Annotated in this window: 50 protein-coding genes, 1 tRNA gene, 2 rRNA genes, 3 pseudogenes and 1 riboswitch (1 of these 57 only partly in view); of the genes and pseudogenes, 30 read left to right on the forward strand and 26 right to left on the reverse strand. The window is 63.6% G+C overall.

What is annotated here, in order from left to right:
- Positions 1 to 381: 381 nt before the first annotated feature.
- The 6 genes from ABD884_RS24680 (at position 382) to ABD884_RS24705 (ending at position 9,912) form a co-directional block, all read left to right on the forward strand.
- Positions 382 to 3,519, forward strand: a 23S ribosomal RNA gene (locus ABD884_RS24680).
- 146 nt (positions 3,520 to 3,665) lie between these two features.
- Positions 3,666 to 3,782: ribosomal RNA gene (gene rrf / locus ABD884_RS24685) — 5S ribosomal RNA — on the forward strand.
- Positions 3,783 to 4,340: 558 nt separating this feature from the next.
- Positions 4,341 to 4,625 (forward strand): HU family DNA-binding protein, encoded by a 285-nt coding sequence (locus ABD884_RS24690; protein ID WP_184739845.1) that lies wholly within the window; start codon positions 4,341 to 4,343, stop codon positions 4,623 to 4,625.
- Positions 4,626 to 4,730: 105 nt separating this feature from the next.
- Positions 4,731 to 6,896 (forward strand): bifunctional copper resistance protein CopD/cytochrome c oxidase assembly protein, encoded by a 2,166-nt coding sequence (locus tag ABD884_RS24695; protein WP_345053936.1) that lies wholly within the window; start codon positions 4,731 to 4,733, stop codon positions 6,894 to 6,896.
- Positions 6,896 to 8,869, forward strand: coding sequence for an NHL domain-containing thioredoxin family protein (locus tag ABD884_RS24700; RefSeq protein ID WP_345053939.1), 1,974 nt, complete (start codon positions 6,896 to 6,898; stop codon positions 8,867 to 8,869). The genes ABD884_RS24695 and ABD884_RS24700 overlap by 1 nt, the downstream gene beginning before the upstream one ends.
- A gap of 188 nt (positions 8,870 to 9,057) precedes the next feature.
- Positions 9,058 to 9,912, forward strand: a complete 855-nt coding sequence (locus tag ABD884_RS24705; protein WP_345053942.1) for an endonuclease domain-containing protein — start codon at positions 9,058 to 9,060, stop codon at positions 9,910 to 9,912.
- Positions 9,913 to 10,011: 99 nt separating this feature from the next.
- Here the strand turns inward: ABD884_RS24705 and ABD884_RS24710 are convergent, their stop codons facing one another.
- The 3 genes and pseudogenes from ABD884_RS24710 to ABD884_RS24720 form a co-directional block, all read right to left on the reverse strand.
- Positions 10,012 to 11,004, reverse strand: a complete 993-nt coding sequence (locus ABD884_RS24710) for a zinc ribbon domain-containing protein (RefSeq protein ID WP_345055299.1) — start codon at positions 11,002 to 11,004, stop codon at positions 10,012 to 10,014.
- Positions 11,005 to 11,096: 92 nt separating this feature from the next.
- Positions 11,097 to 11,287 (reverse strand): annotated as a pseudogene (locus ABD884_RS24715) (helicase HerA-like domain-containing protein); the annotation flags it as partial.
- Positions 11,288 to 11,375: 88 nt separating this feature from the next.
- Positions 11,376 to 11,936, reverse strand: coding sequence for a dihydrofolate reductase family protein (locus ABD884_RS24720; protein ID WP_345053945.1), 561 nt, complete (start codon positions 11,934 to 11,936; stop codon positions 11,376 to 11,378).
- On the opposite strand from ABD884_RS24720, the gene ABD884_RS24725 reads away from it, so the two are divergent.
- Complete coding sequence (locus tag ABD884_RS24725) at positions 11,935 to 12,600, forward strand: DinB family protein (protein ID WP_425548304.1); 666 nt, start codon at positions 11,935 to 11,937, stop codon at positions 12,598 to 12,600. The two genes, ABD884_RS24720 and ABD884_RS24725, sit on opposite strands and share 2 nt — an antisense overlap.
- 5 nt (positions 12,601 to 12,605) lie before the next feature.
- Here ABD884_RS24725 and ABD884_RS24730 read toward each other — a convergent pair whose 3' ends face one another.
- From ABD884_RS24730 to ABD884_RS24740, 3 genes are all read right to left on the reverse strand, one after another.
- Positions 12,606 to 13,133 (reverse strand): GNAT family N-acetyltransferase, encoded by a 528-nt coding sequence (locus ABD884_RS24730; protein WP_345053948.1) that lies wholly within the window; start codon positions 13,131 to 13,133, stop codon positions 12,606 to 12,608.
- On the reverse strand, positions 13,130 to 15,088 hold the full coding sequence (locus ABD884_RS24735) for an FAD/NAD(P)-binding protein (RefSeq protein WP_345053953.1): 1,959 nt from the start codon (positions 15,086 to 15,088) through the stop codon (positions 13,130 to 13,132). Before ABD884_RS24735 ends, ABD884_RS24730 begins: the two co-directional genes overlap by 4 nt.
- Positions 15,089 to 15,180: 92 nt before the next feature.
- Positions 15,181 to 15,378, reverse strand: a complete 198-nt coding sequence (locus tag ABD884_RS24740; protein WP_345053956.1) for a hypothetical protein — start codon at positions 15,376 to 15,378, stop codon at positions 15,181 to 15,183.
- Between the two features lie 162 nt (positions 15,379 to 15,540).
- On the opposite strand from ABD884_RS24740, the gene ABD884_RS24745 reads away from it, so the two are divergent.
- The 6 genes and pseudogenes from ABD884_RS24745 to ABD884_RS24765 all read left to right on the forward strand — a co-directional run bounded on the left by ABD884_RS24745 (position 15,541) and on the right by ABD884_RS24765 (position 20,890).
- The gene (locus tag ABD884_RS24745; protein WP_345055307.1) at positions 15,541 to 16,479 is read left to right on the forward strand and encodes an amino acid ABC transporter permease; all 939 of its coding nucleotides are present in this window, start codon (positions 15,541 to 15,543) and stop codon (positions 16,477 to 16,479) included.
- Positions 16,476 to 17,267 (forward strand): amino acid ABC transporter ATP-binding protein, encoded by a 792-nt coding sequence (locus ABD884_RS24750; RefSeq protein ID WP_345053962.1) that lies wholly within the window; start codon positions 16,476 to 16,478, stop codon positions 17,265 to 17,267. The genes ABD884_RS24745 and ABD884_RS24750 overlap by 4 nt, the downstream gene beginning before the upstream one ends.
- Before the next feature lie 12 nt (positions 17,268 to 17,279).
- Positions 17,280 to 18,135 (forward strand): annotated as a pseudogene (locus ABD884_RS24755) (transporter substrate-binding domain-containing protein); the annotation flags it as partial.
- A 2-nt stretch (positions 18,136 to 18,137) separates the two neighbouring features.
- A pseudogene (locus ABD884_RS26265) lies at positions 18,138 to 18,332 on the forward strand (DUF1684 domain-containing protein); the annotation flags it as partial.
- Positions 18,329 to 19,477, forward strand: a complete 1,149-nt coding sequence (locus ABD884_RS24760) for an LLM class flavin-dependent oxidoreductase (RefSeq protein WP_345053966.1) — start codon at positions 18,329 to 18,331, stop codon at positions 19,475 to 19,477. The pseudogene ABD884_RS26265 and the gene ABD884_RS24760, both read left to right, overlap by 4 nt.
- A 9-nt stretch (positions 19,478 to 19,486) precedes the next feature.
- Positions 19,487 to 20,890 (forward strand): NtaA/DmoA family FMN-dependent monooxygenase, encoded by a 1,404-nt coding sequence (locus ABD884_RS24765; protein ID WP_345053970.1) that lies wholly within the window; start codon positions 19,487 to 19,489, stop codon positions 20,888 to 20,890.
- Here ABD884_RS24765 and ABD884_RS24770 read toward each other — a convergent pair.
- On the reverse strand, positions 20,874 to 21,512 hold the full coding sequence (locus tag ABD884_RS24770) for a hypothetical protein (RefSeq protein WP_028267644.1): 639 nt from the start codon (positions 21,510 to 21,512) through the stop codon (positions 20,874 to 20,876). The genes ABD884_RS24765 and ABD884_RS24770 overlap by 17 nt on opposite strands.
- A gap of 22 nt (positions 21,513 to 21,534) precedes the next feature.
- Entirely contained in the window at positions 21,535 to 22,815 is a 1,281-nt protein-coding gene (locus ABD884_RS24775; protein ID WP_345053978.1) for an MFS transporter, read from the reverse strand.
- An 81-nt stretch (positions 22,816 to 22,896) separates the two neighbouring features.
- Between ABD884_RS24775 and ABD884_RS24780 the strand changes: the two genes are divergently transcribed.
- From ABD884_RS24780 to ABD884_RS24790, 3 genes are all read left to right on the forward strand, one after another.
- The gene (locus ABD884_RS24780) at positions 22,897 to 23,790 is read left to right on the forward strand and encodes a LysR family transcriptional regulator (RefSeq protein ID WP_345053982.1); all 894 of its coding nucleotides are present in this window, start codon (positions 22,897 to 22,899) and stop codon (positions 23,788 to 23,790) included.
- Positions 23,791 to 23,939: 149 nt separating this feature from the next.
- Entirely contained in the window at positions 23,940 to 24,581 is a 642-nt protein-coding gene (locus ABD884_RS24785; protein ID WP_345053985.1) for an NADPH-dependent F420 reductase, read from the forward strand.
- Between the two features lie 24 nt (positions 24,582 to 24,605).
- The gene (locus tag ABD884_RS24790; RefSeq protein WP_345053990.1) at positions 24,606 to 24,764 is read left to right on the forward strand and encodes an NAD-binding protein; all 159 of its coding nucleotides are present in this window, start codon (positions 24,606 to 24,608) and stop codon (positions 24,762 to 24,764) included.
- Here ABD884_RS24790 and ABD884_RS24795 read toward each other — a convergent pair.
- Both ABD884_RS24795 and ABD884_RS24800 read right to left on the reverse strand, forming a co-directional pair.
- Positions 24,761 to 25,720, reverse strand: coding sequence for a D-2-hydroxyacid dehydrogenase family protein (locus ABD884_RS24795; protein WP_345053994.1), 960 nt, complete (start codon positions 25,718 to 25,720; stop codon positions 24,761 to 24,763). The genes ABD884_RS24790 and ABD884_RS24795 overlap by 4 nt on opposite strands.
- A gap of 72 nt (positions 25,721 to 25,792) precedes the next feature.
- Positions 25,793 to 26,773, reverse strand: coding sequence for an ABC transporter substrate-binding protein (locus tag ABD884_RS24800; RefSeq protein WP_345053998.1), 981 nt, complete (start codon positions 26,771 to 26,773; stop codon positions 25,793 to 25,795).
- 259 nt (positions 26,774 to 27,032) lie between these two features.
- Between ABD884_RS24800 and ABD884_RS24805 the strand changes: the two genes are divergently transcribed.
- Positions 27,033 to 28,022: an LLM class flavin-dependent oxidoreductase gene (locus ABD884_RS24805; protein WP_345054003.1), complete on the forward strand. Its 990-nt coding sequence runs from the start codon at positions 27,033 to 27,035 to the stop codon at positions 28,020 to 28,022.
- Between the two features lie 221 nt (positions 28,023 to 28,243).
- A complete protein-coding gene (locus ABD884_RS24810) occupies positions 28,244 to 30,883 on the forward strand; it encodes a trehalase-like domain-containing protein (protein ID WP_345054005.1) in 2,640 nt (879 codons plus the stop codon).
- Between the two features lie 96 nt (positions 30,884 to 30,979).
- Here ABD884_RS24810 and ABD884_RS24815 read toward each other — a convergent pair whose 3' ends face one another.
- The 3 genes from ABD884_RS24815 to ABD884_RS24825 all read right to left on the reverse strand — a co-directional run bounded on the left by ABD884_RS24815 (position 30,980) and on the right by ABD884_RS24825 (position 33,091).
- Entirely contained in the window at positions 30,980 to 31,906 is a 927-nt protein-coding gene (locus ABD884_RS24815) for an AEC family transporter (RefSeq protein ID WP_345054007.1), read from the reverse strand.
- Positions 31,907 to 32,057: 151 nt separating this feature from the next.
- Entirely contained in the window at positions 32,058 to 32,486 is a 429-nt protein-coding gene (gene panD / locus ABD884_RS24820; protein ID WP_345054013.1) for an aspartate 1-decarboxylase, read from the reverse strand.
- Between the two features lie 263 nt (positions 32,487 to 32,749).
- Positions 32,750 to 33,091, reverse strand: a complete 342-nt coding sequence (locus ABD884_RS24825) for a putative antibiotic biosynthesis monooxygenase (RefSeq protein WP_345054017.1) — start codon at positions 33,089 to 33,091, stop codon at positions 32,750 to 32,752.
- Positions 33,092 to 33,190: 99 nt separating this feature from the next.
- On the opposite strand from ABD884_RS24825, the gene ABD884_RS24830 reads away from it, so the two are divergent.
- On the forward strand, positions 33,191 to 33,787 hold the full coding sequence (locus ABD884_RS24830; protein ID WP_345054023.1) for a TetR/AcrR family transcriptional regulator: 597 nt from the start codon (positions 33,191 to 33,193) through the stop codon (positions 33,785 to 33,787).
- A gap of 40 nt (positions 33,788 to 33,827) precedes the next feature.
- On the opposite strand, the gene ABD884_RS24835 is transcribed toward ABD884_RS24830, so the two are convergent.
- Entirely contained in the window at positions 33,828 to 34,682 is an 855-nt protein-coding gene (locus ABD884_RS24835) for a LysR substrate-binding domain-containing protein (RefSeq protein WP_028267631.1), read from the reverse strand.
- 142 nt (positions 34,683 to 34,824) lie between these two features.
- On the opposite strand from ABD884_RS24835, the gene ABD884_RS24840 reads away from it, so the two are divergent.
- Positions 34,825 to 36,222 (forward strand): MFS transporter, encoded by a 1,398-nt coding sequence (locus ABD884_RS24840; protein ID WP_345054028.1) that lies wholly within the window; start codon positions 34,825 to 34,827, stop codon positions 36,220 to 36,222.
- A gap of 52 nt (positions 36,223 to 36,274) precedes the next feature.
- Here ABD884_RS24840 and ABD884_RS24845 read toward each other — a convergent pair whose 3' ends face one another.
- The 3 genes from ABD884_RS24845 to ABD884_RS24855 all read right to left on the reverse strand — a co-directional run bounded on the left by ABD884_RS24845 (position 36,275) and on the right by ABD884_RS24855 (position 37,754).
- Positions 36,275 to 37,441: a N(5)-(carboxyethyl)ornithine synthase gene (locus tag ABD884_RS24845; protein WP_345054031.1), complete on the reverse strand. Its 1,167-nt coding sequence runs from the start codon at positions 37,439 to 37,441 to the stop codon at positions 36,275 to 36,277.
- Positions 37,438 to 37,572 (reverse strand): hypothetical protein, encoded by a 135-nt coding sequence (locus ABD884_RS24850; protein ID WP_269317335.1) that lies wholly within the window; start codon positions 37,570 to 37,572, stop codon positions 37,438 to 37,440. Before ABD884_RS24850 ends, ABD884_RS24845 begins: the two co-directional genes overlap by 4 nt.
- 108 nt (positions 37,573 to 37,680) lie before the next feature.
- Positions 37,681 to 37,754 (reverse strand) — tRNA-Gly (locus ABD884_RS24855).
- A gap of 287 nt (positions 37,755 to 38,041) precedes the next feature.
- Here ABD884_RS24855 and ABD884_RS24860 point away from each other — a divergent pair.
- Positions 38,042 to 38,488, forward strand: coding sequence for an SRPBCC family protein (locus tag ABD884_RS24860; RefSeq protein WP_345055312.1), 447 nt, complete (start codon positions 38,042 to 38,044; stop codon positions 38,486 to 38,488).
- 4 nt (positions 38,489 to 38,492) lie between these two features.
- Here ABD884_RS24860 and ABD884_RS24865 read toward each other — a convergent pair whose 3' ends face one another.
- On the reverse strand, positions 38,493 to 39,785 hold the full coding sequence (locus tag ABD884_RS24865; RefSeq protein WP_345054039.1) for a CAP domain-containing protein: 1,293 nt from the start codon (positions 39,783 to 39,785) through the stop codon (positions 38,493 to 38,495).
- Here ABD884_RS24865 and ABD884_RS24870 point away from each other — a divergent pair.
- Together ABD884_RS24870 and dcd are read left to right on the forward strand one after the other, a co-directional pair.
- Positions 39,769 to 40,422, forward strand: coding sequence for a hypothetical protein (locus ABD884_RS24870; RefSeq protein WP_345054045.1), 654 nt, complete (start codon positions 39,769 to 39,771; stop codon positions 40,420 to 40,422). The two genes, ABD884_RS24865 and ABD884_RS24870, sit on opposite strands and share 17 nt — an antisense overlap.
- Complete coding sequence (gene dcd / locus ABD884_RS24875) at positions 40,416 to 40,991, forward strand: dCTP deaminase (protein ID WP_028267626.1); 576 nt, start codon at positions 40,416 to 40,418, stop codon at positions 40,989 to 40,991. The genes ABD884_RS24870 and dcd overlap by 7 nt, the downstream gene beginning before the upstream one ends.
- A 52-nt stretch (positions 40,992 to 41,043) precedes the next feature.
- On the opposite strand, the gene ABD884_RS24880 is transcribed toward dcd, so the two are convergent.
- The 6 genes from ABD884_RS24880 to ABD884_RS24905 all read right to left on the reverse strand — a co-directional run bounded on the left by ABD884_RS24880 (position 41,044) and on the right by ABD884_RS24905 (position 48,201).
- Positions 41,044 to 41,985 (reverse strand): hypothetical protein, encoded by a 942-nt coding sequence (locus ABD884_RS24880; RefSeq protein WP_345054062.1) that lies wholly within the window; start codon positions 41,983 to 41,985, stop codon positions 41,044 to 41,046.
- Positions 41,986 to 42,112: 127 nt separating this feature from the next.
- Complete coding sequence (locus ABD884_RS24885; protein ID WP_345054067.1) at positions 42,113 to 43,318, reverse strand: cation:proton antiporter; 1,206 nt, start codon at positions 43,316 to 43,318, stop codon at positions 42,113 to 42,115.
- A 5-nt stretch (positions 43,319 to 43,323) separates the two neighbouring features.
- A complete protein-coding gene (locus ABD884_RS24890; RefSeq protein ID WP_345054072.1) occupies positions 43,324 to 43,806 on the reverse strand; it encodes a cation:proton antiporter regulatory subunit in 483 nt (160 codons plus the stop codon).
- Between the two features lie 84 nt (positions 43,807 to 43,890).
- Positions 43,891 to 45,414: a glycoside hydrolase family 3 protein gene (locus ABD884_RS24895; RefSeq protein ID WP_345054078.1), complete on the reverse strand. Its 1,524-nt coding sequence runs from the start codon at positions 45,412 to 45,414 to the stop codon at positions 43,891 to 43,893.
- Positions 45,415 to 45,479: 65 nt separating this feature from the next.
- Positions 45,480 to 46,679, reverse strand: coding sequence for an ROK family transcriptional regulator (locus tag ABD884_RS24900; protein WP_345054083.1), 1,200 nt, complete (start codon positions 46,677 to 46,679; stop codon positions 45,480 to 45,482).
- Positions 46,680 to 46,797: 118 nt separating this feature from the next.
- Positions 46,798 to 48,201, reverse strand: coding sequence for an MFS transporter (locus tag ABD884_RS24905; RefSeq protein WP_345054088.1), 1,404 nt, complete (start codon positions 48,199 to 48,201; stop codon positions 46,798 to 46,800).
- A gap of 191 nt (positions 48,202 to 48,392) precedes the next feature.
- On the opposite strand from ABD884_RS24905, the gene ABD884_RS24910 reads away from it, so the two are divergent.
- From ABD884_RS24910 to mnhG, 6 genes are read left to right on the forward strand one after another with little or no spacing between them, the layout of a single operon-like run.
- Positions 48,393 to 51,443 carry a Na+/H+ antiporter subunit A gene (locus tag ABD884_RS24910; protein WP_345054093.1) on the forward strand — a complete coding sequence of 1,017 codons (3,051 nt, stop codon included), beginning with the start codon at positions 48,393 to 48,395 and terminating at the stop codon, positions 51,441 to 51,443.
- Positions 51,440 to 51,895: a Na(+)/H(+) antiporter subunit C gene (locus tag ABD884_RS24915; RefSeq protein ID WP_345054096.1), complete on the forward strand. Its 456-nt coding sequence runs from the start codon at positions 51,440 to 51,442 to the stop codon at positions 51,893 to 51,895. Before ABD884_RS24910 ends, ABD884_RS24915 begins: the two co-directional genes overlap by 4 nt.
- Positions 51,892 to 53,469 carry a Na+/H+ antiporter subunit D gene (locus ABD884_RS24920; RefSeq protein ID WP_345054099.1) on the forward strand — a complete coding sequence of 526 codons (1,578 nt, stop codon included), beginning with the start codon at positions 51,892 to 51,894 and terminating at the stop codon, positions 53,467 to 53,469. The genes ABD884_RS24915 and ABD884_RS24920 overlap by 4 nt, the downstream gene beginning before the upstream one ends.
- Positions 53,466 to 54,032, forward strand: coding sequence for a Na+/H+ antiporter subunit E (locus ABD884_RS24925; RefSeq protein WP_345054101.1), 567 nt, complete (start codon positions 53,466 to 53,468; stop codon positions 54,030 to 54,032). Before ABD884_RS24920 ends, ABD884_RS24925 begins: the two co-directional genes overlap by 4 nt.
- Positions 54,029 to 54,307, forward strand: a complete 279-nt coding sequence (locus ABD884_RS24930) for an MrpF/PhaF family protein (RefSeq protein WP_028267617.1) — start codon at positions 54,029 to 54,031, stop codon at positions 54,305 to 54,307. The genes ABD884_RS24925 and ABD884_RS24930 overlap by 4 nt, the downstream gene beginning before the upstream one ends.
- On the forward strand, positions 54,297 to 54,776 hold the full coding sequence (gene mnhG, locus ABD884_RS24935) for a monovalent cation/H(+) antiporter subunit G (RefSeq protein ID WP_345054111.1): 480 nt from the start codon (positions 54,297 to 54,299) through the stop codon (positions 54,774 to 54,776). The genes ABD884_RS24930 and mnhG overlap by 11 nt, the downstream gene beginning before the upstream one ends.
- Here mnhG and ABD884_RS24940 read toward each other — a convergent pair.
- Together ABD884_RS24940 and ABD884_RS24945 are read right to left on the reverse strand one after the other, a co-directional pair.
- A complete protein-coding gene (locus tag ABD884_RS24940; RefSeq protein WP_345054114.1) occupies positions 54,773 to 55,033 on the reverse strand; it encodes a DUF4235 domain-containing protein in 261 nt (86 codons plus the stop codon). The two genes, mnhG and ABD884_RS24940, sit on opposite strands and share 4 nt — an antisense overlap.
- Positions 55,034 to 55,111: 78 nt before the next feature.
- Positions 55,112 to 55,894, reverse strand: a complete 783-nt coding sequence (locus ABD884_RS24945; RefSeq protein ID WP_345054120.1) for an NUDIX hydrolase — start codon at positions 55,892 to 55,894, stop codon at positions 55,112 to 55,114.
- A gap of 136 nt (positions 55,895 to 56,030) precedes the next feature.
- A riboswitch (TPP riboswitch) is annotated at positions 56,031 to 56,167 on the forward strand.
- Between the two features lie 72 nt (positions 56,168 to 56,239).
- Between ABD884_RS24945 and ABD884_RS24950 the strand changes: the two genes are divergently transcribed.
- Positions 56,240 to 56,491, forward strand: the start of a protein-coding gene (locus ABD884_RS24950) for an ECF transporter S component (RefSeq protein ID WP_345054124.1). The gene runs 378 nt beyond the window's last position; 252 of the gene's 630 nt are visible here — the first part of the coding sequence; its start codon is at positions 56,240 to 56,242; its stop codon lies off the right edge, out of view.

Raw genomic sequence — 56,491 nt, forward strand, 5'->3', positions numbered from 1 at the left:
CGTTTTGCGGGGGGTGGTCTGGAAGGGTGCGGGGAGGGTGTTGGTGTTCGTGTTTGGCACACTGTTGGGTCCTGAGGCAACAGGGTCGGGAGGGGTTGCGTGGCCTGTGAGGGTTGCGTGGTTTGTTCCGGGTTTGTTTGTTTCTGGTTTCCTGGCTGCATGGTTCGTGCGTGTGGTTTCCTGTTCCTGGTGTTTTTTGTGGGGGTGGGGGCTGGTGCGGGGTGTGTGGTACGGGGTTGTTGTTTGAGAACTACATAGTGGACGCGAGCATCTAGGCACGGGCGGGCTTTCGGGTTTGGTCCGTGTCTTACAGCAATTTCTTTTTTATGAACCCGGCCATTTTGGTGGTTTGGTTCTTTCGAGAGTTTTTGATCTTTGTGTGGTCAAGTTTTTAAGGGCACACGGTGGATGCCTTGGCATTAGGAGCCGAAGAAGGACGTAGGAATCTGCGATAAGCCTGGGGGAGTCGATAACCGGACTGTGATCCCAGGATGTCCGAATGGGGAAACCCCGCCAGGGGCGTTTAGGCGTGATCTGGTGACCCGCATCTGAACACATAGGGTGTGTGGAGGGAACGCGGGGAAGTGAAACATCTCAGTACCCGCAGGAAGAGAAAACAAGAGTGATTCCGTTAGTAGTGGCGAGCGAACGCGGATGAGGCCAAACCGTTCCATGTGTGATAGCCGGCGGGCGTTGCATGGGCGGGGTTGTGGGACTTTCCGTACTGGTTCTGCCGGACCGGTGGGGTGTGGGTGCAGGCATAGGTGAACGGTCTTGAAAGGCCGGCCGGAGAGGGTGTTAGCCCCGTAACCGTAATGTTGTGTACCGCCTGGAGAGGATCCCAAGTAGCACGGGGCCCGAGAAATCCCGTGTGAATCTGTCAGGACCACCTGATAAGCCTAAATACTTCCTAATGACCGATAGCGGACCAGTACCGTGAGGGAAAGGTGAAAAGTACCCCGGGAGGGGAGTGAAACAGTACCTGAAACCGTGTGCTTACAATCCGTCGGAGCAGCCTTGTAGTTGTGACGGCGTGCCTTTTGAAGAATGAGCCTGCGAGTTAGTGTTACGTCGCGAGGTTAACCCGTGTGGGGTAGCCGTAGCGAAAGCGAGTCTGAATAGGGCGAGTTAGTGGCGTGATCTAGACCCGAAGCGGAGTGATCTACCCATGGCCAGGTTGAAGCGACGGTAAGACGTCGTGGAGGACCGAACCCACTTCAGTTGAAAATGGAGGGGATGAGCTGTGGGTAGGGGTGAAAGGCCAATCAAACTCCGTGATAGCTGGTTCTCCCCGAAATGCATTTAGGTGCAGCGTTGCGTGTTTCTTGCCGGAGGTAGAGCTACTGGATGGCCGATGGGCCCTACAAGGTTACTGACGTCAGCCAAACTCCGAATGCCGGTAAGTGAGAGCGCAGCAGTGAGACTGTGGGGGATAAGCTTCATAGTCGAGAGGGAAACAGCCCAGACCACCAACTAAGGCCCCTAAGCGTGTGCTAAGTGGGAAAGGATGTGGAGTTGCGAAGACAACCAGGAGGTTGGCTTAGAAGCAGCCATCCTTGAAAGAGTGCGTAATAGCTCACTGGTCAAGTGATTCCGCGCCGACAATGTAGCGGGGCTCAAGTACACCGCCGAAGTTGTGGATTTCAGATAGTAGACAAGCCTTCGTGGTTCAGTCGTCTGGAGTGGTAGGGGAGCGTCGTGTGGGCGGTGAAGTCGCGGTGTAAACCAGCGGTGGAGCCTACACGAGTGAGAATGCAGGCATGAGTAGCGAAAGACGGGTGAGAAACCCGTCCGCCGAATGATCAAGGGTTCCAGGGTCAAGCTAATCTGCCCTGGGTAAGTCGGGACCTAAGGCGAGGCCGACAGGCGTAGTCGATGGACAACGGGTTGATATTCCCGTACCGGCGAAGGACCGCCCATGCCAAGCGGGGGATACTAACCGCCCGGAGCCTGCCCTATCACCCTTGTGGTGTGCGGGTTTTGGCCGAGCGCGGGATCTGATCCCGGGAGGTAAGCGTATTAACAGGTGTGACGCAGGAAGGTAGCCGGGCCGGGCGATGGTTGCCCCGGTCTAAGGATGTAGGGTCAGCGATAGGCAAATCCGTCGCTGTGTCTTTGATGACGTTCCTGAGATCTGATGGGACCCCCGTTCGGGGGGATCCGGTGATCCTATGCTGCCTAGAAAAGCATCGACGCGAGGTTCTAGTCGCCCGTACCCCAAACCGACACAGGTGATCAGGTAGAGAATACCAAGGCGATCGAGAGAATTATGGTTAAGGAACTCGGCAAAATGCCCCCGTAACTTCGGGAGAAGGGGGGCCCCTACCTTGAACACCACTTGCTGGTGGGAGGGGATCGGGGCCGCAGAGACCAGGGGGAAGCGACTGTTTACTAAAAACACAGGTCCGTGCGAAGTCGCAAGACGATGTATACGGACTGACTCCTGCCCGGTGCTGGAAGGTTAAGAGGACCGGTTAGCCGCAAGGCGAAGCTGAGAATTTAAGCCCCAGTAAACGGCGGTGGTAACTATAACCATCCTAAGGTAGCGAAATTCCTTGTCGGGTAAGTTCCGACCTGCACGAATGGAGTAACGACTTCCCCGCTGTCTCAACCATAAACTCGGCGAAATTGCAGTACGAGTAAAGATGCTCGTTACGCGCAGCAGGACGGAAAGACCCCGAGACCTTTACTATAGTTTGGTATTGGTGTTCGGAGTGGCTTGTGTAGGATAGGTGGGAGACGTTGAAGCCCGGACGCCAGTTCGGGTGGAGTCATCGTTGAAATACCACTCTGGTCACTTTGGACATCTAACTTCGGCCCGTGATCCGGGTCAGGGACAGTGCCTGATGGGTAGTTTAACTGGGGCGGTTGCCTCCTAAAAAGTAACGGAGGCGCCCAAAGGTTCCCTCAGCCTGGTTGGCAATCAGGTGTCGAGTGTAAGTGCACAAGGGAGCTTGACTGTGAGAGAGACATCTCAAGCAGGGACGAAAGTCGGGACTAGTGATCCGGCGGTACATTGTGGAATGGCCGTCGCTCAACGGATAAAAGGTACCTCGGGGATAACAGGCTGATCTTGCCCAAGAGTCCATATCGACGGCATGGTTTGGCACCTCGATGTCGGCTCGTCGCATCCTGGGGCTGGAGTAGGTCCCAAGGGTTGGGCTGTTCGCCCATTAAAGCGGTACGCGAGCTGGGTTTAGAACGTCGTGAGACAGTTCGGTCCCTATCCGCTGCGCGCGCAGGAAATTTGAGAAGGGCTGTCCTTAGTACGAGAGGACCGGGACGGACGAACCTCTGGTGTGTCAGTTGTACTGCCAAGTGCACCGCTGATTAGCTACGTTCGGATGGGATAACCGCTGAAAGCATCTAAGCGGGAAGCTCGCTTCAAGATGAGATTTCCAAACACCTCGTGTGTGAGAGGCCCCCAGCCAGACCACTGGGTTGATAGGCCGGATGTGGAAGACAGGACTAAAGACTGTTGAAGCTGACCGGTACTAATAGGCCGATAACTTACACCACACAACCATTACTGCTTGCGTCCACTATGTGGTTCCCGAACAACAAAACCCGTTGCTCCAGGAACCAAACAACTGAATAACAACACCACCATGTTGTAACCACAGTCTTCCCACCCCCCGCCAACACGGGGGGACGGGTAACAGGGTTACGGCGGTCATAGCGTGGGGGAAACGCCCGGTCCCATTCCGAACCCGGAAGCTAAGACCCACAGCGCCGATGGTACTGCACCCGGGAGGGTGTGGGAGAGTAGGACACCGCCGGACAACCATTAACGTTCAGGCCCCGACCACGATGTCGGGGCCTGAACCATTTAACCAACCACCCACCCACCCACCCATACACAAGTGAGCGGGCGCCCGGACAGAACCCCAAACCCTCCATCACACATCAGGCGCTTCCCCCAAACCCTCCATCACCAATCCACCAGTTGCCAGCACCCCCCGCTCACGTACATATGAGCGGGCGTCCGGACAGAACGCGGCATAAGTGAGCGGGCGCCCGGACAGAACGCGGCATAAGTGAGCGGGCGTCCGGACAGAACGCGGCATACGTGAGCGGGCGTCCGGCCCGGAACCGCGCATAAGTGAGCGGGCGTCCGGCCCGAACCGCGCATACGTGAGCGGGGGTCTTGGGGGCCAAGGAGTTCGCCCGCGGCGGAATTGGCCCCCAAAAGCGCCTGAAATAGGGTGAATTTCGTCAAAAAAGCGCGGAAACACGGGGAATTTGCTGGCCGTGTCCGTCCAAGCTGGTAAGTTTTCGAACAGTGGCTCGCGCGCATGCCGTGTGTGAGCTCCAAAATCGTAAAGTCCAGGAGGACACAAATGGCTAAGAACCGTAGCGAACTCGTTTCCGAGGTAGCTGGCAAGGCTGGCACAAGCCAGGCTGCAGTCAACTCCGTGCTCGATGCACTGTTCGAAGTTTTCGAGACTTCCGTCGCCGCCGGCGAAAAGATCACCATTCCGGGCTGGCTCGCAATCGAGCGCACCGACCGCGCAGCCCGCACGGGCCGTAACCCCCAGACCGGCGAGACCATCCAGATCGCCGCTGGCCACAGCGTTAAGCTGACCGCTGGCTCCAAGCTGAAGGCAGCAGTCGCCAAGAAGTAAGACACTTCGGCGAACGGCTCGAAAGGCGGCAACCTGCGGGTTGCCGTCTTTCTGTTTTAGTCAGCTCGATTCGCGGCGCCGCCAACGTTAGCGGACAATGGATAGGTGCCATCAGCCAAAACACCCGCCACCGCCCCCTCGCCCGCTTCCAAGCCGGGAAGAAAGGCAGTTGCCGTCGTGGAAGGGATCTCCCTCCCATGGCAGCTGGCTGGCTTCGCTGCGCTCCTTTTAGCGCTCGTGGCTGCCTTGGTCTTCTCCGGCGCCTCAGCCGCACGGCAGGTGTCCGATCCAGGTGCCCTGGTCCGTTGGGGCCTACCGGTGGCCACAGCGGTCCATAACATATCGTTGGCGACCGTGATTGGCGGACTGATCTTCGCCGTCGGCATCCTTCCTCGGCATGCGTCCGGCTCCAGGGGCAGCGATGCCGCTGAACACCCCGCGTTCGCCCGTGCCCTGGCCGTAGCGGCAGCCGCAGGTGCCGCCTGGACGCTCTCCGCCGTCGCGGTCCTTGTCCTGACCTACGCGGACGTGGCAGGCCAAGGTGTGTCCGGTGACGCGCAGTTTACTGCCTCCCTCGTGTACTTCATGACCGACATCCAGACGGGCCAGGCTTGGCTCGCCGTGACCATCATTGCCGCGATTGTCACGACGGCGCTGTTCGGCGTCCGCTCGCTAGCAGGACTCGCGCTGACGCTCGCGTTGGCGCTGGGCGGCTTGGTGCCGAGCGCGCTGATTGGCCACTCTGCGAGTTCCAGCGACCATGAAGGCGCCATCAACTCCCTTGGCCTTCACCTGGTGGGCGTGTCCGCTTGGGTGGGCGGCATCATCATGCTCGGAGTTCTCTCGGGCATCTTGGGGGGTTCGAAGGCACTGGGCGCCAAGGACATCACTGCTCAGACTCTTGGCCGTTTCTCCACCTTGGCTGGCTATGCCTTCGTGCTGGTGTTCGCCTCAGGAGTGATCAACGCGAGTATCCGCGTCACGACCTTCTCGGCCTTGGTAGGTACCCCATACGGTCAGATCATCCTGGCCAAGGCCTTCGCCACGGTTGTCCTCGGCGGTGTCGGCTTGATGCACCGGCAATGGGTGATCCCGCAGCTGGCCCGAAAATCGATGAGCACGCGCCGTGTTCTGTGGCAGCTTGTGCTCGTGGAACTGTTGGTGATGGGCGCGACGTCGGGACTCGCCGTCGCGCTGGCCAGTTCGGCGCCACCGCAGCTCGCCACCTATGCACCCGATGCGTCGCCGGCGTTCATCTTGTCCGGCTACGAGTTGCCGCCCGAACTCACCCCGGTGCGCTGGCTGACCGAATGGCGGCTCGACTGGCTATGGGTTGCCGTGGCCCTCTTCGGCGCGGTGAGCTACATCCAGGGAGTCGTCAAGGTTCGCAAACGCGGCGACTCCTGGTCCGTGTTCCGGACAGTGAACTGGATGATCGGCTTGGTTGTACTGACGTACATCACGTCCGGGCCACCCTCGGTTTACGGCCGGGTGCTGTTCTCCGCACACATGGTGGACCACATGGCGCTGACCATGGTGGCCCCGCTTTTCCTGGTGCTCGGTTCACCGGTGACCCTGGCATTGCGTGCGCTGCCATCGCGCGGCGAAGGATCCCGCGGGGATGGCTCCCGTGGACTCCGTGAGTGGATCCTTGTGTTCGTGCATTCCAAGTTTTCGCAAGTGGTGACCCACCCGCTGTTTGCCGCTGCGAACTTCGCTGGTTCGATCGTCTTGTTCTACTTCTCCGACGCATTCGGCTTCGCGATGCGTGAGCACGTGGGCCATGAGCTCATGAACCTCCACTTCCTCCTGACCGGCTACATCTTTGTGCTCACGATGATCGGCTCGGACCCGTTGCCTCGCCGGGCGCCCTACCCCATGCGCTTGCTTCTCTTGCTTGCCACCATGGGCTTCCACGCATTCTTCGGGGTGGCCATCATGGGTGGCACCGGCTTGCTTGCTGCGGACTACTTCGGCAACCTTGGCCGGACATGGGGGCCCTCTGCCCTGTTGGACCAGCAGACGGGCGGCGCCGTGGCATGGGGAATCGGCGAAGTGCCCACCTTGCTGGTGGCGATCGGCGTCGCGGTCATGTGGTCCCGTTCGGATGAGCGGGAGACGAAGCGGACCGATCGGGCGGCAGACAGGAATAACAACGCCGACCTTAATGCTTACAACGATATGTTTGCGCGGCTTGCAGACCGCGACGCCAAACTGGCGGGCGGGGACTCAAAGCAGCCCGAAAGCAAGACCAACCTGGAAGGACGCTGATGAGCGAAACCGTACGCACCCAACTGCGTGTCCGTGCCTCTGAACTGGTGGGCCGTGGCTGGCTCAACACCGGCGGGAAGGCACTGGACCTGGAATCGCTGCGCGGCAAGATCGTGTTGCTGGATTTCTGGACGTTCTGCTGCATCAACTGCCTGCATGTCCTGGATGAGTTGCGCCCGCTCGAGGAAAAGTACGCCGACGTCCTGGTGACGGTCGGCGTGCACTCTCCCAAATTCGAGCACGAAGCCGATCCCGTAGCCCTCGCATCCGCTGTGGAGCGTTACGAAATCCACCACCCCGTGCTGGACGACCCGGAGCTCGCCACGTGGAAGGCCTATACGGCCCGCGCTTGGCCCACGCTGGTAGTTGTGGACCCCGAGGGGTACATCGTGGCGCACCTCTCCGGTGAGGGGCACGCGGACGGCCTCGCAGTACTCCTCGAGGAGCTCGTGGCCGAGCACGAAGCCAAGGGGACCCTCCACCGCGGTGACGGACCCTATGTGGCTCCCGTCCCGACGTCGGGCACTCTTCGCTTCCCGGGCAAGGCGACCCAGCTGGACAACGGCAACTACCTCGTGGTCGACTCCGGTCACCACCGCCTCGTGGAACTGCGGCCCGACCTTGAAACCGTGGAGCGCGTCATCGGCTCCGGGACCAAGGGGTACCTGGATGGTGTCGCGGAAATCGCCCAGTTCAACGAGCCACAGGGCGTGGCGGTTCTCCCGTCGTCGCTCGCTTGGCAGCTCGGGTACGAAGCAGTGGTCGCGGACACCGTGAACCATCGCCTCCGCGGTGTCACGCTCAGCTCCGGTTATGTGCAGACTGTTGCTGGCAATGGCGTGCAGCGCCTGCTCGACGCCGGTCCTGCCCGCGTGACGGAAAGCGGGGCCGGCGCTTGGGCTCAGCACCACGACGCCGGTCCGGCTGACTTCGCTGCCGACGCGGTGGACGTCGGGGTGCTGGGTATTGGGACCGGGGTGTCCCTGTCCTCGCCGTGGGACGTGGTGTGGAGCGAGAAGCTGCAGCGGGTTGTCATCGCCATGGCGGGCACTCACCAGATCTTCACTTTCGAGCCATTGAGCGGCGAAGTGTCCATCCTGGCCGGCTCGGGCCTTGAGGGCCTGCTTGACGGAGCTGCGGAGGAAGCTTGGTTCGCCCAGCCTTCCGGGCTGGCTGTCGATGCGGACCACAACATCTGGGTGGCCGATTCCGAGACCTCGGCATTGCGCCGCCTGGTGCTTCGCGAAACCGGCGTCACCGTGGAGTCGGCCGTCGGCAAGGGGCTATTCGATTTCGGCTTCCGCGACGGCCAAGCCACCGAAGCACGCCTGCAGCACCCCTTGGGCGTCACGGTGCTTCCCGATGGATCCGTAGCTGTCGCTGACACTTACAACGGTGCCGTGCGGCGCTACGACCCCGCCACCAAGACGGTGTCCACTTTGGCGAGGGGCCTCACGGAGCCGAGTGACGTCGTCGTGGTCTACCCGGAAGGCGGCGAGCCGTTGCTGGTGGTGGTGGAATCCAACAAGCACCAGCTGGTTCTGGTTCCCATCCCCAAGGAAGCCCAGCAGGTGGATGAAGGGGCATCTCAAACGCATCGGCCCAAAAGCCCTGTGGCGCCGGGAAAGATGGAACTCACGGTTCGTTTCAAGGCGCCGACCGGACAGAAACTCGACGACCGCTGGGGCGACCCTACGCAACTGAAGATCTCGTCCACCCCTCCCGAGCTGCTGCTGTCCGGCGGTGGCACCTCTGTCGGTCTGCTCCGGACGCTCGAACTGTCCGCGGATGTCCCCGAGGGGGTCCTCCACATTACGGCCCGTGCGGCCGCGTGTGATGGTCCTGAGACCGAGGACGGCGAAATCCCCGACCACGCCGCGTGCCACTTGTACCAGCAGGACTGGGGCATCCCTGTGGTTTTGCAGGCCGACGGCGATTCCGAGCTGGTGCTTGACCTGCGCGGCATGGACTAAGCTCCGGTTTTGGCTGGGCGGCTGCGTCACGTCACGCATCTTTTTGGCTCCTTGTGCCGGTACCGGTCCCGGAGATCCGGGGTTTTGAGTACTGAGGTCCGCCAAAAAACTGCACGGCGTGACGCTGAATTGTCCACATAGGCCAAGAGAAAGCCGACGGCGTCGCCTCCGGGCGGCATCATGGCTTCATGGACGTTGAACAGGCACTGAACCGGTGTGGCGGCGTCGCGCGAAGGCCGGTGCTGGCGCGGTTTGGAATTAGCGACGCGCAGCTCAGGAAAGCGGTACTCGGCGGGGTGCGACAACCCGCGCGCGGCATCTATGCGCTCGCGTCCGCACCAGATGCCGATGTGGAACTGGTTCGAAACCGCCAATCACGGACCTGCGTCAGCGCGGCGCCATTTCATGGACTGTGGGCGATTGACCATTCGGGTCCCCCGCACGTGCATCAGCTCCGCAGCCATGGGCGCAACGAGGTGCATCACGGCGGTTTGGTGTTACCGTCGCATCCGCACAGGCCTGTGGTCTCCTTGGCCGACGTCCTCATTCACGCCCTCCGATGCCTGCCTTGGCAGGAATCCCTCGTCATGGTGGAGTGCGCCGTGGGTAGGGGCGACATGACGGTCCCCTTTCTGCTTGAGCGGTTGCCTGGAAAGCGCAACGGTAAGGCGCGCGAAGTCCTTCAGTGGGTTGATCGGGGGGCCGATTCGCTCCTGGAGACGTTGGCGCGGACGCATTTCCGCAGGGCCGGCATCCATGTCCAGCCACAGTTCTACATCGACGGCGTGGGGTACATGGACCTGTTACTGGACGGTTGGCTGCTCGTGGAACTCGACGGTCGCCATCACGCTGAATGGAAGCAAGTGAAGAAGGACCACCGCCGCAACAACTTGTCCGTTATTCAGGGGTACACGGTACTTCGTTACTACTATTCGGATGTGGTGCACGACTCTGAGGCCATGGTTGCGGAGGTGCTTGCCGTTCTGGGGCGGGGAAAGTCGGCGGACCGAGCGTCGACTGTGTCACGCTTAGCAACTTTTTAGCGCCCAGCGTCGGGGACAACGCCGGACACTCAGGGATTCGGGAGTCGGTCACGGCCAAAAACCTGCGCTATGTGACGCTGGCCCGCGTCGCCACGTGCCCTAGAAGCTCACCAGGGGGGTGACGGTAATGGTGTCTGCACCGATGTCCAGTCGCGTCGTGAAGCTGAAGTCGTGGACGGCGTTAAGGTCCCCCACCATTCCGCTGAAGAGGTCCACTTCGCGGGCGGTTACCCGGGCCTTGCCGTTGAGGGGTGCTACGACCCATTGGCCACCAAAGGGATCGATGCTGACCTTGGGATACTCGGTGATTTCCCATTTGATGGTGCCATCCATCACACGGCTGTTGGTCACATGGTAGAACGGGCAATCGGGCTGGAGCTTCTGTTGCTTGGTGGCTTCGGCGGCGCAGTTGTCCAGGAATTCCTTGACCTTGTCGCTCACCGCCGTGATCATGGCGTCGGTGGGCTTCGTCACGAGATTGAGCGGTGCTTGGGGCAAAGTGCCGCTAGTTACTGCGGTGTTGGTGGACGGTGCCGAGAAGTATTTGCCGGTAAGGCTGGCTTCGTATTGGCCGGGGTAGAACACGGCAAAGCTGTTGCGGCCATCGGGTAGGTTCACGGGGACGCCGTTCAGGGTCGCCTCAGTGGAGTTGACCACGGTCACCTCGATTGTCGGCAAGGACGCCGGGACGAAGGACCACTTGCCGAAGAACAGCCATTCAGTGCCCGTGCGCTCAAGCAAGAAATCCGAGTGCAAAGCCTTGCCGTCAATCTGGTAATCCATGGGGACCGTCACCCGGTTGGCTCCACGGGATTCGGAGTTGCCGATCTTGATATCGGTAATTTTCGACGCGGCCGTTTGCAGCGCTGTGCCGTCCAGCATGGCGGCGTTGGCGTTGGGCACGGAGGCGTGAAGGAGCCCGAGGGCTTCCCCGCCATGCCCCTTCTGAAGGGCGTCAAGGTAATCGCGAACCTGCTGCTGCGGACTGGCTATCGAATTGCTCACCAGGTTGACGGCAACGATCGCAGCGGCCACAGCAAGCATCAGGCCGAGCAGCCACCCGGCCGCGGCCTTGACCAACGCTTGACTCAACTGCACGCCCTTTACGTTACCTGCCGGGTCCGCAATACCTGAGCATGCTTCCCCTGACGTGACGAATGAACATGCTTCGGAAGGCCCGACGGCGGCCGGCAGGCCGTGGACAGTTGTTCCGCCATCATGTGCCGGTGCCGGTGCCCGTGGCGCCGGCCACCAAGCCATGCCGGTTCATCATGGAAAGCGGCAACCGGACTTGCGCTTCCTTGTGGACTTCGCCGTCGATGATGGCGGCAACTAGCTCGATGGTAGCGCCTTCGAGGGTGTATCCCTGCTGGATCGTCGCGAGCTTTTCAGCTGTGGATTTGTTGGCGGTGCGCGTAGCCTAACCGTGCAGGCCTGAAGAAGGGCCGAATTAATTGGAGGTTCTACTCATCCCCCTTGGCGTACCTAAGGTAAACGACGCCGTTGCCGAAGCGGTGCTCGTCCAGTAACTCAAGCGTTATCCGTACGTCGTCCGGGAGGTACTGTTTGCCGCCCCCGACGACGACTGGCGTGAGGAAGAGGCGGAACTCGTCCACCAAGCCAGCTTTGATGGCTTGGGCTGCGAGCGTTGTGCCACCAATGGACATGTCCCGCGGTGCGGTCTCTTTCAGCGCCCGGATGGCTCCGGCGTCGAACTCCCGCTCAATACGCGTCCTGGCGGTGGACGGACTTTCCAGGCTCGTGGAGTACACAATTTTGTCGGCGGCACGCCAGATCTCGGCGTAGTCCCGGATGACGGGTGGCTCCTGGGAGAGGGACATGTCCTCCCAGACCGCCATGACCTCGTACATCCTCCGGCCGAGGAGGTACGTGCCGACGGGCCGTTCGAGGTCATTGACGAAGCTGTGCACTTCTTCGTCCGGCATGCTCCAGTCGAACTTGCCGGCGGCGTCAGCGGTATAGCCGTCCAGAGACATGATCCCTGTGTAAATCAGTTTGGCCATGCACCGACGCTACACAGTCGCGATCATCCCGAGAAGGGTGCCCGAATCTGACGCAGCCGGAACCGCCAACGGTATAGTGCCCGGCATGGATGACAAAGCGATTTTGCTCAAATACCTGCGTGCGCGCCGAGGCGAGCTCCTCGGCAAGCTCGACGGACTCGACGAGTACGACGTCCGCCGGCCCATGACCGCTACCGGGACCAACCTGCTGGGGCTTGTGAAGCATGTGGCCAGCGTGGAGCTTGGGTACTTCGGGGAGGTCTTTGGCCGGCCTAGCGGCAGGGACTTGCCTTGGTTTGCCGACGATGCCGAGGCCGACGCCGATCTGTGGGTTCCGTCCGAAGAGAGCAGGGAGGAGATCATCGAACTGCATCACTTCTCGGCCGAGCACAGCGATGCAACTATCGAGTCCCTGCATCTGGACGCTCCTGGGAAGGTGCCGTGGTGGGCGGAAGAACGCCGCCACGTGACCCTTCATCAGATCCTGGTGCATATGTGCGTCGAGACGGCTCAGCATCTGGGGCATGCCGACATCCTCAGGGAACTCATCGATGGCTCCGCCGGGAAAGGCCCTGGAGACCCGAATTTGTCACAGCGCAGCACCGAAGAATGGGGTGATCACCGGGCCCGGATTGAAGCCGCGGCTCGCCAGGCAGCCAGGTAGGAATCTCACGCCCCGATGGAACCCAGGTCCTTCGAAAACGCCAAGTGCTTGATTTCTTCCGGATCCGCATCGAGGTCGAACAAAGGGGTGTAGCCGGTAGCCAGATAGAGGTTCTTGGCTTCGGGCTGCCGCGGACCCGTGGTCAGGTAGATCTGCCGGTAGCCGCGCCGGGCGGCCTCGGCTTCCAGCTCCGCGAGAACCACCCGGGCCAACCCTCGACGCCGGTGTGCCGAGTGGGTCCAGATCCGCTTGAGTTCCGCCGTGCTGGAGTCGTAGCGGCGGAATGCCCCGCCCGCGACGGTTTCGCCGTCTTCCTGCAGGATGAGCAGGGCGCCGTGGGGTGCGGTAAACTCGCCGGCCGGGTACCTGTTGAGCTCCTCGGCCGCGCCACCGCTGCCAAACAAGTCCCCGTAGCGCGTGGTGTATTCGACGGCGAGTTCCTCCAGGAGGGGTTTTACGCGCGGATCGTGCATGGGCAGACTCAGAACACCCCACCCAACTGGGTCGCATTTGTTGTCGTTATGAGGCGTCATAGCGACAACAAATGCGAGCTAGTTGGGTGGCCGGTGCCGGGGTGAGCGGCAGAGGGGGCGGCGAGTTCGGTGAGGAGGCGGCGGGCCAAGGCGTCGTTCTCGCGGAACGGTGCAGCGTTGGTGCCGGGCCGCGCGAACGCACCCGCGCCCCAACCCGAGGTCCAGGGTCCGACGGCGAAGAGGCCCACCTGCCGTCCGCCGTCGGGAGCCAACACCTCGTGCGAACTCGAGACCAACAGCTTACCCGTGGAGTGGGGACCGTCCGAGGTGAGGAGCAACTGTTCGGTTCCCCAACCGGCGTCGTGCAGGTCCGCCAGCGCAGGGTTCGCTGAGCGCGCCACCGACGGCGGCGGCAAGCGGGCTTCGATATATGCCGGTGCGTCCACCACCACGGGTGATTGGAAGGATCCGGCCACGAACCGGCCGCTGGCCTCGTCCGGACGCACCCACATCCCGGGCCCAAGGAACTGCAGCAATCCGACCCTGTGCAGGGCGAGGGTTTCATGGAGACGGTGCGGTGGCGGCCCGGAATCCACGAAGCTGAAGAAGCCGTGCCACCATCCGTGCACCGCTTGCTGGGAGCGCGAATTGAGCCGCTCCTGGGGGACCAGCCGGCCTAGCTCCATGTAGACGCGGAGGAGGGCTGAAAACAAGGCCAACGTCTCCGAATGGTCGGGGCTGGTGCGGAGGTTGAGGTCGCGTTCGATGTAGCTCACCACGGACCTCTGAACGGCAGCGTGGTCCGCGAAGGCGCAGCCGCTGAAGGGTTGGTCCAGCGCTTCGAGGTCCAGCCGGAGCGCCGGGTCCGGGATCGCCGCAGCAACGAGGTCTTCGCGTTCGCGGCTATACCAATCCAGAGCATCGAAGCGCGCCGAAAACTCGTCCCAGCCGCCGCGGACCCGTTCCGGATAGCCGGTGAAGAGCTCGCGGTAATAGGCGTAGCCGGCGTCCTTGGCGACGAGGGGCCAGAGCTGGGCGCGGAAATCCAGTTCTTCGTGGGCCTCAAGCAGCGATTCGACGGCGGCCGCGGTGAAGTACCGCAGTGCGCCGACGGGCTCCCCGCGCAGGGTGGAAGAGATCTTGGAGTGGTAGGGGACTCCGCGCCGGGAGCCTGCCCAGAGCCGCGGTTCGGCGCCGGACGGCACATAGTCCAGGCCGCCGTCGGGCCTGTTTTCGAAATGGCCGCCGCGCCCCTCGAACAAGAGCACCAGCAGGTCGACAAACGCCAGCCCCATGCCTGAGACCAGGACGTCCTGGCCGGGGGCGATCGCTGAATAGCCGACGTCGGCGGTATACGACGGCGCCGCGTGGAACCCTCCGTGCCGGGCGGCGAAGTCCGCGAGGCGTGCCGATTCCGGCTCGGTTTGGGAATCTGTGTGGCCCAGCGAATACACGACGAGGCCGGCCTCGAGCATCGTACCCGAGGAGAGCCGAACGCTGTACCTCGCGCCGCCGTCGGGCAGCTGTGAATGCTCGACGGCGGTGGCCGTGTCCCGGTGAACCGTCACTTCGGCGTCCGGTCCGAGGCCCGCAACGGCGTGACGGAAGAACCATTCGAGGTACTTGCCCTGGAGCTGGCGGCTGGGAAATGAGGCTGGAGTCAGCGTCCGAAGCTGCTCAAGGATATGTGGCTCCAATGGCGGAACGTCGCGGATGGACCCGTCGAGCACTCCGGCAGCCCAGGCGGCCAGTCCCGGACCCTTGACGGGGGGACCGGCGCAGGCCACGGAGCCGTCGGTGAACATCGTGACGTCCGCAGCGGTGGAGTTGAGCAGAAGCCCCGGGCTCTGGTCATAGCGCCAGATCCTCCCGGAACCGGGTTCATGCGGCTCCACGATGTGGATGGCCAGAGGGCCGTCGAAGAGTCCGGGCTTGTTGGCCGTGAGCCGTTCGAGGATGCCGGCTGAGCGCGGACCACCGCCGATGAAGGTGATGGTGGGGACAGAGGACGGCATGGCAACTCCTGTTTGCAGTGGCTGGTGGTACCCGAGCCTAGGGAGGTGGTGGGGCTTCGGTCGAGGCCGGGGTAACGGCCGTTCACCACACGTCACGGAGCGTCAACAGGCGCAAAGAACGGACTCATATGGCTCCATATGAAGCGGCGCGAAGCGCCATGAGGCCGCGCGAAGCGCCATGAAGCCGCGCGAAGCGCCATGAAGCCGCGCGAAGCGCCATGAAGCACCGTGAAGAAGTGCAAAAATCCGCCTTGCAGCCGCTTCCAGGACGCCCCTAGATTGGCTGCCATCCGATAGCCAACAACCGATACGAAGCGAGGTGGCGCGTGAGTTCAGCAGCAACCACGGTGGCGCAGTCCGCACAGCAATCTGCACCGGAACCGGCGCCCGGCGCCTTTTTGGAACACAGCGCCGTCACGGAAAGCCCGGCGGCCGCCGCTTCCCCGGGTGACATCGCCCGGCCCGCAGCCGACTACTCCCGCTACAAAGTGGTCCCGGCCCGGCGTCCTTGGCGCTGGGTAGGCACGGTGCTGGTGGCGCTCGGCGTCGTCGCCGTCGCCTGGTCACTCGCGACGAATCCGCGCTGGGAGTGGGGCGTCGTGGCGCAATGGTTCACCGCACAATCCGTGGTGAACGGCCTCGTGGAGACCCTCAAGCTCACGGTCATCTCCGGGGCGCTCGGCTTTGTCCTCGGTTTCATCTTGGCGCTCATGAGGCTTTCCGCGTCCCCGCTGCTGGTCTCGGTGTCATGGACGTTCTCCTGGATCTTCCGCTCCACGCCATTGCTGGTCCAGATGCTGCTTTGGTACAACCTGGGGTACCTCTACGAGAAGATCAGCCTAGGTATCCCCTTCACGGATATCCGCTTCTTCGAGGTCCAGACCACCACCCTCATCAGCCAATTCGCGGCTGCAGTCCTGGGCCTGACCCTCAACCAAGCGGCGTACTCTGCCGAGATCATCCGTGGCGGCATCCTCTCGGTGGATCAAGGCCAGCTTGAAGCAGCCGCGGCCCTGGGCATTCCGGCCTGGCGGCGGTCCACCAGGATCGTCCTGCCGCAGGCCATGCGGGCCATTCTGCCTACCGCTTTCAACGAGATCATCGGCTTGGTCAAGGGAACGTCGATCGTCTACGTCCTGGCCTACTCCGAGCTCTTCTACACCGTGCAGGTCATCTACAACCGCACCCAGCAGGTCCTTCCGCTGCTCCTTGTGGCGACGCTCTGGTACGTGGCCATTACCTCGGTACTGAGTGTCTTCCAGTACTACATTGAGCGCCACTACTCGAAGGGCGCCGTCCGCAACCTGCCCCTGACTCCGCTGCAGAAGGCAAGGAAGTTCTTTGCCACCCACGCGCCAGTGAACCTTGACCGAACGAAGGAACCCCGATGACCACCACAAGCCGCGGCCACGTGGACATCACCAACGTGCGCAAGTCCTTTGGGGGAACGGACGTCCTCAAGGGTGTGAGCCTCACGGTTCCGCCAGGAGGAGTCGCAGTGATCGTGGGGCCCTCCGGCTCCGGGAAATCCACGCTCCTGCGGACCATCAACCATTTGGAAAAGGTGGACGGCGGGTACATCACCATCGACGGCCAGTTGGTGGGCTACCAGGTCCGCGGGAACAAGCTGCACGAACTGCGCGAGAAGGACATCCTCCAGCAGCGCACGGACATCGGCATGGTGTTCCAGAACTTCAACCTGTTCCCCCACCTCACCGCACTGGAAAACGTGACTGAAGCGCCCGTCGTCGCGCTCCACCGGAATAAGACCGAGGCCCGCAAGCGTGCGCTGAAACTTTTGGACCGCGTGGGCCTCAAGGACCGGGCCGACGCCTACCCAAGGCAATTGTCCGGCGGCCAGCAACAGCGTGTTGCCATTGCCCGGGCACTGGCCCTCGACCCCAAGATCCTGCTCTTCGACGAGCCCACCTCGGCACTGGACCCGGAGCTCGTCAACGAAGTCCTGGACGTCATCCGCGAACTCGCCACCTCCGGCACCACCTTGATCATCGTCACGCACGAAATGGGCTTTGCCCGCGATGTGGCGGACACCGTGGTCTTCATGGACGACGGCCAGATCGTGGAGCAGGGCAGTCCCCAGGAGATCTTCGCTAATCCCCGGGAGGCCCGGACGCGCAGCTTCTTCTCCAAAGTCATCGAACCAGCTTTCAACATCTGAGGACCCATCACTATGCCACGCATCAAAACCAAACTCCTGGCGCTCGCGGTGCTGCCCGCCGTCGTCCTTCCGGTGCTCGCCGCTTGCTCGGACCGCGGCGCTTCGGCAGCCGGTGCCAGCCCGTCCACAAGCACCGCGCGCAACGGCGTCGCCTACAACACCTCACCGGAGCAGAACCGAATCCGCGCGGAAAAGGATCCCGGCGCAGCAGCCGAGGTGCCGGCCGCGATCGGCAAGGACGGCAAACTGACCGTCGGCACCACGGCCGCAGCCATTCCGCTATCCTTCTATGCCACGGACAACAAGACGCCCATCGGCGTCGAAGTGGACATTGCCCCAGCTCGTCGCGGACAAGCTGGGGCTCGCACTGGACGTGCAGGTCACCCCGTGGGGGAACTGGCCGCTCAAGACCCAGTCCGGGGATTTTGAAGCCGTGTTCTCGAACGTGGGCATCAACAAGGATCGGGTGAAACTGTTCGACTTCTCCACCTACAACATCAAGGGCGCGGACGATATCTCCGGTCTGAAGGTCTCGGTGGGCTCGGGCACCAACCAGGAAAAGATCCTCCTGGCATGGAACAAGGACCTCGAATCCCGCGGCAAGGCACCGGCAATCCTGCAGTACTACTCTTCCGACGCCGACACCATTCTGGCGCTCTCCTCCAGCCGGACGGACCTGAACCTTGCGCCCTACCCCTCTGTGTCCTACCGGGAGAACACCCGGAACGACCTGAAAGTGGTGGGCAAGGTCAACGCAGGCTGGCCTTCCGAGACCCTTGTCGCGGCCACCACCCTCAAAGGCAACGGCCTGGCTCCGGCCATCACGGATGCCCTGAATTCCGCCATCAAGGACGGATCCTACGGCAAGGCTACGCCGCCAATCGCTCACTCACGGCGACCCCGGGTGGCGACGGCTCCGTGGTGCTCGACTTCAACCGCGCCGTCAACCTCCCCTGCGCCTACACAGACCTTGCGAGCTGCCCGCTCCCACCCGCGGAAAACAGGCTGACCGTGGCCATCGAAGCCGGCGAACAGATCCCCTACGAAAGGCAGGAGCAGCAGTGAGCGGCACCCCTGGCGCGGACCGGCAAGGATTCCTGGCCCTTGAACTCGACGGCGACGGCTCCCATCCCGCGGCATGGCGCAAGGCGCGGCATGCGCCGGATGAGCTGCTGAATGGTTCGCGAATCCGGAGCACGGTGCTGGCCGCGGAATCGGCCGGCTTCCACGTTGCGACGTTCGCCGACGGGCCTGTGGGCGCGGGGTCCGATGTTGTGGGCCGCGTGAATGCCCTGCAGCGGGCCGCCTTCGCCGGGCCGGTGACGGGTTCCATCGTGCTGGTGCCGGAGGTGGATACCGTCTACACCGAACCGTTCCACATCTCAACGCAACTGGCGAGCCTGGACTATGTCTCGGGAGGGCGGGCCGGTTGGCTCGTCGCGGCGAGCGGTTCCGCAGAGGAGGCCGCCGCCGTCGGGCGCTCTTTTGTGGAGGGCAACGCCTTGGCGCAAGAAGCTGCGGCGTCGGTGGAAGTGAGCCGGCGGCTTTGGGATTCTTGGGAGGACGACGCCGTGATCGGCGATGTCGCCACCGGACGGTACCTTGACGTCGACAAACTGCACTACGTCGACTTCGAGACGCCAGCGGATTTCGTCGGAGCCGGATATTCCGTGAAGGGGCCATCCATCATTCCGCGTCCACTGCAGGGGCAGCTTCCCGTGGTAGCACAGGCTTCCTTGCTTCCTTCGTCCGTCGACGCGGTGCTGGTGTCCACGCCGACGACCTCGCTGCTCATCGAGGAGCTTGCGGAGGTGCGCGCCCGCCGGACCGTTGTTGGGGGCGGCCCGGCGGTCGTGGCAGAGCTCGACGTCGTCCTCGACTCGCGCGGGCAAAGCGCCTCCACGCGGCTGGCCGAACTGGAGGCGCATACCCCCTGGGCGAGTTCCCGCGCGCGTTTCGTGGGCACTGCCGCGGAGCTGGTGGACTTCCTCGCTGACGTGCTTGCCGTGGCCGACGGGGTGCGGTTGCATCCGGCCGTGCTGGATGTGGAACTCGAGGAGTTGGCGCAACTGGTTCTGCCCGAACTGCGGCGCCGTGGAGCCCTGAAGCCGGTTGCCCAAGGTGGCACGTTCAGGGAGTTGCTGGGTCTGGGGAGGCCGACGAGCCGGTACGCGTCGCCGGCCGCCGCCGTCGTTGGCACGGGAAACTGAGGAGAGAAAATGACACAGCACAACCGTGCTAAATTCCGGCCGAGCGGGAAGATCCAGTTCGGGATCTTTTTCCAAGGCGTCAACTCCGGCACCATCTGGAAGGCACCCGAATCCGGATCGCAGACCGACTTCGAGTCGTTCAGGAGGATCGCCCAGACCGCCGAACGCGGGTTGTTCGCGGCATTCTTCCTAGGGGAGGGCCTGCGCTTGCGGGAGCACCTTGGCCGCCCGCATGCCCTGGATGTCGCGGGCAGGCCGGACGCGCAGACCATGCTGGCGGCGCTCGCGTCGGTGACGTCCAACATCGGGCTCGTCGCAACGCAAAACACCACCTACAACGATCCCGCCGACCTCGCGCACCGGCTCGCCTCACTCGACGTGCTCTCCGGCGGGCGAGCGGCCTGGAACGTCGTGACCACGGACAACGCCTGGACCGGGGCCAACTTCCGGCGGGGCGGCTACCTGGACCACGCCGATCGCTATCTCCATGCCGAGGCGTTTGTGGAGACGGCTAAGGGGATCTGGGATTCGTGGGAGGACGGAGCGGTTTCCTCGTCCGTTTCAGCGGATTCCTGGGCGGTGCCATCGCACGCGCGGAGCGTGCACCACTCCGGACAGCACTATTCCGTGGACGTGACGCCGCGGTTGCCGCGCAGCGCCCAATACAGGCCCGTGCTGTTCCAAGCCGGCGATTCCCCGGAAGGCCGCGACTTCGCTGCCCGCCAGGCGGACGTCATTTTCTCGGCGCACCCGAAGTTCGACGACGCCGTGGAGTTCCGCGCCGATATCGTCTCGCGCTCCCTGGCAGCCGGGCGCGCCGCAAACGACGTACAGATCATGCCCGCGAGCGAGTTCATCCTCGCGGCAAGCGACGAGGAAGCCCGCGAGAAGAAGGAATGGGTCCGTAGCTTGCAAATCGGGCCGCAGCAGGCGGTGGCATACCTGGAGCAGTTCTGGGGCCGGGAGTTATCCGCCTATGATCCCGACGGCCCGCTCCCGGAGATCGATCCGGTGGTGGAGGAGACCTGCGAGACGAGGGGGAGCGGCTTCCACGGCGCCAAGGCCCGGCAACTCGCCGAGCAGTGGCGTGCCGAGGCTAAGGAGAAGGGCCTGTCCATCAGGCAATTCGTGAGCTCGCGCACCGCAAGGGTGGACTCGACGTTCACCGGATCGTACGCAGCCGTGGCCGACACCTTGGCCGAATACGCCCGCGTGGGCGCCGTGGACGGCTTCAACATCTCGCCCTGGCTCATCCCCACGGGCCTGGATGACATCGTGAACCATCTGGTGCCCGAGCTGCAGGAACGCGGCGTGTATCCCACGGAATATGTGGGCTCGACCCTCCGGGAAAACCTGGGGCTCGCAACGCCGGTGCGTGCAGAGCGGAACTTCAGGCTCACTCGCTCGCACTGAGGCTGACGATTTGGGCCGCCACTGTCCATCCCGAGGCGGTGTAGTCTGCCACCTGGTGTGGGCGGAGGACTGTGTAGAGGGTCTTTGCGCCGTGCACGTAGGCCTCGTCCGTCAGTGCCGCCAGGACTGCCGCTTCAAGGCCTTTCTCGGATTCCGGTGCGTGCGTCCGGACGCTGCCGATAACGGCCAGGCCGTCCTCGATCCTGATGCGGCCGCTGGCGACGGGGTGGTCGAAGACCGATATTTCCACGAGGTCGTACAGTTCCAGCGGAGCCTGGGCAAGCTCGGCGTTCTCGGGTAATTCCGGCACGGCGTTCAGCTCCTCCATGGGGGCGGTGAGCAGCACGGCTTGTCCCACGGTGGCCAGCCCGCGGGCGGCGGCGTAGTCCAGTGCGTCCCCTGACTCCGCGGTGACCAGGGTGAGTACCGCCCCGGTCTGCTGGCGGACTGTTTCAGCGGTGCGGTCGGCGTCGGATCCGGGCCACGCGACGATGTACTCCGGAGGGGCATCTGCCGCGGCCGCTGCGGTGACAACGACGGCGCCTTCCGGGGTTGACGTTTGCCCGCGGACGGCGGCCCAGCCGGCGGCCCAGAGGGGAAAGGTGTCCTGCCAGTCAGCCATGATGCGTGCTCCTTTGGATCGGTTACTTCGAGGATACGGGTGAACCGGCGGGCACCGGGCGGTCTCGGCCGTAAGCGCGGGCCAGAGTCACTGCGGTGATCACGATCAGCGCCAGCATGACCGCACCGAACATCACAACGGCCGGAACCAGAGGAGTGGTCTGAAGCATCAGGCCCAGCAGCACAACCGGCACTGCCATGCCGAGGTACCCGACGAGGAACAGCCCGGCCAGTGCCTCGCCGCGGGTCTCCGGGGCCGAGATGGCGATGACGGTACCAATCGCGGACTTGAAGGTCACGCCGACCCCGGCGCCTGCGACGAGCCCGCCGGCGATTAGCAACGGCAACGACGACGCGGCGATCGACACGGTCACCAGGCTAAGGCCTGTGGCCAGCAGAATCAGGCCGATGACGAACTGCGTGGTGCGCCTCCAGCGGGAGGAGAGAACCTGGAATGCTGCCGAGGAGGCGAAGACGACGAAGGCGACGGCGCCGGCGAGCACATGGGAGGTCATGCCGAGCTGCCGGGCGACAAAGGAGGGCGCCAGGGAAGTGAAGAAGCCGAACATGGCGAACCCGACGAACGCCATCATGGCCGCGGCCACGTACTGTCCCCGCGCGGCGCGGGGGACCACGACCCGCTGCGGTCGGTAGACCCAGGTTTCGTCGACGTTGTTGACGGTTTCCGGGACGGTCACGATCAGCAGCAGCCCTGCGAGCAGCAGGAACGCGAAGACCACATATGGGGTGTACAGCGGCATCGGCACATACTCGGCGAGGAAGCCCGTGATGAGCGGGCCCAGGCCCAGTCCGCCGATGTTGGCCGCGGTGGAAATGACCTCTGCGCGCCGGGACCCGGTGCCTGGGCGGGCCTCACGGTGGAGTTCGGTCATATGGGCGGTAGCGGTGGCGGTGAGCATGCCGATGCCGAGGCCGGAGATGAAGCGGGCGAGCAGCAGGCCCGGAAGCTCGGGCCAAACCAGGAAGATCAGCGCCGCGACGACGTTGAGCAGCACGGCCGGCGCGATCACCCTGCGGCGGCCGAACCTGTCGGAGATATGCCCGGCCAGGAAAAGGCTGGCCACTACGCCAGCAGCGTAGGCGGCGAAAATGATCGTGATCATGAATGCGCTGAACCCGCCCCGTTGCTGGTAAAGCACATAGAGCGGGGCCGGCGCGGCCGCGAACGCCATCGTGATCATGAAGACGAACGTGACAATCCAGAACCCGCGCCGGTGCCGGCGTCGGTTCGCCTGGTGCGGTGCGTCGGTCCGGAAGGATGGGGAACTCAGAGTGTGGGTCATTCCTTCAGTATTGGTCGCGCAGGTAATCGTGTCTAACGCTTATTGACGCTTGTATCCATCGTCATTCGCGATACTGGATTCATGCAGCTTTTCCAGATTGAATATTTCATCGCAGTGGCTGAGTCGGTGAGCTTCACCCAGGGCGCGCGGCGGGTCAACATCGTCCAGTCCGCCGTCTCGGCGGCCATCCGCCAGCTCGAACACGAGCTGGGTTCCGACTTGTTCATCCGCCAGGGCCGGTCGATTCGCCTCACGCCTGCGGGGGAGGCGATGCTCCCGCGCGCCCGCACGATCCTTGCCGATGTACAGGCCGCGCGGGACGCTGTCGACGCCGTTCGCGGAACGGTCCGCGGGACAGTGGCCCTGGGCACGCTGGCTCATGCCGGTTCCGTCGACGTGCTGCAGGTCCTGCGGACCGTCCGGCGGGACTATCCCGGCATCGTCATCAAGCTGCGCCAGACCGTCCAGGGAACTCGCACCAGCCTGGCGGACGTCCGCTCCGGAGCCCTGGACCTGGCCTTGGTGTCCGTGCCCGAAGAGGCTGCGCCCGGCCTCGAGTTGCACCCGCTGCACGCTGAGGGAATCGTCTTTGCCTGTTCCGACTCCCACCCCTTGGCCGGCCGGAAACGCGTGAGCCTTTCCGAGATCGCGGACGAGCCTTTCGTCGATTTCCCCGAAGGCTGGGGAAACCGCACCACAGTGGACGCCGCCTTCGCCGCGGCCGGGCTGCACCGCACGGTCCATACCGAAGTGGTGTCCTTCACCATGGCCACCGAACTGGTCCGGGAGGGCCTTGGCGTCGCCTTCCTGCCCGAGTCTGCGTTGCAGCATGGCCAGGAGGCGGGCATCCGGGCGATCCATACGCCTCTCGTGTGGCGCATCCAACTGGCGCGTTCCGCCAACAGGCAGGCCACGGCCGCAGAGCAGGTCCTCATCGAAGAATTCCGGGGAGGCGGCGACATCATTCCCGCTTAGCTCACAGCGGGAGGGGGTGTCCCGGGGTCCGTCAGAGTGGTTGACTTTCAATCAGCCAAGAGTAAAGTCGTCAAAGTATTTAGTTGAAGATTCAACTAAATACTTTGATGTGAAAACCCGTCTGATCTATTTCCTTGAGGGAGAACACCATGACTGACATCACCATCATCGGTTCGGGCAACATGGGCCGCGGCATCGGTACCCGCGCCGTCGCAGCAGGCCGTTCCGTCCAGGTACTCGACAAGAGCGCCGAGGAGGCGCAGAAGCTGGCCGGAGAGCTGGGATCCGGGGCCACCGGTGCGGCCTCCACCGAGGCCCCTGCCGGCCGCATCGTTGTGCTCGCGCTACCGTTCGATGCCGCCAAAGAAGTTGTCAGCGGCTACGGCGATGCCCTCGACGGCCGTATCATCATCGACATCAGCAACCCGGTCAACTACGAGACCTTCGACTCCCTTGTGGTGGGCCCTGGCACTTCAGCCGCGGAGGAAATCGCCAAACTTGCCCCCTCGGGAGCCACGGTGGTGAAGGCATTCAACACCACCTTCGCGGGCACCCTGGTGGCCGGCGAGGTGGCCGGAGAGCCGTTGGACGTGTTCATCGCCTCCGATTCCGAAGATGCCCGCAATGAGGTCGCCGACTTCGTCACTGCAGCTGGACTCCGCCCGCTCCAGGTCGGCGGCCTGCACCATGCCCGTGAATTGGAAGGTTTCCAGCTGCTCCTGATGGCATTGCAAGCCAACCCGGCCTACGAGAGCTTCAATTGGGGCACGGCACTGAAGATCCTGGGCTAAAACGATGGCCCTCCAGCAATCACAATGAAAGGACCTGATCATGAGCAGCCCGGCAACGGCCAGGCCGCGAAGCTGGTCAACAACCTCATTCTCGGTGTCAACATGAATGCCCTCGCCGAGGGACTAAAGTTCGGTGCCCAATACAATCTCCCTGAGTCCGGCGGGGAGCAACGGACGCCCTAAACGGTGAGCACGCGCACCGGATTTCCCCGCACCCACGCGCGGACGTCCTCGAAGGCCTCGCCATAGAAGCGGGCATAGCTTTGCGCAGTGACGTAACCCAAGTGCGGTGTCAGCACGGTTCGCGGCGCCGTGAGCAGAGGGTGGTCCGCCGGGAGGGGCTCGACGTCGTACACGTCCAGGGCTGCGCCGCCGAGCCACCCCTCGTTGAGACCGCGGAGGAGCGCCGCCTCGCCCACGACCGGCCCGCGGGCTGTGTTTACCAGGACGCCTTTGGGGCCGAGGAGCCGCAGTTCGTCCTCCCCGACGAGCCCCCGGGACCGTTCCGATAACCGCACGTGGACACTAACGACGTCGGCCTCCCGGAAGAGTGCCTCTTTACTCACCTTCCTGGCGCCGGCCGCGGCGGCAGTCTCTTCAGTGAGATGGGGACTCCAAGCAATGACCTCCATGCCGAAGGCCTTGGCGTAACCGGCGATTTTGCTCCCGATGTTGCCCAGTCCCAGTACTCCAAGGGTCTTGCCTGACAGTTCGAAACCCACCGTGCTCTGCCAATGTCCGGCCCGCAAGCGCTGGTCCTCGAACGGCACCTTGCGGGCGAAAGCCAGAAGCAGGGCCCACGTCAGTTCCGGTGCGGCCGCGGCCGAACCGCCGGTCCCGCAAACGGTAATGCCCTGCTCCTGGGCCGCGATCAGGTCGATGGCTGCGTTGGCCATTCCGGTGGTGACGAGGAGCTTCAGCTTCGGCAGTTGCCGGAGGCGCCCGGCGTCGAAAGCGGTGCGCTCCCGCATGGCCATGATGATGTCGAAGTCGCGGAGGGCGTCCACGGTTTCCTGCTCGCCGGCAAACGGCTCGGTGAATACGGTGACGTCCACGCCGTCGTCGGCGAGCTCGGCCCACGGCGCATAGTCGTAGGCGACCGCTTGGTAGTCATCAAGGATGGCAAGGTGCTGGACCATGGAATTCCCTTTCGCTTCTCCGGATCGCGGTGGCCCCGGATATGTGGAAAGTTACACCCTCCTTGGCCAGGGCTAGCTCTTCGGCAGCCCTGCCGGGTTCAGTTCCGAGCTCTGGACGGCTTCTGCCGAGAGGCCCCAACGGTCCAGGATCTTTCCATACGTGCCGTCCTTGATGAGCGAGTTCAGGCCTGCCTGGGCAGCCGCCGCGAAGCCGTTTCCCTTCTTGGTGGTCACCGCGATGCTCGCCTTGAGCGGCCAACCGCCGTCCACCAGGCCCACGTTCTTGGTCTTGCCATCAGTCTGGGACTTGTAGGACGCGGTCGCATTCGGCCCGAACGTCAGGTCCGCACGGCCAGACTGCAGCGCGAGCGTGGAGGCCGAGTCGTCGTCGTAATACTGGAACTCAACCGGCTTCAAACCGTTCTTCTTGTTCTCAGCGTCCCAGCGCAACAGGATTGCCTCCTGGTTGGTCCCCGAGCCAACAATGATCCGCTTGCCCGCCACATCGGGAGCTGAGTCCACCTTGGTGATGGAGCTGTCGCTCTTGGCGTAGAAGCCGAGTTTGTCCTCGCGGTAGCTGGCGAAATCGAATTTGAGCTTCCGCTCTTCCGTGACGGTAACGTTCGAGATGACGGCCTCGTACTTGCCCGATTCCACGCCCAGCGGCCAGTCAGCCCAAGCCGTCGGGACAATGTCCGCTTTGAGTCCCAGCGATTCGGCCAGCGCGACGGCGATGTCTACCTCGTTGCCCACCGGCGTCTTGTTGTCCGTGGCGTACACAGCCAGCGGGGCCGCGAAGGGGCTCACCGCGACGGTCAGCTTGCCGTCCGCCTTGACCGACTCAGGCACGAGGGCTGCGGCTTCCGGTGAGACCTTTACCGCGAAGCGGTCCTGTTCGGGGGACAGATTGAAAGTCCTGGCAGTGGAGGCGCCAGTGGACGACGACGGCGCTGACGCGGCTGAGGCGCCCGGGTCCGAGCATGCGGCGAGGCCGAGGGCCGTGGTCGCGGCGAGTGCCAGTGCGACGCGGGTTTTGAGGCGCGAAATAGCCATGGAATCCCCTTCGAAATGATGGATGGTGTGCGTTTGCAGCAACTATCCGGCAGAGCCGAGAGCCGGTCAAAGCGCCGTGAAACGCTGGGATACAGGAGTTAACCCGGCTTCATTCGAGGTCCCGGGAGGTCACAGTCCGCGAGCTGAGACGGAACCCACGCAAGCGCGCGAAATAAGCCGGGCGCCGCTGTCGTTGTCGCAAGAGTGGCCGGGCAACCGGCCCCTTGGACCACACCACCTTCGAAAGGCCGGCACCCACGTGACTGTTCCCCTCTCCATCCTCGACCTGGCAATCATCGGCAAAGGTCAGACGGCGGCGGAGAGCTTCGCCGGGAGCGTCGCCATGGCACAACTGGCCGAGCGGCTCGGCTACCGACGGATCTGGTACGCCGAGCACCACAACATGGGCTCGATCGCTTCCTCCGCAACGAGCGTGCTGATTGCCCACATCGCAGCCAGCACCAGCACCATCCGGCTCGGTGCCGGCGGCGTCATGCTGCCCAACCACTCCCCGCTCACCATCGCCGAGCAGTTCGGCACCCTTGAGACGCTGCACCCCGGGCGGATCGACCTTGGCCTCGGTCGTGCGCCCGGCAGCGACCAGAACACCATGCGCGCGCTCCGCCGCGACCCCATGGCCGCGGACACCTTCCCGCAGGACGTGGTGGAGCTGCAGGGCTACCTCACGGGGCCCACTCGCATTCAAGGGGTCGAAGCGACGCCCGGCAAGGGCACCAACGTGCCGCTGTACATCCTCGGTTCCTCCTTGTTCGGGGCACGCCTTGCAGCGCAACTCGGACTGCCATACGCTTTCGCCTCGCACTTCGCTCCCAACGCGCTTCAAGACGCTGTCGCCATTTACCGCCGCGAGTTCAAGCCCTCCGAGCAGCTGCAGCATCCTTACGTAATCGCGGGAGTGAACGTGGTTGCGGCCGATTCCGCGGCCGAGGCCCAACGCCTGTTCCTTGAGGTCAAGCGGGACCGTATCTCCCGCTTCCTAGGCGGTGGCCGCGAATTCACCGACGCCGAAGCGGACCTCATCCTCGACTCGGCCCAGGGCCAGCACATCGCGCAGATGGTGAAGTACTCGGCGGTGGGGACGCCGGGGGTCGTGCGTGACTATCTTGACGAATTTTCCCGCCACGCCGACGCCGACGAACTGATTGTGGCCCACCAGAGCACGGGCACGGCGCAGCGCCTGCGTTCGGTCGAGCTGGTCGCGGAGGTGGCGGGGTTGGTACGAGCCTAGCCAAGCGGGCTCGCGTCACGCCGAGCAAACTTTTGAAGCGTCCGACGGCGGCCTACCGCGGAATTGCGCGGAACGCACCTCTGCGCCGGAACAAAAGAATGCCTGGCGTGACGCACCCTGCCGAGGACACTCGGAAGCGTTACTTGTTGGCAACGAAGTGGGCATAAGGACGAAACTCCCGGGACGGACACTGGACGAATCCACCCGGAAGGATCGTCCCCATGGCTACTCCGCTCAATTTGTCCCTGGCCGATTCGGCGCTGCTGACAAAATCGCTTCCCCTTGGACTCCTGCGGACGTTCGTCCAATCCGAGGCAGCCCACGACGGAATTACCCCGGAGCTCCTCACTGAGCTCAGAATGCTGGCCCGCACCCCGGGGCTTTTGGTGGCCTGCAATTACGGTGGAACCCTCTGCACCGCCGAAGGCGTGTCAACGGAGACGCTCCCGTTGGGGAATGCCGCCGTCGCGCTCCGGGCCTTGGCCGCCCTGCCGAACACGCACACGGCCGTTATCTCCGGCCGATCGCTGCGGGACCTGGCTGCCGTGTCCAGGCTGCCGGCGGAAGTCCATCTGGTAGGTTCGCACGGCGCTGAGTTCGACATGACCTACGCGTACAGCATCTCGATGGCCACAGAGGCGATCCTCCAGCAAGCAGCTATGGCGCTCAATGAATCCATCGGCTTCGAAAAGGGCATCAGCATCGAGCGAAAGCCTGTGGCCGTCGCTATCCACACCAGGCCGGCCACGCCTGCAGCGGTTGCACGGGTGACCCTCGAAGCGCAGCAGATCGCCCGCGAGCTGGGCCTGGTCTTCATAGTGGACGGATCCGTGTTGGACCTTTCCATTGTGGAGCCGTCCAAAGGCGCCGCGCTGGAGCATCTGCGCACACAGTTGGGGGCCAGCGCGGCGCTGTTTGCCGGCGACGCGGACAGCGACGAACTCGCTATCGCCACTTTGCGGGGCCCCGATCTTGGCTTGCACGTCGGGCCCGGAAAAACATCGGCGCGCTACCGGCTGCCGGACCCGGAATCCTTCGCAAAGGTACTCGCCATCTTGTTCGAACTGCGCCGGGCATGGTTGTTCGGCGAGGACGCAGTGGGGCTGGAACGGCATTCGATGATCGGCAACGGGACCTCCACTGCGCTGCTCACCCCGGAAGCCAAGATTTGCTGGATGAGCCATCCTCTCCCGGATTCCGGCTCCCTGTTTGCCCACATCCTCGGGGGCGATCCGGCCGGGCACTTCAGCGTGGAACCGGTCAAGGCGTCGAAGGTGCTGGGCCAGCGCTACGTGGACAACACCATGATCGTGGAGACGCGCTGGGCCGACGTCACAGTCACCGACTACCTCGAACCGGCCCCGGACGGGATCACCAGCCTGGTCAGGGTCATCTCCGGCACAGGCATCGCGCGGATTGTGTTTGCACCGAGGCCGGACTACGCCAATGCGCCGTTCAACATGGAGGTCAGGGGTGAGGAATTGCACGTGGTGGGCACCTCGGACCCTATTGTCCTTTTCGCTCCCGGAGTCTCATTCAATGTTTCAAGCGACGGCAAACACGGCACCGCCACCGCGGAAGTCAGACTCGCGAACGGTCCCGTCGTCATGAACCTCAGGTGCGGAGACACTGAGCCGACGACGCCGGACCCGGCCGGAGAGCTCGCCCGGCGGGCCGCCGTCGCGCACCAATCCCGGCAGTGGGTCCGTGGGCTGGAACTGCCCGACATGAAACCTTCGTTGGTGCGGCGCTCGGCGCTGGTCCTGAAGGCGCTGGTGCACGAACCTACCGGGGCCGTCCTCGCGGCGCCCACCACCTCGCTGCCTGAAGGAATCGGCGGCACCCGCAACTGGGACTACCGCTATTGCTGGCTCCGCGATGGTTCCATGACCGTCAACGCGCTGGTGGATCTCGGTTCTACCGAGGAGGCAGATGGGTTTCTCCGCTGGCTGGGGCGCATCCTGGAGAACGCGCCGGGACCGGAATGGCTGCATCCCCTGTACTCCGTGACCGGCTCCCCGCTGTCCACGGAGGCCATTATCGAAAGCCTGCCCGGTTACGCCGGATCGCGGCCCGTGCGGATCGGGAACGCCGCCGATCACCAAGTGCAGCTGGATGTCTTCGGACCGATCGCAGAGCTCATCCACGGGCTGGGCAAGCGGCGCGGCACCGTGCCGGACGAGCACTGGAAGCTCATGGAGCAGATGGCCTCGGCGGTGCTGGCCCGGTGGCACGAACCGGACCACGGCATCTGGGAAGCGAGGCGCGCGCCACGGCACCACATCTACACCAAAGTGATGTGCTGGGTGACGCTGGACCGGGCAATGCAGACCGCTGTCCGGTTCCGGCGCCCCCTCGGAGCCGAGTGGGAGGAAACAGCCAACACTATCCGGGCCGAGGTCCTCCGTGAGGGCTGGGACGATTCCGCCAATTCGTACACCGTGGCGTACGACAGCCCGGACCTGGACGCTGCCGTGCTGCACATCGGACTCTCCGGCCTTTTGGATGTCCGCGACCAGCGCTTCCTGGACACCGTCACCGCCGTCGAGCGGGAACTTCGGGTGGGTCCCACCGTGTTCCGGTACAGGTACGACGACGGCCTGCCGGGTCTGGAGGGCGGGTTCCACATTTGCACCACCTGGCTGATTGAGGCGTACCTTGCCGTGGGTCGCTTGGATGATGCGTTGGAGTTGTTCAACCAGCTCGTGGCGCTTTTTGGGCCGACGGGTTTGCTTCCCGAAGAGTTCGACCCCGGCACGGAGACCCACTTGGGCAACCACCCGCAGGCTTACTCGCACCTCGGTTTCATCCGTTGTGCGCAGCTCCTGGACAGGTACCTCGATTCGGTGGACGAAGAGTAGCGACGTGCCCAACTAGCTCGCCCCTCACCCAACTAACTCGCACTTGTTGTCGTTTAGAGGGCTCATAACGACAACAACTGCGAGTTAGTTGGGTGCTCAGGTGAGCAACAACGCGACGGCGATCATCGCTGGGACGGCCACGACGGTGGTGACAAGGACGGTGTCCTTGGCCACCGTGATTCCCGTGTTGTAGCGGCTCGCGGCAACGAAGACGTTCTGCGCTGTCGGGAGGGCCGACGTGACCACCACGGAGAACAGCGCGTGACCGTCCAAGCCCAGGGTGAAGCGGGCGAAGAGGTACGCCATCGTGGGGTGGACGAACAGCTTGAACCCGCTCGCAAGCAAGGTGTCAATCCGTCGGCCAGTGTCTTTTTGCAGGGGCCTCGAACCGTTCAGGCTCATCCCGAATGCCATCAGCATCGCGGGAATGGCGGCCCCGCCGATCAAATGGATCGGCTCCATGACGAGCGGGGGCACTTGCCAACCCGTGCCGGCCACCACGAGGCCGAGGGCCGAACCAACGATCATGGGATTCCGCACGATCATCAAGACGAACCGCAGGGGAGTGGTGCGGCGGCTGCTGGTGCTCGCGTCGAGGGCCATCAGATACATCGGCGTGAAAAACGCGAGCTGGAAGATCAGCAGCGGCGCCACATAGCTCGCGTCGCCCAGGACGAACACCGCGATGGGGATGCCGAGGTTCGCGGAGTTGGCCAGGGATGCGCTCATGGAGGACATGAGCGATTCGGGGAGGGATCGTTTGAGCCAGAACTTCACGATGACAAAGAAGAGGGTGCCTGTGGCTACCGCGCCCACGGCCGTGACCAGGAGTGGCGCCGCGAAGACGTCGTGAAGATGGGCCTTGCCCAAGGTTTCAAAGAGGAGCGCAGGACTTGCCACGAAGAACGTCAGCCCGCTGAGGACCGAACGCGCGTTGTCTCCCAGGATCCCGCGCTTGCCGACGAACATGCCCACCAGGATGATGGCCCACACCACGAAGAAGCCGGAAAGGACGCCCAGCACTACGGCATCCGGAGGGGGATGGGCGCGGTATGGCGTGGGTTCACGGTCCCAGCCTAAATCAGCTTTATTTGCCTGTAAGGCCCGACGGCGGGGTGTTCCGGAATGTGGACTGCGTCATGGGCGCGCTCCGGAGGGGAAACGGCAGGGAACCCTAGTTCAGGTCCGCGTTGTTGAGGGCGTGCGGCGGGCGCATGATGCCCGGGGTGATCCCCTCGGCGGGATCGCTGCCGAGCTGGACGATTTTGTTGGACTTGTCCACATGGACAACCTTGGGCTGGTAGGCCCTCGCCTCTTCCGTGGTCATCTCCGCATAGGTGATGAGGATGACGACGTCGCCCACGTGCACCAAGTGCGCGGCGGCTCCGTTGATGCCGATGACGCCGGAACCACGTTCGCCGGCGATCGTGTACGTCTCGAGGCGCGCGCCATTGCTCACGTCAACAATGGAGACAAGCTCACCCGGGAGGATATCCGCGGCATCCAGCAGGTCCAGGTCGACCGTCACTGAACCGACGTAGTGCAAATCGGCATGGGTCACCGTGGCGCGGTGGATCTTGGACTTAAACATTGTGCGGTTCATAACGTGACAAGTTTAGCGCGCGCCCGCTCGATCGCCGGGTGATGCGTGACACAGGGGTCATTGCAGGAAAGGGGTCAAATCGTGCGCTGCTGTTAACATTCGTTCGTGAAACTGGTGCACGGGAGTCCGGGGTAGCGCATGCTCGATCCAGCTTTCGAAGACGATCGAAGACGATCGGATGGAATGCGGTGGCGTTCATTTGCTCACGTTAGCTCGCTCGACCCGGACGCCTGCTGCGATTTCCTTCGAAGGACCCCCTCAGGCTAGGCCCTGCCTCCGGCCTTCCGTGCCCGCCGCCTTTTCAGGGAGCCGTAAGCTGCGAGCAGGTTGGGAACAACCAGGTAAACGGCCGTTGGAACCACCACGAGGGTCAGGACGAGGGCTCGGAGGGCTGGATGCCAGTATTCGGTGAGCGGCCCGAGGGCGGTCATGCCGATCGCGACGAGCGGGAAGATGGCCAGCCAGGTAATGATCGCGCGGGTGTGTATCGAAGGCATGTGCATGGAGGGCATGTGCACGGACGGCGCGGGAGCGGAAACAGACACGGAAACCGTCGCGGGCGCGGCGCTTTCCGCGGGTGCGGTAAGTGGGATTTCGGTGCTCATGACATTCTCCAACTAATTAGTTGCTTTCGGGGTGAGTTCAGACTAAACGCCGCTCTCGAGAACTACAACTACTTGGTTGGAATCTGTTAACATGGATGGATGGCATGGGACACCGAGCGGACCAAGCGGCTCCTCCTTGAAGCGGCCACCGCCGAGTTCTGCCACTTCGGACTCGCCGGCGCCAGGGTGGACCGCATCGCGGCAACGGCCGGAGTCAACAAAGAACGCATCTATCAGTACTTCGGGAAGAAGGACCTTCTCTTCGACGCCGTCATCGCGTCCCAGCTCAGCAAGGTGGTGGATGAAGTCCGCATCGAGGGCAGCGGTCCCGAAGCCTTGGCCGACTACGCCGGACGGCTCTTCGATCATCACCATCAAGATGCAACCTTGCCGAGGCTGCTGTTTTGGGAGGGCTTGGAGCGCGGGGACTATGTGGTGAACCGTCCGGACCGGGCCGTGAACTGCACTGACAAGGTTGATGGCGTCATCGGAGCCTTGCCCGGCACATCGAGGGAAGATGCGGCCGATCTGATGCTTACCATCATTGCGCTCTGTGACGCCTGGCCGGTCCTGCCCGAGCTGGATGGCCTCATGGCCGGCAAGGGATCGAGCAGGGCGGAGCGGCGCCGGAAAGCGATCGTCCACACCGTGTTCCTAGCTGCGCAGGGGTTGGTCCGGGAGCGCAGTACCGTCTAGGCCAACGCCGCCTGACTCCGCGGATGCACGGGAACCGAAGCTACGCCTGCTTGTTGAGCGTTCTCCCGATGATCGCCTGCGTCAACGCCTCCACGACCTCGGAGTTTGCCAACGGGTTGCGGATCAGGGTGAAATCGACATCGCCCACGGGCGGTAGGTCAAAGCGCCGCGTGATCACAGTGAGATCCTCTGGAACCAGCGACGACGGCATGACTGCGACGCCAATGCCTGCCCTCACCGCTGCCAGGACGCCCGCGATCTGCCTCGTGGAACACGTGACACGCCAGGTCCGGCCCATGGCCTCGAGGGCATCGATGGCCAGTTTGCGGCTGACGCTCGGTGCCGGGTAGCAGATCAGCGGCACCGGGCTGGCCGGGTCCAAGACGGTCTGTTCGACGCCGACCCAGGCGAACTTGTCATGCCGAACTACGGTGCCGTCCTGGGCTTCGCCCACCCACTTCACGAACACGAGGTCGAGCTGGCCCGCATTGACGCGTTTATAAAGCTGGTCGCTCTGGCTGACCGTGAGCTCGAGGTTGATCTGGGGATACAGTTGCCGGAACTCGCGCAGGATCCGCGGCAGGCCGGTGATGGCGAGATCGTCGGCCGTTCCGAATCGCAGCCGGCCGCGCATCGCGGATCCGGAGAAATACCTCGCTGCGGAATCGTGGGCGGCCAGGATGTTCCGGGCAAACCCAGCCATGGCGTCGCCATTGTCCGTCAGCCGAACATCGCGGGTGTCGCGCGCTACGAGCGCCCGTTTGGCCGCAGTCTCCAGCTTTCTCACGTGTTGGCTCACGGTGGGCTGGGCCAGGCCGAGGCGTTCGGCTGCCTTGGTAAAACTCAAAGTCTCGGCCACGGCCAGGAAAGACCGCAGCTGCACGGGTTCGAACACGGGGCTCCTTGAAATCGGTACGTTCAAGGAAGTGTATTGCATTTCGCAATGCTAGTTATACAGCCAATTCACTTCCATAATCATGGCGGCAAACAATAGCGTTAGAGGCATCCCAGCGAAACCGTCTATCCAAGGACTACTTTTGGCACCCCCACCGCCCTCAGCGGCAAATGTCAGCCAACCCTCCGTCGATTCACTCGCCGCCGGCAGCCGCATGGCCCACGCAGCTGGCCCGGATACTGTCACTCAGCCGATCGCCTTAGTGAGCGAACGACTGCCTTGGCGGCACACCTTCATTTCCCTCAAAGTACCCAACTTCCGGATTTTCGCCATGGGCCATTTCGTGGCCGTGATCGCCCTCTGGATGCAAAGGATCGCCCAGGACTGGCTGGTACTCCAGCTCTCCGGTTCCGTCACCGCCGTCGGAATAACCGTGGCGCTGCAGTTCACGCCATCCCTGTTCCTGGGCCCGTGGGGCGGCATGATGGCCGATCGCTTCCCCAAGCGACGCATCCTTATCCTGTGCCAGAGCGTGGCGGCCTGCCTCGCGGCCGTCCTCGCCATCCTGGCACTGAGCCACCACATCGAGGTGTGGCATGTCTACATGATCGCGTTTGTCCTGGGACTCGTGACTGTCCTGGACCAGCCTGCCCGGCAGGTCTTCGTCAATGAGCTTGTGGGACCGAAATACTTGCGCAACGCGATCAGCGTCAACTCGACCATCTTCCAGCTGGGCGGCTTGATTGGTCCTGCCCTCGCTGGGCTGCTGTTGACGGCAGTCGGCGCCGGCTGGGCCTTCGCCGCGAATGCGGTCGCTTGCTGTTCCACGGTCACCATGCTGATCATGCTCCGCAAGAACGAACTTTATGTCAGCACGCCCGTGCCAAAACGCAAGGGAATGCTGCAGGAAGGCCTGCGATACGCCCTCAGCAAGCCCACCATCTACTGGCCGTGGCTCATGGCGGGCTTTGTGGCGGTCTTCGCGATGAGCCTGCCCGTGCTGTTGGCCGCTTTCGCGGACCACATCTACCACGCGGGTGCCGGCGGCTACGGCTTGCTGAACGCCATGGTTGCCCTGGGCGCGCTCGCCGGAGCCATCACTTCGGCCCGCCGCCGCCAATTGCGTTTGCGTTCAGTGGTGCTGTGCGCCGGGATGTACGGCTTGATGCTGTGCCTGGCGGCGTTGGCACCGTCCATGGTCTGGCTCTCCATCGCTATGGTTCTCTCCGGATTCTGGTGCCTTATGTTCCTGACCGCCGCCAACCAGCTGGTCCAGGTCAGCGCCAACGTGAGCATACGCGGCCGCGTCATGAGCCTCTACATCATGGTGCTCATTGGCGGCCAAGCCATCGGTGGACCCACGATGGGCTGGATCGCCGAGCACCTGAACCCGCACGCAGCGCTCTTGGTGTCAGGCGGGGTGCCCGCGCTCGCAGCGGTGACAGTCGCCGTCGTGCTCGCCCGGAGGTCTGAGTTGCGGCTCAAAGTGAACGTCAGGGATCGACGCCGGATGGTACGGATCGTCGCCCAGTCGGCTTAGCGCCGCCTGCAGGACAACCAGGCGCCTGGCTGGGCGCCCGGTTGTCCGCGAGCTAAACCAGGCCCCTAGCCGCAAGGTGCGGATATTCCGCCGCGCGTCCTTGGAACTGCAGCACGTCCGGGTTGCGGATGGTGCCGTCGCGGATCTCGATGGCACGGGAAATCGTCTCGTTGGCGTCCCAGGTCTCCGGACCCGAAATGACGGTCTCGAGGAACGGCAGGAGCGCTTCGCTGATCTCCCAGCTGGACGAGTTCCACAGGTAGGACGGGCTGTGGTCCACGGCGTAGTAGTTGATGTGGTCGCCTACGGTGAACATTGGCTCGGCGAACGTCGTGGTCCGCGCCCAACTGAAGCCCATGCCTTCGTCGCACGAGACGTCAACGATCAAGCTGCCAGGCTCGAATGCGTCAAGATCCTCGGTCCGCAGGTATGTCAGCGGCGAGTTCGGGTCCTGCAGGGTGCAGTTGACCACAATGTCGGCGGTGGCAAGGAACGGAGCCAGCGGCAGGCGTCCACGATCGGTAATGACTTCGCTCAGGAAAGGGGCGTTCTGGTCGTGATCGAACTGCACTATTCGCACCGAGTGGATGGGGGAACCGACCGCCGCGACACCGCGGTTGGTCAGCACCTGGACGTCGTGGATGCCGTGCGCATTGAGGGCGGTGACAGCGCCTCGCGCCGTGGCGCCGAAACCAATCACGACGGCGCTGAGCCGCCTGCCGTAATCACCCGTCGAACCCGTCAGGGCAAGGGCGTGGATGACGGAGCAGTAGCCTGCAAGCTCGTTGTTCTTGTGGAAAACATGAAGCCCGAAGCCGCCATCGCTGGCCCAGTGGTTCATTGCCTCGAAGGCGATCAAGGTCAGCTTCTTGTCAATGGCGAGCTGGGTGATGGCGCGGTCCTGGACACAATGGGGCCAACCCCAGAGAACCTGTCCGTCACGGAGTTCGGTCAGGTCTTCCGGCTGCGGCTTGGGCAGCAGGATGACATCCGAACTCGAGATCAGCTCTTCACGACTCGCCATGCCACCCACCAAGGGTTCCAGTTGGCTGTCCGAAAAGCCGAAGCGCTCGCCGTAGCCGCGCTCGAGCCGGATGTGCTGCCGGACTTCCGGAGCAACCCGCTCCAGATGCAGGGGATGGACAGGAAGCCGGCGCTCGTCCGGCTTCCGCGATGACGACATGATGCCGAGGGTCAGGGTGCCTCTATGGCCGCTCATTTTTTGTTGCCGGTTGCCGGTTTGGCCACCGTGGTTGCGGGGGACTCTGAAGCCCTCTTATCCGCACGCTTTTCCTTGATGGATTTACCGGATTTTTTCGATGCAGCTTGGCGAGGTGATTTGTCAGCCATGATCGCTCCCTAGAGCAGAGCCGAAATGGCTCCTAGCTCCTGACGATACACCCAGACGCTTGGACGCCTTCTATCGTGAAAATTCCCCAGACGGGGGAAGGAAGAAAATGGAGCGGGCGACGGGAATCGAACCCGCGTATCGAGCTTGGGAAGCTAGCGCTCTACCATTGAGCTACGCCCGCAATGCCCCGCCATGCTGCCGGAGCAGATCCAGCTTAGCGCAGATGGGGCGGTGTTCCGGACACAGACTCGCCGGTGGGCGGCACCGTTCCCCACCGCTGCGGCGGATGGTGGGGACGGCCGCCGGTATCACGGTCTCGTCAATTTCCCTGGGGTCCTCGTAAAGATTCGGTTAAGGCTCGACGCGGGTGTGTTGTGCTGCGCCGCGCGTGATTATTCTGTAGCAGTTAGCGGCTGCGTCATGGGGAACCCGGCTATGTCTATTAGCCGTACGCCGAAAGAGGATTCCGTGGCATTTGCAGAGCATGAAGTACTGATTGGTCGCGACGCCATGACCGTCTACAAATTCCTGGTAGACGGCCTGAACAATTCGCTGTGGCGCAGGGGAATCCGCAGCATTTCCCTCCGTTCCGGACACACCGGCGAAAAGGGTGCCGTCTACCAGCAGACTTTGACGGGCCCCGGTGGGCGGCCGATTGCGGCTGACTTCCAGATCACCGAGGCGCGGCCCGGCGCTGAAGTGCGCTTCGCCGTCGTCGCGGGTCCTGTGCGCCCCACCGGTGGCTACTATCTCAGCACCGAGGGTCCAAATACGCGGGTACGGTTTGCGCTGGAGTTGCATCCGAAGGGCTTGCAGAAACTGATGAACAACATGATCCAGAAGACCATGGAGGACGAGGTGATCCAGCTGGAGCAGCTGAAGGCGGTCATCGAGGAGCAGACGCCGGGAGCGTAGCCAACTACTGGGCGAGCTTGAGGCCGCCCAATCCGGTGACCGGAGTGCTCGGCGTCGTGAGGCGTCCACTGCTCAAATCCCAGTATTCAACCGCTCCGTTGCTCAACAGTCCCGCGACTCCCGTGGAGTTGAGGCCAGTGACGCCCTGGAGCGAGCGCAATCCGGAATAGTCCGTCCAGCCGGTTCCCACGACAAGCCGGGCTTCCGACTTCGGTGTGGTGAGCCCGGAGCCGCGGTAGAGGCGTAGGTTCCCGTTCGCTTCCACCGCCAGCAGGTCCTGGAAGCCGTCGGCGTCGTAGTCCACCATGCTCAGTCGGATCGCGCTGACGCCTGAGCCTACTTGGGTCCGTCCGGCCAAGGCGGTGAGTCCCAGGTTCCGGTACAGGTAAAGCGCGCCAGTGGAATCGGTGGCGAGGATCTGCGGGAGCCTGTTGTTCCCGCACCAAGTGCCCACGGCCATGGTCATCGATTGCCAGCCCGATGACCCCAACACTACCGGGGCTTTGAATCCTCCACTGACAACCCCGGGGTAGAGCAGGAGCCTACCGTCCAACATTTGGACGAGGACGTCGATCACGCCGTCGCGGTCCCAGTCCGTGGTCATGACTTCTTTCGCCCCCGTGAAACCGGACCCTACAGTCCGGGCGGGACCGAACGTGCCGTTGCCGAGTGCCGGATAGTCCCTCAAGTTGCCGGAGGGGTCGACGGCGACGAGGTCACCGGCGCTGCGGATGGCTGCCGCGTTGAGGTTCAGCGTGGGCGGCTGTTGCTTCGCGATGGGATCGCAGACGCTCGGGGCCGGAAGCTGGGGAGGGGCAGTGCCCGCGCCAGGACTGTTGACGGTACCGGCGGGGAGCGTCGTGTAACCGAAGAGATTGACCACGCCCCACATGGTGTAGCTGTTGGGGGTGGTCAGGTAGTTGCCGTCCGTGAAGGTAATGCCGATGCCGATCACGTTGAACCGGGGATCCCGGAGCAAAGCATCGTGGGCGGGGGAGCCTTTCCACCATTCGACCAATTGGGCGGCATTCCGGTCCCAGCGGACGGCGATGACTTCGCCTGCGCCGTTGTTGGGGTTCAGTGCCCGGGGATCGGTCCAGAAGTTGCTGCGGTGTTCTATCACTTCGCGGCTGGCGATGTTGTTGGACCAATCTTGCGAAAGAGTGGACACCGTGGGGTTGTACTTCACCGGGTTCAAGCCCAGAGAGGTCCGGTAAGCGTTGATGGCGTTGAAGACGGCCAGCACCTGGGCAGAGTTGTCGTCATTGACCAGTGCCTGGATGGAAACCTTTTGCACCGCCGCAGGGGAAGTCTTCGTCGGTGCCGGAGCGGGATCGAGTTGGAGGCCATCCGCTGCCGAGCCTCCGGGCAGCGCATCCGGTCCCGACGCGGGCGGGATCGAGGGCAGCGGAGGCGGACCGTCCGCCGCTTGGGGCGAGGTGGCATTGCCGGGCACGACGGCGGAACTCGTTATCGCGGATGGGGCCGCCGTTTCTGGGGCTAAGGGCGTGCTTGCTTCATTCGGAGCGGCGGCGACGGCCGGGGTGTTGCTGCCGACCGGGCCGGCCGCTGGTGACTCCGGCGCAGGTGCGGCCTGCGGAAGGCCGGATCCCGACGCCGGCGCGGACGCCGGCGTCGTACTTTCAGTGCTGGGGGTGGAGCTTGAGTTGGAAGGCGCGGCCGGGGCGGCAATTCCCGCGAGCGGAACAGAGGCGGCCAGCGGGCCGGAGGCAGGGGCCATCACCGTGAGAAAGCAGGCCACTATAACGGCAACGGGCACCGCAATTCGTCTCAATGTTTCCCCAGATTCACGTCGTGCACCGTTCCCAAATTCAACAGCGGTAACGGCAGTCTATGTGGTGCACTATAGTCCCATGCGCCACACCGGCACCACAGGGTATACGGTGCATGCGGTACTTTTGATCCTGTGCTGATCTCTGACCGCGACATACGTGCCGAAATCGACTCCCGACGTATCGTCCTGGAGCCCTACGACCCCGCGATGGTTCAGCCGTCCTCCGTGGATGTGAGGATTGACCGCTTCTTCCGGCTGTTCGACAACCACAAGTACGCGCACATCGACCCCTCCGAGGAGCAGCCTGAGCTGACCCGCCTGGTTGAGGTCGAAGGTGACGAACCCTTCATTCTGCACCCGGGCGAGTTCGTGCTCGGTTCCACGTATGAGACGGTGAGCCTGCCGGACGACGTCGCCGCACGCCTTGAGGGAAAGTCCTCGCTGGGGCGCCTTGGCTTGCTGACGCACTCCACTGCCGGCTTTATCGACCCCGGATTCTCCGGCCACGTGACTTTGGAACTGTCCAATGTCGCCACGTTGCCCATCAAGCTGTGGCCTGGCATGAAGATCGGCCAGTTGTGCTTCTTCCGGCTCTCCTCGGCAGCTGAACATCCCTACGGTTCCGGCGGTTACGGCAGCCGTTACCAAGGCCAGCGCGGCCCCACTGCGAGCCGCAGCCACCTCAACTTCCACCGGACGGCGATCTAGCGTGTCGAGGCGTGAGATCTCGGCCTTTTGCGTGGATGGAAAGGCCAAGATCTCACGCCTCGGTGGCCCACCCTCCGCGGCCAAGGGCATCGCGAACGCGGTGTACGACCCCGCCGAATCCCCACGCCTTCACGTGCCGCGCCGTAATGGTCACCGAGGTCCAACCGATCGCGGCGATCGATTCGTCCCGGCGGATGTCGGACTCCTTTTGGGCAGCCGTCAGGTGATGGTTGCCGTCGTAATTGACGGCCACTTTGTACCGCGGATAGGCCAAATCCGGCCAAGCCAGCTCCCAGCCGGTTGAATCCTGGACAACAAACCGCAATTCAGGTTCCGGCAGTCCGTGCCGGCAGATGGCAAGCCGGAGCTTGGTTTCCGGTACCGAGTCGGCGCCAACCCTCGCGAGCTCCAATGCCAACCGGGCGTTCCTACGGCCGCGGATTCCGGGGTTTTCCTTGACCTGCCTCCGCAAGTCGGTGAGCGAACACAGGGCGGCACGGTTGGTGCCGAAACTTCGTGACTGACAGCAGATGAAGTAGTCGGCCGCGGCGACGAGATCGTCCAGGGGAAGCAGCGCCGCCAATTCCAGCCATGTCCTGGCCGCACTGGTGATGGGGATGCCGTCGATGGTCCTCCGGTCTGCGGCCTTCAACGGCACGCGGCGCCCCACCACCCCCTTGCGAACCGGTCGATTCCCGCCGTCCCATCGCAACAGATGCACCAAGGGTTGGCGTTCGAGTTCAAAGGGAAGGGGACAGCGCCAAAGGATTGCCGCCGTCGGGCCACAACACACAGTCCCTGGTGAGATGCCGGTCAGAAGCCGTGCAGTGTGGGAGAGCTCCTGGACGTTTCCCCAAGGAACACGGACTCCGCGGCTCGCCACTCGAAGGTCCTTGGTCCATGCCCGGCTATCCGAAACCCCGGCAGCGCGTTGCTCGGCGAGGGTGAACGAGCGCCCCCGGAGAGAGTCGGGAAGGGGGCTGGGGTTTCGCATGGATCAATTCTTGGCACAACACCGGTGCCTCGACCGGCTTATCCACAGTGGGGAGGAAGAGTGACTCACCTACCGCGAATCGAGGCGTGAGATCTCGCCCGTTCACGCGCGCGAAAAGGCCGAGATGTCACGCCTCGAGGGACGCGATTGGCTCGGATGCCTTCCGTTTGCGGGGGGACTTGCGGAAGGCCTTGACCGTAGGCTCCACGAAACGGGCTGCGAGCGGTCCGATGATGGCCATGAGCAGGACGTAAGCCGTGGCAAGGGCGGCCAGCTCACGCGGGACCGCTCCCGAGGTGACGGCCAGGCCGGCAATGACAATGGAGAACTCGCCGCGCGCAATCAGGGCCGCTCCCGCGCGGAAACGGCCCGGTACGGCAATCCCTGCCCGCTTGGCCGCCCAGAATCCGGTCAGCAGCTTGGTCACGGCAGTCACGAAAGCCAAGAGGAGCGCCCAGCCCAGCACTGGAGGAATACTGCTCGGGTCCGTATTGAGGCCGAAGGCCACGAAGAAAATAGCCGCGAAGAGATCCCGCAGCGGCTCAAGGATCCGCGTCGCGTTGTGGGCCGTGGCCCCCGAAATGGCGATGCCCAGCATAAACGCGCCCACGGCGGCGGAGACTTGCAGGGCGGACGCTATGCCAGCCACCAAAAGTGCGGCCCCGAGAAGATTCAGCAGGAAGACTTCAGAGTTTTCGCTGTGCACGGCCCGGGATACCCGATGGCCGTGTTTGAGGGCCACCACCAGCACCAGGGTCACCACGGCCAAGGCGATACCCACCGTTTGGAGTCCGCCCAGGAAGCCCACGCCTGCGAGGATCGCGGTGAGGATCGGAAGATAGACGGCCATGGTGAGGTCCTCGAACACCAGGATGGCCAGCACCACCGGAGTTTCGCGGTTACCGATCCGGCCCAGATCCGTGATCACCTTCGCGGCAATCCCCGAGGAAGAAATATAGGTGACGCCACCCATGACAATCGCGCCCACGAGTCCCCAACCGAGCCACACCGCGATGCCCGCCCCTGGAAGGAAGTTCAAAACCAGGTCCAACACGCCCGCTTGCCACGAGCGCCTCAGGCCTGTGACCAGCTCCGCGGCCGTATATTCCAAACCAAGCATCAACAGGAGCAGGATGACACCGATTTCGCCGGAAAGGTGGGCAAACTCGTGCATCCCATCGAGCTTGATCAGGCCACCCGCCCCGAATCCCAGTCCTCCCACAAGATAGAGCGGAATGGGGGACATTCCGATCCTGCCGGCCAAACGAGCCAAGAGGCCGAGACAAAAGACGACTGCGCCCAACTCAATGAGGGTCAGGGCCAGGGGGTCCATGAACGTCAGCCGTTGCGCAGAATGGCAGCCGCAGAGTCAAGACCTTCCTGCGTACCGACAGCCACCAGCAGATCACCCGTGTGAAGGACGACGTCGGGAGCCGGTGAGGGAACCACTTCGCCTTCCCGCATGATCGCCACGATCGAGACACCACTGCGGGTGCGGATCTGGGCTTTGCCCATGGGCTGGTTGTTAAAGGGGGAGTCCGCGGTGATGGAGAACTGCCGCGTAGCAATGCCGGGGATTTCCCTGTGGGCTTCGGCCAAACGCATGGCGATGTGCTGCCCACCCAGGAGGTTGCCCAAGGCGGCGGCTTCGTCTGCAGTCAACGGGATGGAGGCCTGGCAGGTATCGGGATCGTCCCACGTTGAGACGAAAAGCTCGGTTTCGCCTTCCCGCATCTCGACAACACCGATCCGGCGTCCCGAGGCCGTGATGAAATCCTTGCGGACTCCAAGGCCTGGAAGTTCTGTCTCATCCACGTTCATAAGTCCACCCTAGCTCTCTTGGAGGGGCGGCGGAATGACGCCGCTCGCTGCCCGCGTCCAAAGCCGCCTGCACCTCCTCCCCGGTCAACGCGAGTCCGCGGTCCCTTTCAGCAATGCCGTCAGGGCCTGGGAGACCGCGAGCGACGCGCCGTAGGTGACGATGTCCGCTCCACCGCGCGGCCAGCCGCACTCGACAGCGATCACGGCGTGCCCTTCGGCCCTCAAGCGGGCGAAGACGGTCCACAATGGGGGATCGGCGTCCAGGCCGCGTCCGACGACGGCGACCCGCGCGCCGTCGGGCACCTCGCCTTCGCTGATCACTGCTTCAGCCGTGGCTGCCGGTCCCCAGGGCACGTGGCCGACGGCGAAATTGGCCCCCGTTTCAACCTGCACGATAGCCATGGGTTCCTCCCGCGCAAGCCATGTTTCGGCAGCTTCGGAAACGTCGAAGGCTTCGGCGATGCGCCCGCGGTCGAGCGCCTTCGGGCCGCTAGGAACACCGGCAACCTGGAGCGGTAACCCCGGCTGGCTCCCGAAGGCGGCCGCCTGGATTTCGACCGCCCCCGCGGCGGGGAAACGCAATGACAGCGCGGCAGTGCGCGCCGCTGCATCCGCTAGGCGCTCGACGGGCAGGCGGCCTTCCTCAACGGCACTGGCGATCGCGGTGAGAGTCTGTTGGAAGAGGCCCGGACTTGTCTCCGAGCCCAGGCACAGCAGATCCGCTCCGGCCATCAGGGCACGAACGGCAGCTTCCGGTACGCCGGTCTGGGCCGATGCGCCGGCCATGTCCAGGGCGTCCGTGATGATGACGCCGTCGAATCCCATGCTGCGGCGAAGCAGGTCCTGCAGGATGCGCGAGGAGAAGGAGGCAGGACGATCCAGGTCCAGGGCTTCCACCAAGATGTGGCTGGTCATCACCGTTGCGCCGCCGGCCGCGACGAGCGCACGGAAGGGGACCAACTCGCGCGCATCCAGCGTGGCGGCATTGGCTGTGACACGGGGGAGTGCGAGGTGCGAATCGGTGGCGGTGTCGCCGTGGCCGGGGAAATGCTTGGCGCAGGAGGCCACGCCGGCGTCTTCGAGCCCGCGGATCCAGGCGGCCGTGTGCCGGGCCACCAAGTCCGGTTCGGCTCCGAAGCTGCGCACGCCGATCACGGGATTGTTCGGGGCGGAATTTACGTCCGCATCCGGAGCCAGGTTCAAATTGATGCCCAGGCCTGCGAGTTCGTGCCCGATGGCGCTCGCGCTGGCGGCAGTCAGTTCGACGTCGTCCAAACGTCCCAGTACCGCATTCCCGGGCTGCGTTGATCCCTTGAGGTAGTGCAGCCGGGTGACGTCGCCCCCTTCCTCATCGACGGCGATGAGCGTGTTCGGGGAATGTGCCCGCAGCCCGGCGCAGAGCTCCCGCAACTGGACTGGGGACGCCACGTTGGTGCCGTACAGACACACAGCCGCAAGTCCGGCGTCGTACGCTTCCAGGATCCAGACGGGGACGGCGGTTCCGGTGAATCCGGGCATGAGGGTTCCTGCCGCCAGGCGGCGGAGTTCGTCCGTGCGCGCGGGCCCGGCGGCAAAGGACTGGGTGGCGGGGGACTGAATCGTGTCCATGTCCGGCTCCTTGGGAGGGATGCTTAGCAGGGTAGTCAGGGATGGAAACGGCGCAAGCGCGGCATTTAGGCCACACCTAGCTGGTTCCACAGGACCATCACGGCAGAGCCGCGGAGGACAATGTCCTGCGCGTCTGCCGCGAGGCGCACGGACACCGGCGAGGGGTCCTGGTGCAGTAGCCGTTCGAGCAGGGTGTGCTGGACAGCGTCGAGAAGCGGGCCCTCCAAGAGCTTCCGGGGTCCGCTGAGGACCACTTCCGCCAAATCGAGGGCTCCCACTACGGGGGCGAGGGCTATGGCGAGCCGTTCCCCGGCTTCCCGGAGCACACTCGCCTCCCGGAGTGCGACGCCGGCCGCGGCCTCAGGTTCGGAGCTCGCCGCTGCTTCGGCCAGGGCCAGTTCCAGGCTGGGGACGGACATCCAGGTTTCGAGGCAGCCCTTCTTGCCGCATTTGCACATGGTCCCACCGTCGGTGCCGACCGTGACGTGGCCGATTTCGCCCGCCGCTGAGTGGGCGCCCCGGGCACGCCTGCCGCCGACGATGAGTCCGGAACCGACGCCGCGGCCGATTTTCACGAGGACCATGTCGTCACTGCCGCCGCCGAAGGTGTAGTCGGCGTGGACTGCGGCGTCGGCGTCATTGGAGACAAGGGTCGGCAGGCCGGTGTGTTCCTGGATCAGCTCGCGGAGGGCGACGTCCTTCCACTGGAAGTTCGGGGCCGTGGTGACGACGCCGTCCGCGTTGACGATGCCAGGGGTTCCGACTCCGATCCCCAGCAGCGTGGCGGTGGCCCGTCCGACTGCTTCGGAGGCGAGTTCAAGGACTTTGTTGACCACGTCCTGTCCGGTTTCCTCGGAGAGTGAGCGCTCCACACGGTCGAGGATGTTGCCGTCAAGGTCGAGGACGGCGGCGCGGAGCACGGAATTTTCAGCCAAATCCATGCCGATCACCTGGAGGCCTTGGCGGTTGATGTCCACCAGGATGGCGGGTTTGCCTGGGCGGATTTCATCCGACTGTCCCAGTTCCACCACGTGTCCGCGTTCCAGGAGGTCCGAGACAAGGTCCGATACCGTGACACGGGTCAGGCCCAGGGTCCGTGAGAGGTCCGCGCGGCTCATCGCACCTGCCGAGTGGAGCGTCCGGCGGACTAGGGAGAGGTTGTGAGCGCGTCCATCGGAAGGCAGGGTCGCTGTGCTTGTTCTATCGGTGCGGTGCCGGTCGGTGCGGTGCCGGTCGGTGCGGGGGCGGTCACGGAGGGTGTCCATATGGGTTAGTAAACTCTACTAACAATCAAAAAACAAGGTCTTCTCCTCCCGAGATCGTGCTGCCAAGACGACCGCCACGACTGGTATGGAGCGGGCCCGGAATGGGCAGGGCCTGCCCTCAGCGCTCCGGAACGACGGCGATTTCCGTCTTGTGGGGCGATTTGACCGGCAGGATCACCAGCAGGCCGGCCAGGAGCACCACCATGATGCCCAGAATCCCCCAGCGCTGGGCCTCGCCGGAGGCGACGAGAGGCGTCGCCACAGTGATGCACAAGGTAAAGAGCGCCGGTGCCAGGAAGCTCACTGCCCGGCCAGTGGTGGCGTAAAGCCCGAATAGTTCGCCGGATTCGCCGTCGGGCGCCAGTCGCGCGAGATAGGCCCGGGAGGAAGCCTGGGCCGGTCCGACGAAGAGGCAAAGGAACAACCCGAAGACCCAGAAAGTGGTGGCTCCTGCCCAGTGGGTCCCGAAGAACACATAGTCGCTGTTGCCCAGCACCAGGATCGTGGTGCCAGCCACCAGAAGTCCCAACAGGGACATGACGATGACGGCTTTGGGGCCGATTCTGTCATCCAGAAGCCCGCCGATCATAGCGCCGACGGCAGCCACTACGTTGCCGAAAATCGCGAAGAAGATGACTTCCTTGAGCTCGAACCCGAAGGTCCCTGCAGCGATGACCCCGCCGAACGTGAAGACCGCCGCCAGGCCGTCGCGAAAGATGGCGCTCGCGAGGAGGAAATAGATGGTGTGCGGGCTGGTGAGATATATGGCCTTGATCCGGCGGACAAGCAAACCATACGACGCCATGAACCCGAGCTTGGACTCTGGCTTCTTGACGGACAGTTCAGGGACTGCGAGGAGGACCGGCAGCGCAAAGATGAAGAACCAGAGGGCGGAGAAAACGGCCACCAACCTGATATTGAGGCCGTCCTGAGTAGAGGCCCCGAACCACTCAACGGAGGGCTGGACGAACAGCTGCAACACCGCGAGCAGCGCCACGATCCCGCCCAAATACCCCATCCCCCAGCCGAAGCCACTCACTTTACCGATGTTGGCAGGAGTGGAGATCTGGGCCAGCATCGCGTTGTAATTGACCCCCGCGAACTCGAAAAACACATTGCCGAGGGCAATCAACGAAACGCCCAAAAGCAAGAACTCGGGCTTGGGGAAAACAAAGAAGCACGAGCCGGTGAGGACCGCGACAAGTGCGGTATTGACCCCTAGCCACAGCTTGCGGCGGCCACCGGAGTCAGAACGCTGCCCCGTGACCGGCGCCAGCACGGCAATTGCGACGCCGGCGATCGCCAACGCGGCACCCAACACCGCCGATGCGGAGTCTCCCCCGCCAAACGCCTTGGATGTCAGGTAGACAGTGAACACGAACGTGGTCATGACGGCGTTGAATGCCGCGGAACCCCAGTCCCAGAACGCCCACGCAAGGATCTGCCCCTTGTTCGATAGGGCAGGCCCGGAAGCAAGCTCGGATGCCGGGTGCGGGGCCTCAGGCGCAGCTGCCATGTTCATGGAGTGAATGGTAACCGCCCGAAGTGACACTCTTGGGACGTCCGGGCAGCCGGCACTGGATCTTAGCCCTCTACACCATGGAGGCCGGCATTGTTTGTCACATGCGGTTGATAAACTACCTGCACCGAACCCAACGTTTGACCGCCTGCTCCAACTTTTGACAACTCATTCCTGACTTTGCGGAGATTCCAGTGATCACAGTCCTTGCCGTGACCTTTGCAGCGGCAACTGCGGCGCCTTGGATCTTCCGGAAACTCCAACGGAATGCGTTCTACGTTCTCGCAGCAGTTCCCGCCGCTGCCTTCGTCTGGCTGATCTTGCAGTATGACCGGATCTACCCCGGAAAAGGTGGAGAGCCCACCGGCGGTTTCATCGAAGAAACCCTCCCATGGATTCCGAACCTCAAGCTTGAATTCGCCTTCCGCATGGACGTTCTGGCATGGGTGATTTCCTTGCTGGTCCTGGGCGTTGGTGCGCTGGTCCTGGTCTACTGCGCCCGGTACTTCAAGAACAAGGACGCTGACCTGGGCGGGTTCGGGGCCCAGTTGCTTGCCTTCGCCGGGGCGATGTTCGGCCTGGTGACAGCCGACGACCTCTTGATGATGTTCATCTTCTGGGAACTCACCACGGTCCTGTCCTATCTCCTGATTGGCTATGCACGCACCCGCCTCGCCGCCCGGCGCTCGGCGTTGCAGGCCCTCATGGTCACCACAGCCGGCGGTTTGGCCATGCTCGTCGGCCTCATCGTTCTGGGCCAGGCCGCCGGGACATATCGGATTTCGGCGATCATGGCCGACGCCGCCACCCTCGTCACGGGGCCGGCTCAGGGAGCCGTTGCGGCCGCCGTCGTCCTCATTTTGATTGGTGCGATTACCAAATCGGCGCTTGTCCCTTTCCACTTCTGGCTCCCGGGCGCCATGGCCGCCCCTACTCCGGTGAGTGCCTATCTGCACGCTGCTGCCATGGTGAAGGCCGGCATCTACATCGTTGCCCGCATGGCGCCGGGGTTCAGCGAAAGCCCCTATTGGTTGCTCTTGGTGCTCGGACTGGGCCTGGCCACCATGCTGGTGGGCGGTTACCGTGCGCTGCGGCAGACCGACATCAAACTCATCCTTGCGTATGGCACCGTCAGCCAACTCGGGTTCCTCACCATGGTGGTGGGCCTCGGACGGCCCGACGCGGCGCTGGCTGGGCTAGCGCTCCTGCTTGCACACGGCCTCTTCAAAGCCTCCTTGTTCCTGGTGGTGGGCATCATCGACCACCAATCCGGCACGAGGGACATCCGCAAACTTTCCGGGGTGTACAAGTCCTCGCGGGCTCTCGCCATCGTGGCCGGAATCGCCGCCGCATCCATGGCCGGCGTACCTCCACTGGCAGGTTTCGTGGCCAAGGAATCGGTGTTTGAAGCGTTCGTCCACTACGGCACTGGCCCTGCTTCCCAACCATGGGGGCTGGTTCTCCTCGTCGGCTTGGTCCTGGGGTCCATCCTCACGTTCGCTTACAGCGCGCGTTTCATGTGGGGCGCGTTCGCCACGAAGCCCGGAGTGGAACGGACGCCGTTCAAAGCCATCCAGCCAGCTTTCCTGGCCGCGCCAGCCATCCTGAGCATCCTCACCATCGTCTACGGCCTATGGCCGGATTCCGTCGACGGGTGGATCCAACCGTATGCGGCCCTGTTTGCCAGTCCAGCAGCCGGAACTGCCGCAGCCGCTGCCAACCATCTCGCGCTGTGGCACGGTCTGACACCCGCATTGGGCCTCACCGCCGTAACTTTCGCGGCCGGCGTCGTGATGTTCTATGCTCGCAACTTTGTGGCCCGGGCGCAGAGCCGCGTCCCGGACTGGGTGGACGGGGATCGCGCCTACCAGCGCACCATCGGTGCCTTGGACGACGTCGCCGTCTGGGTCACCGGACGCACACAGCGCGGTTCCCTGTACTTCTACCTGGCGGTCATTCTCACCGTGGCTTTCGCAGTCCCGCTGACGGCACTCGTGATGGCCAACAAACCGCTCCCGGGCGGTCTCTATCTGATCGACCCGAACTCGCCGCTCCAGCTCATCGCTGCAGCGGGAATCGTTGTTGGGGCGCTAGCCGCTGTTCGTGCCAACAAGCGCTTCCTCGCCGTCCTGATGGTCTCAGTCACCGGATACGGGATCGCTTTGATGTTCGCGTTGCAGGGAGCCCCGGACCTCGCCTTGACGCAAATGCTGGTGGAGACCATCATCCTGGTGGCCTTTGTCCTGGCGATGCGCAGCCTCCCTCCGGAGCTCCGGGACCGTACCGGCGGCAAATACCGAGTGGTTCGCGTCATCATCGGAGTAGCGTTCGCGGTGACCATGATCTTCGTCGCGATCTACGCCATGGGAGCCCGTATCGCCGAGCCCGTATCGCTCTCGTTCCCCCGGTTGGCTTACGAAGGGGGCGGCGGACTCAACGTGGTCAACGTAACGCTCGTGGACATCCGCGCCTGGGATACCTTCGGTGAGATCTCGGTGCTGGCAGTAGCCGCCACCGGCGTCGCGAGCTTGATCTTTGTCCGCAGCCGGGGGGAGCGCCTCAACAAAGCCGCCTCGATTCCCGAAGGAACGGTGGGGAGGCGCGCCGCCGCCGCCGGGGGCAGCTCGCGCGACGACGCCTCGCTGGCGCTCGTGCGCAAATTCGCAGGCTCCCTGGCGGATCCCTGGCTAGTGGCCGGCCGCACCCTGGCACCAGAACGGCGATCCATCATCTTCGAAGTGGTCACGCGGCTGATCTTCCACTCGATGATCGTCTTCTCCGTATACCTCCTGCTAGCCGGACACAACCTTCCGGGCGGCGGCTTCGCCGGAGGACTCACCGCCGGACTCGCGCTGACCATCCGTTACTTGGCCGGCGGTCGCTTCGAGTTGCGGGAAGCCGCGCCGATCAGCGCCGGAATGCTGCTGGGAACCGGTCTTGCGACGGCGGCAGCGGCCGGCTTCGTGCCCCTTCTTCTCGGCGGCCAAGTGTTCCAAAGTGCCATCATCGAGTTCTGGCTGCCGCTGTTCGGTGACGTCAAGTTCGTGACCTCCACCATCTTCGACATCGGCGTCTACTTCGTCGTAGTGGGCCTGGCGCTGGACGTGCTGCGCAGCTTGGGAGCAGAAATCGACGAGCATTTCGAAGAGACAGCCGGCGGAGACACAGGGCGTTCGGCGGAAATCCCGCCCGAAGTCCCCGTGTCCACCGAACCTGCGGCTCCGCAAGCGAAAGGGACCCCATGAGCGTCAACCTCACCTTGTTGATCGTCATGGGCGTGCTGTATGCCTGCGGCATCTACTTGATCCTGGAACGCAGTTTGACCCGTGTCCTGCTCGGACTCATGCTCCTGGCCAACGCCACCAACCTCCTGATCCTGGCCACGGGCGGATATGCCGGGCTTGCCCCGCTATTCAACAAATCCACTGATCCGCGCGCCTATAACGATCCCTTGCCGCAAGCCCTGATCCTGACGTCGATTGTCATCTCCTTCGCGGTGACGGCTTTCATGCTCGGCATCATCTACCGGACCTGGGCGTTGGCACGGCAGGACGATATCCAGGATGACGCGGAAGACCGGCGCGTGGCGAAAACACCCAGCTTCGACGCCGAGGACGATTCCGTGGTTCCTGAAGAAACATCCGAATTCCCGGTCACGGCAGTCACAGAAGCAGCCAAGGAAGGAGGACCCGAGTGAACATGGCCAGCCTGGCGCCGCTCGCCGTCGTACTTCCCATCCTCGGTGCCGCGCTCACCTTCGCCCTGAACAGGAACCCGCTGGCGCAGCGCGTCGTCAGCATTGCTTTGCTGTCCCTCACCCTGCTCCTGGAATGCTTGCTCCTCGCCTCGGTATGGACCACAGGCACCGAATCCGTCACCCTGGGTGGTTGGCAGCCGCCGTTTGGCGTGGTGATGGTAGTAGACCAGTTTTCCTCGCTCATGCTGGTGGTCTCCTCCGTCATCAGCCTCGCGGTGTTGATCTACGCCACCGGCCAGGGAATGGCCGACGGCGACCGTGAAGCACCGGTCTCGATCTTCCACCCGACCTACCTGATCCTGGTTGCGGGCGTCTCCAACGCCTTCCTCACGGGTGACCTCTTCAATCTGTACGTCGGCTTCGAAATCCTGCTGACGGCGAGCTATGTGCTCATGACTCTGGGTGGGACCGGGCCGCGTATCCGCGCAGGGGTCACCTATGTAGTGGTTTCCGTCGTGTCTTCGGTGTTGTTCCTGATCGCCATCGCGATGATCTACGGAGCCACCGGAACCATCACCATGGCAGATCTCGCCATCAAGCTGGCCGCCCTTGATCCGGACACCAGGAACCTGCTCCACGTCATGTTGCTCGTTGCGTTCGGGATCAAGGCCGCCGTCTTCCCGTTGTCCTTCTGGCTCCCCGACTCGTATCCGACGGCACCCGCGCCGGTCACCGCCGTGTTCGCCGGTTTGCTGACCAAAGTGGGCGTCTATGCGATGGTCCGCACGGAGACCCTCCTCTTCCCGGGCGATACCTTGAACACCCCGCTGATGGTGGTAGCCCTCCTCACCATGCTCGTGGGGATTCTCGGCGCCATAGCCCAGAGCGACATCAAACGATTACTTTCCTTCACCTTGGTCAGCCACATCGGCTACATGGTGTTCGGGCTGGCGATGTCCTCCATCGCGGGGCTTGCGGCTGCTGTCTTCTATGTGGCCCACCACATCACCGTCCAAACGAGCCTGTTCCTGGTGACCGGCTTGATCGAGCGCCGCGGCGGTAGCTCGTCCATAGACAGGCTGGGCGGGCTCGCCAAGTTGTCCCCGCTCCTTGCGCTCTTGTTCTTCATTCCGGCCATGAACCTTGCAGGTATTCCGCCGTTTTCAGGATTCCTGGGGAAACTCGGGCTCCTGCAGGCCGGCATAGCCTTTGGCACGCCGTTGGCCATCACCTTGGTGGTGGGAGGGGTGGTCACCAGTCTCTTGACCCTGCTGGCAGTTGCCCGTGTCTGGAACCGCGCATTCTGGCGGAAACCCGAGGACGCGGACTACCCGGCCCCCGCCCTGACGGACACAGCCGCCGTCGGCCTGCTCCCGCGGACCATGGTGGGGCCAACCGTCGCACTAGTGGTCTTTGGCATGGCGCTGACCGTCTTTGCCGGACCGCTGTTCCACTTGGCAGGGAACTCCGCGGAACAGATGCTGGACCGGTCCGCCTACATCCATTCGGTGCTTGGCCAGAACGCCAAGGTTCCGGGGATCGCTGAACCGTCGGTGCAGGGCGGTGGCAAATGAGCCGCAAGAGGATTTCATTCCGCACTGAGTTGCCCCTGCTGGTGTGGCTGGTGGTCGTCTGGGGTGCACTCTGGCGTGACTTCAGCCCGGGCAACTTGGTGTTCGGTGCGCTGATCGCGGTGGTGGTGGCCAGGATTTTCTACTTGCCTCCCGTGGAACTCGGCGGACGCTTCAACGTGCTCCGAGCCATGTCTTTCGCCGTGGTCTTCCTTGGCAAGATCGTGGCCGCGAGCTTCCAGGTCATGTACCTCGCGGTCTTTCGCGGGCCTTCGGTGACCAACGCCGTCGTCGCTGTTCCCTTGCGGAGCCATTCCGACCTGATGGTCACCGCAACGGGACATGTGATTTCGTTGATTCCGGGTTCCCTGGTGGTGGAGGTGGACCGTTCGACGTCCACGCTCTACATCCACGGCCTCAATGTCCGCAACGATTCAGACACTGCAAGGCTGCGCCGGGAAGTCCAGGACACGGAGGCATCGCTCATCCGGATCATGGGAACGCGCGCGGAAGTGGACGCACTTCAGGCCGGAGACTGGCTTATGACGAGGGGAACTGGCTCATGAAAGACATCGTGCTGACCGTGACAGCGGTGATTCTCAGCCTCGCGGCGGCCGGAGCGATCTACCGGATCGCCGTCGGACCTTCGCTCCTGGACCGTGTGCTGGCCTCCGACGTGCTGCTAGCCATTCTGGGTGCTGCGCTGGCGATCGACATGGCCGTCAACAGGCACCTCAACAACCTCGTCTTGCTAGTCGCACTCACGCTGATTGGCTTCGTCGGTTCGGTGACGGTGGCACGCTTTGTGGCCGACCGGAGAGGACAGGTCAATGACTCCTAACGCCACCGGAGTGGACGCCGTGATCGATGCCGTCACCGCCGTGCTGCTGATTCTCGGTGCGCTGATGTCATTGGGGGCGGCAATCGGCCTGTTGCGCTTCCCTGACTTGATGAGCCGGATGCATGCAGCCACCAAACCGCAAGTGTTGGGGCTTTTCCTCGTCCTAGCGGCCATCGGGCTGCAAATGCGCGAATGGTGGGTGTGGCCGGTCCTGGCGGTCGCCTGGATCTTCCAACTGCTGACCGTGCCTGTGTCCGCGCACATGGTGGGCCGCGCAGGCTACCGGACCAAGCACCTCCACCCCGAGCTGCTCAGCACCGACGAACTCGAGGCCGTGGTGCTGCGGGCGGCCGGCAAGCGGGATGCCGAGAAAGCTGAAGCGGGGGAGTCGGTACCGCCCCACGCCGGGAACACGGGCGGTGCTGCCGGTGCTGGCGGTCCCAATCGGAACGGCCAGCCGTCAGCCTAGACGATGTCCTGCGTCTTCGAGAAGCGCGAGATGGCACGCTGGGTGCCTCGGCTGGCGACAACTTGGATGATGGCATTGACAGTCGCCGAAATCAGGGCGAACGTCAGCGCTGAGCGGAGGCTCGTCTCCATGTCGTCGTGGCCTTTCGGAGGCTTGTTGCCCGTGGTCTTTTCCCACACGGCATTGACCAGTTTGGTGCCGACAAAGCCCGCGCCGATGCTCACGCCGGTGCCGAGTAGCTTGATGAGGAGATTCATTCCGGGACTCCTTGAGGGGGGGAACAGGTCTGCCCCCAGCCTAACCCCACATCAGGCCCGCTACGGCCGCTACGCCCGCTAAGGCGCAAGGGACGGGGGCTGGCGCCTGTTCCGGAAGAACTCCTGCAATGCCCCTGGCTGCGGACGCACGGGTATGATCTCGCGTTCCCCGGCCAAGACGGCTTCCATGGTGCCGAGGGCGAGCAGTTCATCCAGCAGCACCAGAGTGGGCGGCATGAGCCTGAGTGTCCCCGCGGATTCAGCCTCAAGGATTCCGCGGACCGGCATCCACAGGGACGATGACGCCTCCGTGGTTTGATGCTTTGGCTCGGCTCCGGAAACCGGGCACGCAAGGTAGAAGTATGTGTCGAAGCGTTTGGGCTGGTCTTCCGGGGTGACCCAGTTGGCCCAGGGGCGGAGGGTGGCTGCATCGAGCTTCAGGCCGGCCTCTTCGAACACCTCGCGTTGCGCGGCCGCCAGCACTCTGCCGGCGTTGTGGCGTGCCGTCAAGGGCTCGACGGCGATGCTGCTCAGGTGCCACGCAGCGGCATGCCGTTCGACCACGTCGTCCGCGAAGTCCCAGCCAGTGCTGTCCACGGTGTCGACCCGTCCGCCGGGGAAGACCACCATGCCTGCAGCGAAGTCCATGGTGGACACCCGGTGCTGAACGAATACCTCCAGGCCGTTTGCGGCGCCCGCAGGCCGCGCCGCCCCTTCGGAACTCCCTCGCCCAGCAGCATCGCGGACCAGGATCACGCTGGCGGCAAGCCTCGGTTCGGCCACTGTGGTGCTTTCCGCTGTACCAATGCCTGTCAAGACCGCTCCTTTGCCCCGCTTGCTGCGATGATTCTGCTGGATCATTCTCCCAGTTTCGCCGCCCGACCGCGCCGCCTCGGGCCTGCCAGCTCCAAGACAAGGAATGATCCAGCAGAATGCGTCACTTTCCCGTTCGGAACCCCGCCAAGGTGTAAACTGAACCACGCCCAAAAGGGTGGATTGATAACGACAGGGGAGCGCCGCCGTCGGGCTCGCAGCAATGCGGCACGGAGGACGGGCGCTGAGAGTGCGGACAGCCGCAGACCCTCGAACCTGATCCGGCTAGTACCGGCGCAAGGGAGTCGAGTTCTCATAGTGTCCGGAACCAGCGCGGCGGAAGCCGAACGTAAGCCGGGAACACTTTCCCCTCCTGTTCCTCAGGAGGACAAAATGACTGGTATTTCTTCAAGGCCGGGTCTCACCAAGCCCGCTTTCAACTGGCGCGTCGTGGACATCGTCGTGGCGGCCCTGATTTCCATCGCCGGTGGCGTGATTTTCTGGGCATGGGACCAGATGGCTCTGGTTGTCACGCCCGTGACGGCCGGCTACCCTCCGCTGGGGGGTCTGATCGCTGGTGGTTGGATGATTCCGGCAGTCCTGGGCATGCTCATTGTCCGCAAGCCCGGTGCCGCAATCTTCTGC

It is taken from the genome of Arthrobacter methylotrophus (genome assembly GCF_039539965.1).
In the GTDB taxonomy this organism is placed as follows: domain Bacteria; phylum Actinomycetota; class Actinomycetes; order Actinomycetales; family Micrococcaceae; genus Arthrobacter; species Arthrobacter methylotrophus.

Bases quoted from the DNA above. Each gene is read 5' to 3' on its own strand.
- ABD884_RS24690 (WP_184739845.1), top strand. From the start codon at position 4,341: ATGGCTAAGAACCGTAGCGAACTCGTTTCCGAGGTAGCTGGCAAGGCT.
- ABD884_RS24700 (WP_345053939.1), top strand. From the start codon at position 6,896: ATGAGCGAAACCGTACGCACCCAACTGCGTGTCCGTGCCTCTGAACTG.
- ABD884_RS24705 (WP_345053942.1), top strand. From the start codon at position 9,058: ATGGACGTTGAACAGGCACTGAACCGGTGTGGCGGCGTCGCGCGAAGG.
- ABD884_RS24725 (WP_425548304.1), top strand. From the start codon at position 11,935: ATGCACCGACGCTACACAGTCGCGATCATCCCGAGAAGGGTGCCCGAA.
- ABD884_RS24720 (WP_345053945.1), bottom strand. From the start codon at position 11,936: ATGGCCAAACTGATTTACACAGGGATCATGTCTCTGGACGGCTATACC.
- ABD884_RS24730 (WP_345053948.1), bottom strand. From the start codon at position 13,133: ATGACGCCTCATAACGACAACAAATGCGACCCAGTTGGGTGGGGTGTT.
- ABD884_RS24735 (WP_345053953.1), bottom strand. From the start codon at position 15,088: ATGCCGTCCTCTGTCCCCACCATCACCTTCATCGGCGGTGGTCCGCGC.
- ABD884_RS24740 (WP_345053956.1), bottom strand. From the start codon at position 15,378: ATGGCAGCCAATCTAGGGGCGTCCTGGAAGCGGCTGCAAGGCGGATTT.
- ABD884_RS24750 (WP_345053962.1), top strand. From the start codon at position 16,476: ATGACCACCACAAGCCGCGGCCACGTGGACATCACCAACGTGCGCAAG.
- ABD884_RS24765 (WP_345053970.1), top strand. From the start codon at position 19,487: ATGACACAGCACAACCGTGCTAAATTCCGGCCGAGCGGGAAGATCCAG.
- ABD884_RS24770 (WP_028267644.1), bottom strand. From the start codon at position 21,512: ATGGCTGACTGGCAGGACACCTTTCCCCTCTGGGCCGCCGGCTGGGCC.
- ABD884_RS24775 (WP_345053978.1), bottom strand. From the start codon at position 22,815: ATGACCCACACTCTGAGTTCCCCATCCTTCCGGACCGACGCACCGCAC.
- ABD884_RS24780 (WP_345053982.1), top strand. From the start codon at position 22,897: ATGCAGCTTTTCCAGATTGAATATTTCATCGCAGTGGCTGAGTCGGTG.
- ABD884_RS24785 (WP_345053985.1), top strand. From the start codon at position 23,940: ATGACTGACATCACCATCATCGGTTCGGGCAACATGGGCCGCGGCATC.
- ABD884_RS24790 (WP_345053990.1), top strand. From the start codon at position 24,606: ATGAAAGGACCTGATCATGAGCAGCCCGGCAACGGCCAGGCCGCGAAG.
- ABD884_RS24795 (WP_345053994.1), bottom strand. From the start codon at position 25,720: ATGGTCCAGCACCTTGCCATCCTTGATGACTACCAAGCGGTCGCCTAC.
- ABD884_RS24800 (WP_345053998.1), bottom strand. From the start codon at position 26,773: ATGGCTATTTCGCGCCTCAAAACCCGCGTCGCACTGGCACTCGCCGCG.
- ABD884_RS24810 (WP_345054005.1), top strand. From the start codon at position 28,244: ATGGCTACTCCGCTCAATTTGTCCCTGGCCGATTCGGCGCTGCTGACA.
- panD (WP_345054013.1), bottom strand. From the start codon at position 32,486: ATGAACCGCACAATGTTTAAGTCCAAGATCCACCGCGCCACGGTGACC.
- ABD884_RS24825 (WP_345054017.1), bottom strand. From the start codon at position 33,091: ATGAGCACCGAAATCCCACTTACCGCACCCGCGGAAAGCGCCGCGCCC.
- ABD884_RS24830 (WP_345054023.1), top strand. From the start codon at position 33,191: ATGGCATGGGACACCGAGCGGACCAAGCGGCTCCTCCTTGAAGCGGCC.
- ABD884_RS24845 (WP_345054031.1), bottom strand. From the start codon at position 37,441: ATGAGCGGCCATAGAGGCACCCTGACCCTCGGCATCATGTCGTCATCG.
- ABD884_RS24850 (WP_269317335.1), bottom strand. From the start codon at position 37,572: ATGGCTGACAAATCACCTCGCCAAGCTGCATCGAAAAAATCCGGTAAA.
- ABD884_RS24870 (WP_345054045.1), top strand. From the start codon at position 39,769: ATGGAAACCTTTTGCACCGCCGCAGGGGAAGTCTTCGTCGGTGCCGGA.
- ABD884_RS24880 (WP_345054062.1), bottom strand. From the start codon at position 41,985: ATGCGAAACCCCAGCCCCCTTCCCGACTCTCTCCGGGGGCGCTCGTTC.
- ABD884_RS24885 (WP_345054067.1), bottom strand. From the start codon at position 43,318: ATGGACCCCCTGGCCCTGACCCTCATTGAGTTGGGCGCAGTCGTCTTT.
- ABD884_RS24890 (WP_345054072.1), bottom strand. From the start codon at position 43,806: ATGAACGTGGATGAGACAGAACTTCCAGGCCTTGGAGTCCGCAAGGAT.
- ABD884_RS24895 (WP_345054078.1), bottom strand. From the start codon at position 45,414: ATGGACACGATTCAGTCCCCCGCCACCCAGTCCTTTGCCGCCGGGCCC.
- ABD884_RS24900 (WP_345054083.1), bottom strand. From the start codon at position 46,679: ATGGACACCCTCCGTGACCGCCCCCGCACCGACCGGCACCGCACCGAC.
- ABD884_RS24905 (WP_345054088.1), bottom strand. From the start codon at position 48,201: ATGAACATGGCAGCTGCGCCTGAGGCCCCGCACCCGGCATCCGAGCTT.
- ABD884_RS24915 (WP_345054096.1), top strand. From the start codon at position 51,440: ATGAGCGTCAACCTCACCTTGTTGATCGTCATGGGCGTGCTGTATGCC.
- ABD884_RS24925 (WP_345054101.1), top strand. From the start codon at position 53,466: ATGAGCCGCAAGAGGATTTCATTCCGCACTGAGTTGCCCCTGCTGGTG.
- ABD884_RS24930 (WP_028267617.1), top strand. From the start codon at position 54,029: ATGAAAGACATCGTGCTGACCGTGACAGCGGTGATTCTCAGCCTCGCG.
- mnhG (WP_345054111.1), top strand. From the start codon at position 54,297: ATGACTCCTAACGCCACCGGAGTGGACGCCGTGATCGATGCCGTCACC.
- ABD884_RS24940 (WP_345054114.1), bottom strand. From the start codon at position 55,033: ATGAATCTCCTCATCAAGCTACTCGGCACCGGCGTGAGCATCGGCGCG.
- ABD884_RS24945 (WP_345054120.1), bottom strand. From the start codon at position 55,894: ATGATCCAGCAGAATCATCGCAGCAAGCGGGGCAAAGGAGCGGTCTTG.